This is a genomic window from Salipiger aestuarii, from assembly GCF_003259905.1.
Taxonomy (GTDB): Bacteria; Pseudomonadota; Alphaproteobacteria; order Rhodobacterales; family Rhodobacteraceae; genus Salipiger; species Salipiger aestuarii.
Genome location: NZ_QLMG01000020.1, coordinates 1 through 56573, shown reverse-complemented (window position 1 = coordinate 56573; position 56573 = coordinate 1). Strand labels below are relative to the sequence as shown.

The window sequence follows — 56573 nt, the reverse complement described above, 5'->3', positions numbered from 1 at the left end:
TCCTGTTCCCATTTCGGATCGTTGTCGCCCAGGGCGACCAGCGCCGCCGTGCCGATACTGACCGCATCCGCCCCCAGTGCCAGCGCCTTGGCCACATCGGCGCCGGTGCGGATGCCGCCCGACACCACGAGTTGCACCTTGCGGTGCATCCCCAGATCCTGAAGCGCCCTGACCGCCGGGCGGATGCAGGCCAGCGTCGGAGTGCCGACATTTTCGATGAACACGTCCTGCGTGGCCGCCGTGCCGCCCTGCATGCCGTCAAGCACGATCACGTCCGCCCCCGCCTTGACACTGAGCGCAACGTCGTAATAGGGGCGCGCGCCGCCGATCTTGATGTAGATCGGCTTTTCCCAGCTGGTGATCTCGCGCAGTTCCAGGATCTTGATCTCCAGATCGTCCGGGCCTGTCCAGTCGGGGTGACGGCAGGCCGAACGTTGGTCGATGCCGATCGGCAAATCGCGCATTCCCGCGACGCGTTCGGTGATCTTTTGCCCCAGCAGCATGCCGCCGCCGCCGGGCTTGGCGCCCTGCCCCACGACCACCTCGATGGCGTCGGCGCGGCGCAGATCGTCGGGATTCATGCCGTAGCGGCTTGGCAGGTACTGGTAGACCAGCTTTTCGCTATGGCCGCGTTCCTCTTCGGTCATGCCGCCGTCGCCCGTGGTGGTCGAGGTGCCCGCAAGGGAAGCGCCGCGCCCCAGCGCCTCTTTCGCGGGGCCGGAAAGCGAGCCGAACGACATGCCCGCGATGGTGATCGGAATCTTCAGCTCGATCGGTTTGCTGGCAAAACGGGTGCCGAGGGTCACTCCGGTTTCGCATTTCTCGCGGTAGCCTTCGAGCGGGTAGCGCGACATCGACGCGCCCAGAAACAGCAGGTCGTCGAAATGCGGCACGCGGCGTTTGGCCCCCCCGCCGCGAATGTCGTAGATGCCGGTATGGGCGGCGCGGCGGATCTCGGCGTTCACCTCGTTGGAGAACGTCCAGGACTGGCGCGGCATTGTCTGCGGAGTGTCGTTCATGCCCGTGTCCTTCAGTATGCGTCGGCGTGGTCGACGTTGAAATGATACAGCTTGCGGGCCGAGCCGTAGCGTTTGAAATCCTGCGGTTTTGCGTCCGCCCCCGCGCGGGCCAGCAGATCGGCGAGGATGTCGAGATGTTCGGCGCGCATTTCCTTTTCGATGCAATCCGCGCCCAGCGATTTGACCGAACCGCGCACGAACAGCCGCGCCTCGTACAGGCTGTCGCCCAGCGCATCGCCCGCATCGCCAAGCACCACAAGGTTGCCCTTTTGCGCCATGAAGGCGGACATGTGGCCGATGTTGCCATGCACCACGATGTCGATGCCCTTCATCGAAATGCCGCAGCGCGAACTGGCGTTGCCCTTGATGACAAGCAGCCCGCCGTGCGCGGTGGCCCCGGCGTATTGCGATGCGTCGCCATCGACGATGACCGTGCCGCTCATCATGTTTTCGGCCACGCCCGGTCCGACCGAGCCGGTCACATGCACCGTGGCGCGCTGGTTCATGCCCGCGCAGTAATAGCCGGTGGACCCCTTCACGATGACCTCGATTTCGGCATCGAGCCCCACGGCGATGGCGTGGCTGCCGCGGGTGTTGAGGATTTCGAACTGCGTGTAATTGGTCGACGGCGCCCGTTGCAGCGTCGCGTTGACCTCTCGCAGTTCGATCTGCTCCATGTCGAGGATCTGCACGTCAGAGACGGCCTGTACGGTCGCGATCATGGCTCAGCGCTCCCAGAAATAGACGGTGGCGGGTTCGGGTTCCCACACGCGGGCGGAATCGATCCCCGGAAGACCGGCGAAGGCGCGGTATTCGCTGCCAAAGGCGACGTAATCGTCGGTTTCGGCCATCACCGCGGGCTTGCAGGCGATGGGGTCGCGCACCACGCCAAAACCGGTCTTGGTGCCCATGACAAAGGTGAAGAACCCGTCAAGATCCTCCAGCGTTCCGCTCAGCGCCTCGCCCAGATTGGCGCCCTCGGCGATGCGGGACGAGATGTAGCACGCGGCGACCTCGGTGTCGTTTTCGGTTTTCGGGGCAAAGCCCTTTTGCGCCAGAACACGGCGCATGGTGTTGTGGTTCGACAGCGACCCATTGTGCACGAGGCACTGGTCGGCATCGGTGCTGAAGGGATGCGCGCCCAGCGTGGTGACCGCGCTTTCGGTCGCCATCCGGGTGTGGCCGATGCCGTGGCTGCCCCCCATGGCGCGCAGGCCAAAGCGGGTGGCGACATCGCGCGGCAGGCCGGTTTCCTTATAGATCTCCATCGCCTCGCCGACGCCCATGATGCGCAGCCCGCGCGCTTCCAGGAACGCGCCGGTCGCCTCCAGCGCCTCCGCCGGGACGGTCAGCACCGCGTGGGTGTCGTTGGTTTTCATCGTCACCGGGGCGCCAAGTCTATCGCCCAGCGCGGTGTCCAGGCCGTCAAACGCCGTGTCCGGCGTATCGGACTGCACGGTGATCTTGTGCCCGTCGCCCTGATCGCCATAGATCGCGATGCCCGCGCTGTCCGGGCCGCGATCGGACATGGTGATCAGCATATCCGCAAGCATGTCGCCCAGCCTGGGGCGCAGATCTTCCTTCTTGAGGAAGAGTCCGACAATGCCACACATTGGTTTTCTCTCCGTTGCAACCGGTCCGAGCCATGTACGCCCGCCATCGCAAACCGGAGTGCCATGCGGTGATATTTACTGCAAGGAAAATAATTTCACTTAGGGAAAACATCTCGCAAAGCTTGCCGTAAGCCTAAAATTGTAGCACCCTCGCCGGACTGCCGGATCAGTCTTTGGCTTCGCTGTCCGCTAGCCCCATTGCCAACACGGTAAAAGGTTGCGTCAAACAGCAGCTTCCCACAGTCTACGTCTGATAAAAGCAATCCCGGAGCGCGTATCGTGGAAAGCGGTTTCAAGCGGACCACATGGGTTGAAACCTTGGACAGGCTTCTGGGACTGGTCCAGAAACTCGCAGTCATTTGCGGCGTCGGTGTTGGTGCCGCCTTCTTTTTCATGCGATTGGAACATACGCCTGGCGTTGACACAGACCTGAGGTTCGTGGCCGTCACCGATTGTGTCGCAAAAGGCGAACTGACCCTGACCAATATCGGAACATGGCCCTTTGAAGTAACCGACGCCTATGTTTCGGCGCGCCCCGATCCGGCGGATTCGACCAGGCTTGCAGGCGCGCTTGGACAAACCCTCGCAGCTGGGGAAAAGGTCAGCATCTTGTTCGAACTGCCCTTAGAGCCGCCCATGTTGACCGGCTGGGTTGCCGTCAAACTTACGCTCACCACAAATCGCGACAAGGAAAACGAATGGCGTCTTGCAAATCAATGGGTCAACTTCGAAAGTCTCGGCGGCGCGTGCTGATTGGCTTTGCGACGCTCGCCATACTTGGCGGCTGCGGACAGGGGACCAGTCGGGTCGATGGCAATGATCCCGCAAACTGCGACCTGCTAAGCCAGCGTTTGCCTGCACATGCGTTGCCGCAGGTCTGTCTTGCGCAACGGGCGCCGTCCGGTGATGCGCAAAAACGCCCCGTCTGACCGTTGCTTGCGCTATCTCCGCTAGCGCATCTGCGGGTAGGTGATGATCGACAGGTAGCGCGCCGGAATGTCCACCAGCACTTCGGGCCCGTGCGGCGCATCGGAATCAAACAGCAGCGAATCCCCCGGTTCCAGCAGGTAAAGCCGGTCGCCGTGGCGATAGTCGATCACCCCGTCGAGCATGTAGATCAGTTCGATCCCCTCATGCTGGAACGCCGGAAACCGGTCCGACGCGCTGTCGAGCGTGATGAGGTAGGGTTCGACCACAACCCCCGAATTGTTCGACCCGATATGGCCCAGCAGGTTGTACTGATGCCCGGCGCGGGTGCCGGCGCGTTCGATCTCGGCGCCCTGCCCGGCCTTGACATGCATCGCACCGCGCGGTTCCTCGAACCCCGAAAACAGCTGCACCAGCGGCACCCTCAGGGCGTTGGCCAGTGCCTGCAACGTGTTGAGCGAAGGCGAGATCACCCCGTTTTCGATCTTGGACAGCATCCCCACCGACAGCCCGGTCTGCTGCGCCAGTTCCGAGCCGGTCATGCGCTGGCGCTTGCGCAGATCGCGCACCTGGCGCCCGATTGCCACCTCAAGGTTCTTTTCGCGCAGGTCGCGCACCGCGTGCGGGTTCTGGGTGAGCTTGCTTTCAGGTGCGCTTTTCATGTTGTGTCCGTCCTTGGGGGACTCCCCTCGTGCGGGTGCGGGGCGGGTCGTGTCAAGCCATTGCCGGGCGCCCGCCCCCCCTCTGCCCATCAGGATTTTACCCGCAAACCGGCGGGATCGTAAGGCGGCGACAGGGTGACGTCGCAAGGCACACGGGTGCCCGCGACCTCCAGTTCGTAGCGGCCGGACAGGATCCAGTCCTTCGACACGCCTTCGCGGCGGCGCACATAGCCCAGCCCGACTGATCTGTTCAGCGTATGGCCAAAGCCCCCCGAACCAAGATAGCCGACACGCGCGCCATCGCGAAACACCGTCTCGCGCCCCCACAGGATCACATCCCGCGCGGCGGTCACGATGACCAGGCGCTTGCCAAGGCCCGCCGCACGCTGCGCCAGCAACGCGTCCCTGCCGCGAAACGCGGTGCCGAACGCCACGGCAAAGCCAAGGCCCGCCTCAAGCGGGGTGGTGTCGGGACCGATGTCGGCGCCCCAGGCGCGATAGCCCTTTTCCAGCCGCAGGGTTTCGATGGCGCGATAGCCCGCGTCGATCAGGCCATGCCCGGCCCCTGCCGAATGCAGGGCTTCGTATACGGTTTGGGCGTATTCTGTCGGCAGGTGCAGCTCCCATCCCAGCTCGCCCACATAGGACACCCGCAGGGCGCGCACCGGGGCGCCCGCGATGGCAAGGGTCTGCGCCGTGCCAAACGGAAATGCGGCGTTGGACAGGTCCGCCCACGTCACTGCAGACAGGATGTCGCGCGCCCGCGGCCCCATCAGCGACAGAACCGCGTACCCAGAAGTCACGTCGATCAGCTGCGCGTTCGCGTCCAAAAGCCCGCGCCGGATCCAGTCGAAGTCGCGCGTGGCAAAGCCGGTGCCGGTGACGATGTAGAACGCGTCAGGCCCGGTGCGCACCACGGTCAGATCGGCCTCGATCCCGCCGCGGTCGTTCAGCATTTGCGTGTAGGTCAGCGTGCCCACCGGCCCGCTGACATCGCCCGCGCAGACCCATTGCAGCGCGGTTTGCGCATCCGGCCCCTGCAGCATGAACTTGGCGAACGAGGTCTGGTCGATCAGCGCCGCCGCCGTGCGCGCGGCGCGGTGTTCGCGGCCCACCGCATCGTGCCAGTTGGGGCGCTGATAGCTGTAGATGTCCTGCGCCACCTCGCCGGGGGCGGCGAACCAGTTCGGCCGTTCCCACCCCAGCTTTTCGCCAAACACCGCGCCGCGCGCTTTCAGTCTGTCATACAGCGGCGAGCGGCGGCCGGGGCGGGCGCTGTCGTGTTCCTCGGACGGCCAGGCCATGGTGTAATGCTTGCCATAGGCCTCGATGGTGCGGCTGCGCACCCAGTCGGCATCGAAATGCGACCGGCCAAAGCGGCGTATATCCACGGGCCACAGGTCCATCGGCGGCTCGCCCCTGGCGACCCATTCCGCCAGCGCCATGCCCGCCCCGCCGCCCGACGCGATGCCGAAGGCGTTGAACCCCGCGCCCACAAAGAACCCCGGCTGTTCCGGTGCCTCGCCCAGAATGAAATTGCCATCCGGGGTAAAGCTTTCGGGGCCGTTGGTCAGCGTCTTGATCCCGGCGGTCTGCAAGGCGGGCACCCGGCCCAGCGCCAGTTCCATGATCTGTTCGAAATGGCCGTAATCGCTGTCAAGCAGCGTGTAGTGAAACCCTTCGGGAATGCCCGAAATGGCCCAGGGCTTGGGGTTCGGCTCGTACCCGCCCATGACCAGGCCGCCGACTTCTTCCTTCCAGTAGGTCAGGCGGTCGGGGTCGCGCAGGGTGGGCAGATCGCGGGTCACGCCCGCTATGGGTTCGGTCACCATGTACTGATGTTCCATCGACATCAGCGGCACGGCAACCCCCAGAGGCGCGGCGAAATCGCGGGTCCATTGTCCGCAGCAGGCGATGACGATACCGGCCCTGATAAAGCCGTTCGACGTGTGAACCCCGGTGATGACGCCCTTTTCGCGGGCGACGGACAGCACCGCGCAATCCTCGACGATGCGCGCCCCCGCCATGCGCGCGCCCCTGGCCAGCGACAGGGTGATGTCGGACGGGTTGGCCTGCCCGTCGGTGGGCAGATAGGCGGCGCCGATCACGTCCGACACATCCATCAGGGGCCACAGATCCTGCGCCTCGGACGGGGTCAGCAGTTGCATGTCCAGACCAAAGCTGCGCGCGGTGGTGGCCTGACGTTTGACCTCGGTCCAGCGTTCGGCGTTGCAGGCAAGGCGCAGACCGCCGTTGCGCTTCCATCCGGTCGCCTGCCCGGTCTCTGCCTCAAGCGTCTCGTACAGCCTGACCGAATAGCCCAGAAGCTCGGTGATGTTGGCCGAGCCGCGCAGCTGCCCCACCAGCCCGGCCGCGTGAAAGGTGGTCCCCGAGGTCAGCTTGTGGCGTTCCAGCAAGACCACGTCCCAGCCCAGTCTGGCCAGGTGATAGGCGGTGGAACAGCCGATAATGCCGCCCCCGACGATAACGGCGCGGGCGTGGGTCGGGAACGTCATCGGGCGTTCCAGTCTGCAAGGGCGGCGGCGTAGCGCGCGAGGTTTTCGCCGGTGTATCCCGCGTAATCGAAGTCGATGTCCGAGGTGATCTCGGACACCATGGACCACATCACCTCGCGCAAGAGCGAGGCGCATTTCATCGCGCCATAGCGGCGCAGGTAATCGGTGTCCGGCGCGCGCCCCAGATAAAGGCTCAGCATCTCGTGTTCCGCCCCTTCGGAAAGCCCCGAGTTGCCGGCCAGCCCGCCCAGATCGAACAGCGGCGTGTTGAACCCGCCATATTCCCAATCGACCAGCCACAGCCGGTCCCGTCCGCGCAGGATGTTTTGCGGCAGCAGGTCGTTGTGCCCCAGAACCAGGTCGATCTGACCGACCGCCTGCTCCAGCTCCGCCGCCCCGTCCATCAGCGACGGCACGCGGGCGGCGTGAACAGACCCGGCGTTCCCGAGAAACCGCGCGTAACTGCGCAGCACATGAAACACCCAGAACGTCAGTACAGGCCCGCAGATACGGCGCGTCATGTCGCGGTGGACACGGCCCACCAGCGCGACCACGTCGCGCAGGGTCTGGGGGTCGTGCAGATCGTCCGCACCCAGCGCGGTCGAGGCGACGAAATCGGTGACCATCACCCCCGGTTCGGCATGGCGCAGGGCGGGAGACAGGCCCGCCTCCGCCGCCACGCGGCTCAGCGCGCGTTCGTTCCAGCGCATCACCATATGTTCGGGAATGTCCTGCCCCAGCCGCACAACGTAGCGCGCGCCGGCATCCGTCACCACGAAGTTGCGGTTGGTGATCCCCCCCGTCAGCGGTGCGATGTCGACGGGACCGGACCACAGGTCAAGCGCGCGCACGCGATCCTCGGGGGTCATGCGCCGTAGTCGCCTTTGGCGCGGGATTTCGCGGGATCGAAATGCGGAAAGGGCACCACGCGCGCGGTCAGCCGTTTCTGGTGCCCGTCCAGCTGGCCGATCTCCAGTTCGGTACCCGGCCTTGCGTGGATGGCTTCGACGCGGGCCAGCGCGATGGTCTTGCCAAGGATCGGCGCGCGGGTCGCGCTGGTCACCACCCCCACCCGCACCCGCCCCAGACGCACGCAATCGCCATGCGCCGGTACGGTCGAGGCGTCGATGTCCAGGCCCACCAGCTTGCGCTGCGGATGCGCCTTGCGATCCAGCAGCGCGGCCTTGCCCGAAAAATCCGCCTCCTTGCTTTTCAGCGGCACGGTAAAGCCGATGCCCGCCTCGAACGGATCGGTGGCATCGTCGAATTCATGGCCCGCAAAGGCCAGCCCGGATTCGATGCGCAGCATGTCCAGCGCGGCAAGCCCCAGCGGTTGCAGCCCGTATGGCCTGCCCGCCGCCCAGAGTGCGTCGAACACCTCGGGGGCGTCCTTGGGGTGACAGAAGACCTCATAGCCCAGCTCGCCGGTATAGCCGGTGCGCGAGATCATCACGGGGGTGCCCTGGAAACCGCCCAGCCGCGCGATGGTGAACCGGAACCAGCCCAGATCGGCCAGTGCGGTCTTGTCGGGCGCGGTCCAGAACAGTTCGGTCAGGATGGCGCGGGAATGGCGCCCTTGCAGGGCGACGTTGTGCAGCTGGTCGGTCGAGCTGCGCACATGCGCATTGAGGTCCAGCCGCCGCGCCTGTTCGCGCAGGAACAGCCCCGACCCGTCGCTGCCCCCGATCCAGCGAAAGTTGTGATCGCCAAGGCGAAACACCGTGCCGTCGTCGATCATGCCGCCATGTTCGGCACACACAGCGGTATAGACCACCTGCCCCGTGCTGAGTTTTTCGATGTTGCGGGTGACGCAGGCGTTCATCAGCGCCCCGGCATCGGGGCCGGTGATCTCGAATTTGCGCAGCGGCGACAGATCCATGATCGCCACCTTTTCCCGGCAGGCCCAGTATTCGCCCAAGGTGCCGACCCCCGGAAAGCTGTTGGCCAGCCAATACCCGTTATAGTCCACGAAATCCTGCGTGTGGGCGGCAAAGCGGGCATGAAAGCCCGTCTCCTTGGTGTGCTCCACGTCGTCCTCCGGTCGTTTGCGCCAGCCGATGGAACGGCGGAAATCCTGCCCCGCGCCATATGTGCGCAGCTGGATGTCGGTGGGGGTCCAGCCATTGGCCGGGCCGATGTCATCGGGGCACGCGGTCGACACGCAGACCAGATCGCTCAGCGCGCGCAGCAGAACGTAATCGCCGGGGCGGCTCCATGGCTCGTCGGTGACGATGCCATGGTCGGCGTCCAGCAGCGTGTTGAAGAAAAAGTTGATCGCGGGCCAGCCGGCGCGGGGCCGAACGCCGTAGGGGCCAAGCGAGGCATTGATGTTGTCGGTGCAGTTCACATGCCCGAAATACCCCATGTCTTCGTAGGACCGTGCGGTACAGGCCAGCCCAAAGGTATCGTGCCGCCCGCAACTGTCCTGTACGATCTCGATCAGCGGTTCGAAATCGACGGTCCAGTATTTCGCGGCGAGGCCGGGCTTGGGGTAGACGCGCCCCGTCATGGAACGGGTGGCGGTCGGGTCGATTTCGCGCGGGATGCCCCTGTCGAGGCTGCGCGCGCTGAACGCCTGGAAATCCGAACACTCGCGGCCCTGTACGTCGAGCACCTGAATGAAGGCGCCCTTGGGCACCTCGTAGATCAACGCCTCGCCGGGGGCGATGTTGCGGTCGATCAGCGGATCGGCCAGCGGATCGGGGGCAATGTGCGCACCCCTGGACATGGCTGGATCGGCGCGCTTGATCCACAGCAAAAGGTCGGTCACCGTGTCCTGCGCATCGGGGGTCATCGGCCCGCCGGGCGCGCCGATGACAAGCAGCCCGTCGCCATGGGCGGTGAACCGTGCGCTGTCGCCCGCGCGCGCACCGTCGGCAAACACCCGCACCGCCCGCGCGCGCCCCAGATCGAAGCCCGCCGCGCCCAGCGCCCGCGCCACGCCGCGCCCCGAGACCGATGTCATCAGCGTCGCCTTCAGCCCGTCGGGGCCGGTATTGCCGGATGCCCCGATCAGCCCCGGATCGCCCGCGCCGGCGGGGGTAAAGGCGACCAGTTCGGCCACCTGCCCGCCCTCGCGGTTTTCCACGGTGATGATATCGCCCGCATGGATTTCAACCGCGCGCGACCCGCCGCCGGGCACCGGATAGCGTTCGATGCCCGGCGGCAGCGACAGGCCGGGGGTCCGCACACCCCGCTCTGGCGCGGCAACTTCCATCACTCCGCGGCCTCGGACCCGGTCTGCAGATAGGCATCCAGGCTGTCATCCAGCGCATGGCGCCACGGCGTGTGGTGCGGCGGGGCCATGGTGCCGGTCATCGGCGAGACATAGCCATTGTCGCGGAACGCCATGATCGCCTTTTTCTTGTGCTTCTTCCATTCAAAGAACGCCTCGGTCGCGCCGTCCACGTTGAAACTGGGGTAATCGGTCTCGGCGATCAGTTCCTTGACGTAATCGCCCTGGTAGACGATCGCGTCGTGGTCGTCGGCCACCGCGTCCTCGTCGGTTTGCCGCTGTGTCCAGTCGTCCGCCATGTCCGCCGCATCCGGCAGGGAGATCCTGCCAAGGATGCAATCCCGCACCCACCACGCCTGGGCGTCGAACATGTTGAAGGTGAACCACTGGTCCTGCATGCCAAGGTAGAACAGCCGGGGATTGCCGGTATAGACCACGCCCTTGTAAAGATCGCTCGCAGCTAGCCGGTTGGCGGTTTTCAGCCGCAGATCGTCGCCCAGAAACGGGAAATGGTGCTTGTAGCCGGTGCACAGGATGATCGCGTCGACCTTTTTCGTCGTGCCGTCCCTGAAGGTGGCGGTCTTGCCGTCGACCTTTTCCAACGCCGGCACTTCGGCCCAGTTTTGCGGCCAGTCATAGCCCATGGGCGCGGTGCGATGCGCCACGGTGATCGACTTTGCGCCGTATTTCCAGCATTGCGAGCCGACGTCCTCGGCCGAATAGGAGGTGCCGAGGATCAGCAGGTCGCGGCCTTCGAATTCGCGCGCATCGCGGAAGTCATGGGCGTGCAGGATGCGCCCGTTGAAGCCTTCGAAGCCGGGATAGTACGGCACATTGGGGAATGAGAAATGCCCCGAGGCGACGATGACGTGATCGAAGTCTTCGGCGCTTTCGGTGTCGGTTTCACCGTTGCGCGCGATGACGGTGAACAACCCCGACGCGCCGTCGAAGCTGACATCGCGCACCACGGTGGAAAACCGGATCCAGTCGCGCACCCCGGCCTTTTTGATCCGCCCCTCGATATAGTCGAACAGCACGGCGCGGGGCGGGTAGCTGGCGATGGCCTTTCCGAAATGCTCGTCAAAGGTGTAATCGGCGAATTCCAGCCCCTCTTTGGGGCCGTTCGTCCACAGGTAGCGATACATCGACCCGTGCACCGGGTTGGCGTATTCATCCACGCCCGTGCGCCAGTCATAGCGCCACAGCCCGCCCCAGTCGGGCTGTTTTTCGTAGCAGACGATCTCGGGGATCTCGTCACCCTTTTCGCGCGCGGCCTGAAAGGCCCGCAGCTGCGCAAGGCCCGAAGGCCCCGCGCCGATCACGCAAATCCGCATTTCCCGATACTCCGTTATCTGCAATCGCTCTGGGCAAGTTTTCCTGATGGTCACAAATATTTCCCCCTGCGCAACCATTCTTCTTGTTCATTCCGGCCCCGGGTGGGAATCTGTGATCGGTGGACGGGCGCGCTGCACACGGATGAGGCAGTGCCGATTGCAGGGGTTGTCGAAATGCGTTTTCTGGTTCTTCAGCACGAGCCGCTGGAACATCCCGCCGCGTTCCGGCCCCTGATCGAAGCTGCGGGCCACACACGGTTTGCCGTCCACCTCAACGAGGGCGACACACTGCCCCAGCTGGACGGCTACGATGCGCTTGGGGTGATGGGCCGGCCGATGGACGTCTGGCAGGAAGAGGCGTTTTCCTGGCCGCCCCCGAAAAGGCATACATCCGCCAAGCGGTGGTGGCGCGCAACATGCCATTTTTGGCGTTTGCCTTGGCCATCAGCTGGGGCGCGCGCGCGTTTTCTGTGCAGGTCCACATCGAGATCGAACAGCGCACCCTGCGCGGCTGGGCGGCGATCCCGGAACACGACATTGCCGTCGCCGCGTCCATCGGCCCCGCCGCCGTGCAGCGGCTGCAATCGCAGGTGGTCGAAGGCCTGCCCTGCCTCAACACTGCCGCCCGGCAGATCTTTGACAACTGGGGCCGGCAACGCCGCATCCCAAATGCCCTGCAAGGAAATGACTGAATGAGCGCGGATCTGACCCCTTTCGAGGTTTTCGAGGCAGGCGATGTCGCCCTGCAATGCGGCATCACGCTCCGGGGGGCGCGGCTGGCCTATGCCACCTACGGCACGCTGAACGCCGCAAAGGACAATGTGATCGTCTACCCCACCCGCTATGGCGGATCCCATGCGGACAATGAATTCCTGATCGGCGACGGCCTGGCGCTGGACCCCGAGAAATACTTCATCGTGGTGCCCAACATGCTGGGCAACGGGGTGTCGTCGTCGCCGTCCAACACCGCGATCCCGCTGGCGGGCCCGGATTTCCCGACCGTCACCCAGTACGACAACGTCGTGCTTCAGGACAGGCTGCTGCGCGAGGTGTTCGGCATCGACCGGGTCCGTCTTGTCTGCGGCTGGTCGATGGGAGGCCAGCAGGCCTACACCTGGGCGGCGCTGTTCCCGGACCGCGTCGCCGCCATGGCCTGTTTCTGCGGTCAGGCCATCACCGCCGGGCACACCTACGTCTTTCTCGAAGGGGTAAAGCACGCGCTGATCACCGATCCGGCCTGGAAACAGGGGCGTTACACCGAACAGCCCTGGCGCGGTCTGACCGCCAAGGGCCGTGTCTGGGCCGGGTGGGTGCTGTCTCAGGACTGGTTTCGCGCGGAACTGTGGCGCGACATGGGATTTGTCTCGGTCGAGGACTACCTGAAGAACACCTGGGATTCGATGTATTACGGGCTGGATGCCAATGACATGCTGTCGATGATCCGCACCTGGCAGATGTGCGACATCTCGGCCAACCCGATCTACAACGGCGATCGCAGGGCGGCGCTGGCGGCGATCACCGCACGGTCGATCGTTCTGCCTTGCCGCACCGACCTGTATTTCCCCCCCGCGGATAATGCCGCCGAGGTGGCACAGATGCCCGACGCCGAATTGCGGGTGATCGATTCGGTCTGGGGCCATTACGCGGGCGGCGGGCGCAACGCCCCCGATACCGCCGTCATCGACACCGCCCTGCGCGATCTGCTGGCATGACCTGGGACATCATCATCGTCGGCGCGGGCAGCGCGGGCTGCGCCGCCGCCGAACGGCTTAGCCGCGATCCCGCCTGCAAGGTGCTGCTGGTCGAGGCCGGCCCCACGGGGCGCCACCCCTTCGTGCAAATGCCCGCCGGCGTCGCCAAGGCCATCGCCCACCCCCGGTTCAACTGGCATTACGACACGGTGCCGCAACGCCATATGGACGGGCGCAGCCTGTATGTGCCACGCGGCAAGGTGCTGGGCGGATCGTCCGGCATCAACGCGATGGTCTGGGTCACCGGACACCCCGCCGATTACGACTGGTGGGCGGCGAACGGCGCGCCTGGCTGGAGCTGGAGCGATATCGAACCCACACTTGACGAGGTCACCCGCGTGATGGCCCCCGCCCTGCCCCCGGGCGGCCCCGCCTATGACGGTTTCATCGACGCCGGCGCCCAGGCCGGGTTTCCCGTACACGCCGCCGTCGATGGCCGGACCGAGGGCTTTGGCCGGTTCCGTGTCAACGTCCGGCAGGGCAAACGCCGCAGCGCCGCCGCCTATCTTGCGCTGGCAGGGGATCGCCCCAACCTTGCCCTGCGCACCGGCGCGCAGATCGTCGGGCTGGCCATGCAGGGCAACCGCGCCACCGGTATCCGCCTTGCGGACAAGGTGCTGCACGCGGGTCATGTGGTGCTGTGTACCGGAGCCATCGGCACCCCCCAATGGCTGATGCTTTCGGGCATCGGCCCGGCCGACCACCTGCGCGCCCACGGTATCCGGGTGGCATCCGACCTGCCCGGCGTGGGCGAAAACCTGCACGACCACCTTGAAGTCAAGGTCAAGCACCGCATGACCCAGCCGCTGTCGCTGTGGGATCATGCGAAATTCCCCAACAACCTGGCGGTGGGCGCGCAATGGCTGCTGACCCGACGTGGCGTCGGCACGCGGCAGGGCCTTGAAGCGGGCGCTTTCCTGCGTCTTTCCGACACCCAGGGCCCACCGGACACGCAGCTTCACTTCATCAACGCGCTCGCGTTTGACGGCGCCACCGCGGACGATCGCGGCCACGGCTTCGCCATCGACGTGACACAACTGCAACCCCAAAGCCGCGGCACCCTGCGCCTTGGCTCTGCCGACCCGTTCGCCAAGCCGTTGATCGACCCGAACTATCTGGCCGAGCAAACCGACCGCACCCTGTTGCGCGACGGGCTGAAACTGCTGCGGGAGCTGTGTCGGCAACCCGCCCTCGCCGCCTTTTCAGGCACGGAACTGCGCCCCGGAGCCCAGGTGCAGACCGACGCGGAGCTCGACGCCGTCGTACGCGCCACCGCCGACAGCATCTACCACCCCGTTGGCACTGCAAAGATGGGCACCGATCCGATGTCGGTCACCGATCCGGCCACCATGGCCGTGCACGGAACGCTTGACCTTTCGATCGCCGATGCCAGCGTCATGCCCCGGATCGTTTCGGGCAATACCAACGCCGCCGCCATCCTGATCGGCGCGCTGGGGGCCGACAAGATCGCCACCGCCTTGTAGCGCGCCGCCACCGGCAGCGCACGCAACAGGGGCGCGCCCGGATAGGCCCGCCCCTGTTCAAGCCGGTAAAACCGCCTCAGCGCGCCGAAAACGTGATCGGCAGCGCGATCGGCCCGGTGTTGCCGCTGTCCGCCAGCCACGTCGCCCGCGCGTCCACCACCGGCGCGGACATGCGCGCCGACAACACCCGGTAGGCCACCGCCATGTCGTTGCGCGCCACCAGGTTGCCAAGGCAATGATGCACCCCGCCGCCGAACCCGAAATTGCGCGCCCGCCTGGCAGTGATGTCGAACGGCGCGTCCGCCATGACCTCGGGGTCGGTGCCAGCGCTTTCGGAATAAAGATGCAGCACGGTGCCCTTCGGGATGGTGATACCGCCGTATTCGAAATCCTCGATGGCCTCGCGCGACACCCAGGTGATCGTCGGGCGCATCCGCATCACCTCGGTCGCCGCCGCCATGTCCAGCGACGGGTCGGCGGCCAGCGCCTCCCATTGATCGGGATGGGCGGCGAACATCGACATTCCAAGCCCCAGCTGGTTGCGCGTCGTATCCACCCCGGCAAAGGCCAGCATCAGGGCGACGTTCCACAGTTCTTCTTGCGAGAGGCGGTCGCCGTCTTCGCGCGCCTGAACCAGCACCGACAGGATGTCATCGCCTGGCGCGGTTTCGCGCGCTTTCAGAACGTCCGAGATATAATCGCCAAGCTCGACCGTCGCCGCCTCGATCGTGTCGACCAGATCGGGAAAGTTCACCCCCAGCGCCAGCCCCATGGTGGCCGAGGTGCGCAGGATGAACGGTGCCTCTTTCTCTGGCAGGCCCAGCAGCAGGCACAGCACCCGCGCGGCGTAGGGGTCGGCGAATTCGGCCATGAAATCACAGCACCCCCGGTCGATGAACCCATCCGCCAGATCGTTGGCGATGCGTTCGAAATGCGGCATCAGCGCTTTGACGGTCCCGGGCGAGAATGCCGGGTTCACCAGCTTGCGCAACCGCCAGTGATCATCGCCTTCGGTGACGAGGATCGACTTGTTCCACCAATCGGCGAACACCCCCGTGGTGACCCCGTTCAGCGCCGGCCACGCATGGCTGCCCTGGATCAGCGACTTGTGCGTCAGCAGTTGCCCCATTTCCTTGTGGCGCAGCACCGCAAGCCCATAGGGCGTGCGGGCGTACCAGCTTTTGCCGCGCGCTGCGCGCACCGGCTCCGAGCGCAGGGAAAAGGCCGGATTCGCCACATCCAGAAACGGCGCATCCGGGAATTGCGTTTCAAGGCTCATGGCAGGCATTCCATGTATGTGTCCTTGTCCCAATCGGTCACGGTCGACATGAACCGCGCCCATTCATCCGACTTGTATTCATGGTACAGGCGGAACATCTCGCCCGGAAGACCGCGCTGCACCACCTCGTCGTTTTCAAGGTGGATCAGCGCCTCGCCCAGAGACATTGGCAGTTTCTTGACCTTTTTGCCCTGCGCGATGGCATCATAGATGTTGCGCTCCTCGGGCGCGCCGGGGTCCAGCGCGTTGTCCAGCCCGTCATCCATCGCCGCCAGCAGGGTGGACCCCATCAGATACGGGTTCACCATCGAATCGACCGAGCGGTATTCGAACCGCCCCGGCGCCGACACGCGCAAACCGGTGGTGCGGTTCTGGAACCCCCAGTCGCTGAACACAGGCGCCCAGAACCCGGTGTCCCACAGGCGTCGATAGCTGTTCACCGTCGATGCCCCGATGGCGGTCAGCGCCTGAAGATGCTGCACCACGCCGCCGATGGCCTTGAGGCCGGTCTGGCCCGGCATCTGCGGGTCGTCCGTGTCGGGCATGAACGTGTTTTCGCCACCCGAGACGTACATGTAATTGTCCTTCATCCCCGGCAGGGTGTCGGGATCGTTGCCGGTGCGGCGGAATTTGTCCTGCCCTTCGGTCCAGAGCGACATGTTGTGATGGCACCCCGAGGCGCTGACGCCCATGAACGGCTTGGTCATGAAGCAGGCGAATATACCGTTTTCCCGCGCCACCTGCGCGCAAAGCTGGCGGTAGGTGGTCAGGCGGTCGGCGTTGCGCAGCACGTCGTCGAAGGCCCAGTTGAGTTCCAGCTGGCCGGGCGCGTCTTCGTGATCGCCCTGGATCATGTCCAGGCCCATCTTGCGCGAGTAGCGGATGACCTGCATCGACACCGGGCGCAGCGCCTCGAACTGGTGGATGTGGTAGCAATAGGGCTTGGACATCCCCTCGGACGGCTTGCCGTTCTCGTCGTATTTCAGCCACATCATTTCGGGCTCGGTGCCCATGCGCAGTTGCAGCCCGTGCTTCTTTTTGAACGCCTCGTGCATGCGGCGCAGGTTGCCACGACTGTCGGCGGTCAGATACGCACCGGGGTCGACCTTTTCCTCGCGGTTGCGGAACAGCGTGCAGAACATCCGGCCGATTTCCGGCGCCCAGGGCAGCTGCATGAATGTTTCGGGTTCGGGGATGCCGACCAGTTCGGCCGCTTCCGGGCCGTAGCCCAGATAATTGCCGCCCCGGTCGGTGAACAGGTTCACGGTCGAGCCATAGACCAGCTGAAAGCCCTTTTGCGCGACGCTTTCCCAGTGATCGGACGGAATGCCCTTGCCCATGATCTTGCCGGTGACCGACACGAACTGAAGGTAAAGGTATTCGATGCCCAGAGCGTCGATTTTCGCGCGCACTTGGCGGACCAGATCGGCGCGGCCCTGTTGTTCGACGAAGCTTTCGATATCCATGATGACCGTCCCTGCTGTCCTTGGCTGGGTCAAATCAGCCTCGTCGGCCCGCCGTCTGTCCAGCGAAATATATTACTGAGGGGAAATTTTTATTCTCTTGGATAGAGCCGCCTGCAAGGCAGGCAGTCGCCGTTTCCAGAGCGCCCAGAAAAACCGCAAACGGGCGCGGTTTCTGCCTTTGTGCGAACAAACCCGACAATTGACCCCGCCGCACTTGCGCCGGGATTTGCTCAGAGGAAACTTTCTTCACTCTGGGGTTCAGGGGGCGTCAAAAGCCCTGCCGATACCTTTTGACCCAGAAAACCAACAATGGGGAACGACGGACAATGGAACAGGAACTCGCCGCCCTGACAGAACGGCTGGCTGCGCTGGAAAGCAGCACCGCGATGTCGGATACGATCAATTCGGAAATATTCTACTGGTGGTGTACGGCGCTGATGATCGCCATCCACGCAGGCTTTCTGGCCTATGAAATGGGCGCAAGCCGGGTCAAGAACGTGCTGGCCTCGGGGATCAAGAACATCCTTGCCTTCGCCTTCATGGTGCCGACCTTCTATTTCTTCGGCTGGTATATCTACCTGTCGTTCTACAATGGTCTGCTGCCCGCCGAGGACGCTTCGGGCTTGCCGTGGGAAATGTCGATGGGGCCGAACCTGACCGACAACGGTACCGGCATCTTCTGGGCGGCCTTCACGCTGTTCGCCGCCACCACGGCGTCGATTTTCTCGGGCGCGGTGATCGAGCGCATCCAGACCGCCGGTTTCCTGATCCTTGCCATCTTGCTGGGATCGGTCGTCTGGATCATGGGCGGCGCCTGGGGCTGGCATCCGCAAGGCTGGCTGACGGTCAAGTTCGGCTATCATGACGTGGGCGCCGCCGGCGTCGTGCACATGGTCGCGGGTTTCTTTGCGCTTGGTGTGCTGCTCAACCTTGGTCCGCGCGTCGGAAAGTTCAACGCCGACGGCAGTGCCAACGCCATCTTTGCGCATAATGTGCCGTTCACCATCACCGGCCTGATGCTGATTATCGTCGGCTTCTTCGGCTTTCTTGGCGGGTGCATCATCTACATGCCCGGCGAGCAGTGGACCAACATCTATGGTCAGCCCACCACGCTGTCGGCATTTGCGTTCAACACGCTGATGGGCATGGCAGGCGGCATCATCGGCGCCTGGGTGAAAACCCGCGATCCGTTCTGGATGATGTCCGGCGCGCTGATCGGCATCTTTGCCGCCGCTTCGGGGCTCGATGTCTACTACCCGCCCGTTGCCTTCGTGCTCGGCGCCTTTGCGGGTTTCATCATTCCGATGGTCGCGGTCTGGCTGGAAAAGATGGGCATCGACGATGCGGTCGGCGCGTTCCCGGTGCACGGCGTCGGTGGCCTGATCGGTGTGGTGGCCTGCGGCATCTTTGCAAGCGGCTATCCCAATGTCGACGGCATGCCGCCGGTGTCGCTCTGGGGGCAGATCGTCGGTGCGGCGACCATGGCTGTGCTGGGCTTTGTGCCCGGCTATGTGGTGTCGTTCATCCTCAAGGTGTTCGGCCTGCTGCGCGTGCCCGACCACATACAGGAAATGGGTCTGGACATCGTCAAGGTGCCCGTGTCGGCCTATCCCGAAAGCTACATCCCCGGTCCGGTCAGCGTGGCCACGCCGGGCGGCGTTGCCGCATCCCCGGCCGAATAAGAAAGGACACCTGTTATGAACACTTCTCCGATCGACAGCTGGGACGGGGCCGAGGCGGTCTTTACCTTTGCCGACAAGCCCGCGGTCATGATGCTGTTCCTGTTGCTGGCGCTTGCGATCACCTTCGGGACGATCGTCATCGCAGCGATGCACGAAAAGCACGCGTATAATTCGCACTGACCGTTCCCGACGGGACGACGCCAACCGGGGGCGCGCCGCAGGGTGCGCCCCTTTTCATACACCAGCGCCGCGAACCGCTTTGCCCCGCGCGCCGTGATCCGCCGCACTCGCGCGCACGAACCGGCTGAAAGGCGGGGCACGCATCGCCGATATGGCCGGGAATCCACGGCACCATGCGGTCGTGACCCCGCCCCTGCGGCATCGTGGCGACACCGCAGGGGCGATCACGGCGGCAAAACCCACCTTGTTGATATGCCGCAATGCAGAATCGCGACGTGGCGGCTTTACCCCCATGTGGAGCCCCCCAAAACGCCCCGACACAGGCACAGGCACAGGCACAGGCACAGGCACAGGCACAGGCACAGGCACAGGCACAGGAGACGCACCATGTTCCACCCCGCCGGGCAAACGGGCCCTGATCGTCCGCATCGCCAGCAAACAGTCCATCGCCTGTGCCTGCGCGCGGCCGCCACCGCGCGGCCTGAACGGCGCCATGGCCAGGATCGGCGCGACATGGGGCAAGCTGGGCGCGCTGTTGCATTCCATCGCCTTCGCCGCCATGCACCTGCGGGACGGCATCGGCGGCTCGGGGGCGATGGCCGCCCGTGTCGCCCGGCCCGAGGCACGCCACCTGACGGGCGGTATCCACGAGATCGACGGCGGCTCTTCCATCACCGTCCGAACGGAGCATCGACATGACCAACACCCCCGTGGCGCTGACCCTGAACGCCGGGTCCTCATCGCTGAAATTCGGCCTGTTCTCGATCGGGGCCACGCCGGTCGCGATGGCTGTCGGGCTGGTGGATTCCATCGGCAGGACTCCGACGCTGAAGGCCAGCTTCGGCGCCGGAATGCCGCCCCTTGGCCGCGACCTGACACCCGCCGAAGCCAGCGACCATAAATCGGCGCTCGCCACCGCGCTGGCCCTGCTGCGCCAGCATTTCCCCGAGGCCCAGGTCGCCGTCGTGGGCCACCGCGTCGTGCATGGCGGGCCAAGCTATGACGGGCCGATGCGGCTGACACCGCAGGTGATGGCGGAACTGCGCCGCCTGTCACCCTTTGCGCCGATCCACCAGCCCCACAATCTGGCGGGCATCGACGCCGCCGTCGCGGCCTTTCCCGATGCTGTTCAGGTCGCGTGCTTCGACACCGCCTTTCACCGGTCGCATCCCTGGGTGAACGACACCTTTGCCCTGCCCCGCGACTATTACGACAAGGGCGTGCGGCGCTATGGCTTTCACGGGTTGTCCTATGACTACATCAGCGGTGAACTGAACCGCACTGCCCCGCTGATCCACGCGGGGCGCGTGATCGTCGCCCATCTGGGCAACGGCGCGTCGATGTGCGCCATGCTCGGCGGAAGGTCGGTGGCGTCGACCATGGGGTTCACCGCGCTGGACGGGCTGCCGATGGGCACTCGGACCGGGCAGATCGACCCCGGTGTGATCTTTTACCTCGTGCAGCAGGAGGGCATGACCATCGACGAGGTGCGCGACCTGTTCTACACCCGGTCCGGCCTGCTGGGTCTGTCGGGACTGTCCAACGACATGCGCGCGCTTGAAGCTGCCGGAAGCACGCAGGCGAACGAGGCCATCGACTATTTCGTCTTTCGCATCCGGCGCGAACTCGGCGGGCTGGCGGCGGCGCTGGGAGGCCTGGACGCGCTGGTGTTCTGCGGCGGCATCGGGGAAAATTCGCGCCTGATCCGCGAACGGGTCTGCGAGGGCATGGGCTGGATCGGGCTGGACCTTGACCGTGCGCGCAACGCGGCAGGCGATACGGTGATCTCGACCGACATGAGCCGGGCGCGCGTGATGGTCATTCCCACCAACGAAGAGCTGGTGATCGCCCGCGCCGCCAAGAAGGTCGTGGACGCCGACAGCGCGTGCGCGGCAGGCCGACCCAACGTAAGGAATACCTGACTGCGCGCGGGATGCCGAAGATGTTAAAATATCGTTACCGGGTTCGTAAGACGCTCGGCGCTGCGGCCAGGATAGATCGGCCGCGGTCCAAAAATCTTGTTTGTTACGATAGTTCAGTGTTTCGGCGGGGAGTGGACCAGGTTCCGGTCCCCGTCTTTTCCCGCGTTGGGGCGCCGCTGGTGGCCGTTCGCCGGGTGACGCCCGTTTCGCGGGCTGTTAGGATGGGCCGAAGCAACAAGAGCGGTCCAGCATGACGAGCTATGAATACAAGGTGGTGCCGGCCCCGCAAAAGGGCGAGAAGGCGCGCGGGATCAAGACCGCAGAAGGGCGTTTTGCCTGCGCGATCGAGCGGGCGATGAACGACATGGCCGCCGACGGCTGGGAATATCTGCGCTCGGAAACCCTGCCCAGCGAGGAACGCAGCGGCCTGACGTCCAGCACCAGTGTCTGGCGCAACCTTCTGGTGTTCCGCCGCGCCCGAATGGAAGGCACAGAGGCCGAAAGCGCCGTGGCCGAAGGCACGGCCGCGCTTGAAGGCCGCAGGCTGGCGTCCGCTGCGGATCTGGCGCGCAGCTCTCAGATGGCCCCGCCCGTCCCAGGCCCGCTGCGACCGGACCCAGCGCCGCGCCGGGATGCGGGCTCGGACCCACACACCGCCGGCGAAGGCGCCGCTGACACCGAGGCGCCGGCGACCGACGACAAGCACCCCGCCGGCGGCTGAGCGCCCGTCGCCCTGCGCTGCTGTCAAGCCGCCGGGTCAGGCCCAGTCTCAGGCCCAGTCTCAGGCCCAGTCGCAGGCCCCAACTCAGGCCCCAACTCAGGCCGCGCTGTCAGGCCCCAAGGTCAAGCGACAGCGCGTGGATCGCGCCGGTCAGCTCTTGCCCCAGCGCCTTGTGAACCGCGCGGTGCCGCGCCACGCGGGTCAGGTCAGCCATGGCGGGCGCGCGCATGTGAACGTGAAAATGGCTTTCACCGCTGCCATCGTCGCCCCCATGCCCCGCATGGCGCGCGCTGTCGTTGCGCACATCCAGCTGCGTCGGTGCAAATGCCTCGCGCAGCCGTGTCTCGATTTCCGCCAGTCTGGTCATTTTTCGACTCCTTGCCTCTTCTATCTGTTCCCCGATTGTCTAAACTCCCACGTCCGAGTCGAAAAGGTGAGACCATGAGCAGAAGCGACCCCTTCGGTTTCGATATGTCGGTGAAGACTTCGAAGAAGAAGAACCCGCGCGGCCGGCGGGGAATGACCGGCGAACAGGAAACCTCGACCCGCCTGTGCGACCATGAAGGGTGCAGCGAGCCGGGCAAGTTTCGCGCGCCCAAGGCCCCCGATGTGCTGGATGACTGGTACTGGTTCTGCAAGGACCATGTGCGCGAATACAATGCGCGGTGGAGCTTCTTTGACGGCAAGACCGAGGCCGAGATGAACGCCCAGCAAAGTTCCGACAAGGTGTGGGAGCGCAAGACCAAGGATTACCGCGACCCCGAGGCCCGCGCCTGGGCCCGTCTGGGGATCGAGGACCCGCATCAGGTGCTGGGCGACAATGCCACGCGCAATCCGGGGCGCAACGCGCCCACCGGGGGCGGGCGACGCCTGCCGCCGACCGAAAAGAAGGCGCTGGAGATCCTGGATGTCGAAAAGGCCCAGACCAAGTCGGATGTGCGCAAGGCCTACAAGGCGCTTATCAAGGTGCTGCATCCCGACATGAACGGCGGCGACCGCAGCCAGGAAGAGCAGCTGCAAGAGGTTGTCTGGGCCTGGGACCAGATCAAGGACAGCCGCAACTTCAAATAGGGCGGCAGCGGGGCACCACATCCGAAGTCTTTGGCTCCGCAGGAATTTTCGGTCAACGATGACGAAACGGCGATGGACGGGTCTTGGATTGCCCGCTGCAAGTCGCTGGTCCGGCATGCGGCAATGCGCAGCCGTGTCATCGTGGTGGTGATGGCGGCAAATCGGGTCGCGGGCGTGGGTGGCGGGGTGGCGGGGCGTCGACATATGCGGGAATAATAAGTTGACTTTACCCCGCAGGGTTGTGTTAACCTGAGCTACGGCGGGCTTGTGATGCTGCGACCTACCCGTCCCTCGCGCATTCCGGCACTCACGAACCGACCAGACCTGTGCGTCTTTCCCCTGGGCGCACAGGTCACCCCATCCCCTCCGCAAGCGCCCTTGCGGCGCGGGCCATCACCACCGCGCTCGGCTTGGCCGAAAGCCAGCGAAGCGATGCTTTTTGCCGGTTGGCTGCTGGCCGCCGTCAAAGACGTGCCCAAGCGGCGGCCAAAACAACGGTTGGCCTGTGCCGCTGTCGCACCCGGGGACCGGTGCATAGACCGCCAAGCCATAGCCCCCGCTCAGAAAATCTCTGCCGCGTTTTCGTCGTTGAGCGCCGGGGCAGAGGCCCGCTCGGTGCCTTGTTCCCGCATCACCCGGTATTCCGGACCGCTGAGCATCGCGCACCACTCGACCGCCGAGCGGATGACCTCACGGGTTTACGCCTGCGCGTCCGGTGCGCCGGGCGCGCTCGGGGTCGGATCTCTGGGTCTAGTCCCGCGCGCCTCTTGCGGTCGTGCGAACGAATATACCCCCGGCGGACGATCTGTCCACCGGGGGCGACGGCTCCGGCGCAAGGCATACGGGGGGGCAAAGCCGTGCCCGGTCCGGGCCGTATGTTTGCCCTTACATGGCGGGCAGCAGCACCCGGTCGATGACGTGGATCACGCCGTTCGACTGCATGACGTCCGCGATGGTGACATGGGCCGTGCGCCCCTGCTCGTCGGTCAGCGCGATGCGGTCGCCGTCCATCCGGGCCTGAAGCGTGCATCCGCCCACGGTCGGCACCGGGTGGACGCCGCCGTCATCGGCGATCATGCCCGCGATGGCGCTTGACATGGCCGAGGTCGCGACGACGTGGCAGGTCAGGATCCTGGCAAGCTGCGCCTTGTTCTCGTCCATCATCAACTGGCCAAGGCTGTCGTCCGAGATCATGTCGAAGGCATCGTCGGTCGGCGCGAAGACGGTGAACGGGCCTTCGCCGCTCAGGGTTTCGACAAGGCCGGCCTGCTTGACCGCTGCCACCAGCGTTTCGTGATCGGCCGAGTTGACGGCATTTTCGACGATGGTCTTGTCCGCATACATCGCGGCTCCGCCAACCATCGGGTTCTCCGTGGTCTGCGCGAAGGCGGGTGCGGCAAGGCCGATCAGCGCGGCGGCGGCAAGGGCGTTGGTCCTGATGGTCATGTTCGAAATCCTCCTCGGAACGGTCCGGGCGTTGATCGCCCGGATCTGCCATGAGTCACGAAGGCGAGGGGCGCGCGGTTTCAATTTCGCGCATCACGAGAGCGTGAAGCACATGCGGGGCGTCGCAGCCTTTCTGGCCAGCACCACGCCCCGTCGGCGGCGCGCGCCTGTTCACCCTCGCCTTTACCGGCGCGGCGGCGACCCACGCCGGCGCAACCGGGCGACCCCACCGCGGGATGGGAACCAAATCCCCCAACGCGCGCTGTTCTGTCATCAGAGGAGAGGATTTCATGCCCGCAAAAAAAGCACCCGCCTGGGTCGTTCCCGTCATGCGCGCCGGCTACGCCGCGCGCGGCGCCGTCTACGTCATCGTGGGCGGCCTTGCCCTGTCAGCAGCCGTCTACGGCGGCCAGGCGCGGGGCACGACCGGTGCGCTTGTCACCCTGCGCGGCCAGCCCTGGGGGGCCGCGCTGTTGTGGGTGATCGCGATCGGTCTGATCGCGTATATGGTCTGGCGTCTGATCGACGCCGCCATGGATCTGGAATGCAAGGGCTCCGACGCCAAGGGCCTTGCCGCGCGCGCCGGGCAGGCCGTCACCGGGGTGATCCACGGTGCCATCGGCGTGTCGGTCGCCGCAAGCGCCATGGGCGGCGGCGGTGGGGGCGACGGTACCCAGACCGCCACGCAAAAGCTGATGGCGGTGCCCTGGGGGCCGTATTTCGTCATGGCGGCGGGCCTCGTCACCATCGGCGCCGGGATCTATTACGCGCACAAGGGCATCGCCGAAAAGTACAAGGCCGACATCCGTGTCACGCCCCTTGCCCGCAAGCTTGACCCGGCGATGAAAGCGGGCCTTCTGGCCGAGGGCATCGTGATCGGCATCATCGGCGCGCTGATCTTTTACGCGGGCCTGACCCATGATTCGGGACAGGCGGGCGGCGTTGGGGCAGCCCTGGGCGAGATCCGGTCCGCCCCCTACGGCGGTATCCTGATGGGGGTCATCGCCGCCGGACTGGTCGGCTTTGGTGTCGAGAATTTCGTCGAGGCCGCCTATCGCATCATCCCCCGCCGGTCCGGACCGGATGTCATGACCCTGGCACGCCGCGCCAAGCTGGAGGCCGAGGGCAAGCTGCGCGAGGCCGCCGCGTGACGGATGCGGGCGGGGTAAGGCTTTACCCTGCCCCCTCATCCGGCTATCCACCAGGGCAAATCCTTGCCCGCAGATCCCGTGTCTGGGGCAGAACACCCTGGTGAAACAATGCCCGACCTTCTGATCGAACTCTTTTCCGAAGAAATCCCCGCGCGCATGCAGACCCGTGCCGCCGAGGACCTGAAGAAACTGGTGACGGACGGACTGGTCGAAAGCGGTCTGACCTACGCCGGGGCGGCCGCGTTTTCGACGCCCCGGCGCCTGACGCTGACCCTGTCGGGGGTGCTGGCCGCCTCGCCCGCCACCCGCGAGGAACGGCGCGGCCCCAGGGTCGACGCGCCGCAAAAGGCGATCGACGGGTTTCTGCGCGGCGCCGGTGTGGCGCGCGCGCAATGCGAGGAACGCGCTGACAAAAAGGGCACCGTGCTGTTCGCGATCCTCGAAAAGCCGGGCCGCCCCGCCGCCGAGATCGTGGCCGAGGTGCTGGAACGGACCATCCGCAACTTTCCCTGGCCCAAATCCATGCGCTGGGGCGCGGGCAGCCTGCGCTGGGTGCGCCCGCTGCACTCCATCCTGTGCCTGCTGAGTGATGAACAGGGCTCCGAAGTTGTGCCGCTGACCGTTGATGGCATCACCGCCGGGCGCAGCACGCAGGGCCACCGTTTCATGGGCAGCGGTGCGTTTGACGTGACCGGCTTTGACGATTACGAGGCCAAGCTGAAACGCGCCCGCGTCATCCTGTCCGCGACCGAACGCGCCGACACCATCTGGCACGACGCCACCAACCGCGCCTTTGCTCTAGGGCTTGAGGTCGTGCAAGACGCCGGCCTGCTGGCCGAGGTCGCGGGGTTGGTGGAATGGCCCGTGGTGCTGATGGGCAGGATTGGCGAAGATTTCCTTGGCCTGCCCCCCGAGGTGCTGCAGACCTCGATGAAAGAGCACCAGAAATTCTTTTCCGTACGCAACCCGGCGACGAGCCGTATCGAAGGTTTCGTGACCGTTGCAAATATCGAGACCGCCGATGATGGCGCCACCATCCTTGCGGGCAACAACAAGGTACTGTCGGCGCGCCTTTCAGACGCCAAGTTTTTCTGGGAAAACGATCTGCGCGTTGCCAAAAACGACGGGCTGGAGGCGTGGACCGAGCGGCTGGCCAACGTGACCTTCCACAACAAGCTTGGCAGCCAAAAGGACCGCATCGACCGCATCGCCGCGCTTGCGCGTGAGATCGCGCCGATGGTCGGGGCCGATGCGGACCTTGCCGAACAGGCCGCACGCGTCGCCAAGGCCGATCTGTCATCGGAAATGGTGTTTGAATTCCCCGAGCTTCAGGGCCTGATGGGGCGCTACTATGCTTCGGCGGCGAACCTGCCCACCGAAGTCGCTGCAGCGGCGCAAGACCACTACTCCCCCCTTGGCCCGTCCGACGACGTGCCCACCGCGCCGGTGTCGGTCGCCGTGGCGCTGGCCGACAAGCTGGACACGCTGACCGGATTCTGGGCGATTGACGAAAAACCCACCGGGTCTAAAGACCCCTTCGCCCTGCGCCGCGCGGCTTTGGGGGTGATTAGGCTGGTGTTGGTGAACGGCATTCGAACAAATCTAAGACCGCAAACTGAAACGGCTCTGAAGAAGAACATTCTTGCTAGGGACTGGATCAACGCTTGCTCAGGCTCAAATGCGCTTTTGAAGATGTCTGGCTTTGAGCTTTTCGAGGATTCTCTGAAGGATCGGGATTTCTCCGACGAGATTGGACCTTTTTCCGATGACCTTCTCTCTTTCTTGCACGACCGCCTCAAGGTCCATCTGCGCGACGAAGGCATCCGCCACGACGTGATCGACGCGGTGCTCGCCATGCCCGGCAGTGACGACCTGTCGCTGGTGGTCGCCCGTGCCCGCGCGCTGAGCGAGACGCTGAACACCGAAGACGGCGCCAACCTCGTTCAGGGGTTCAGGCGGGCGAACAACATCCTGACCCAGGCCGAGGAAAACGACGGCGTCGAATACAGCTTTGGTGCGGATGCAAAATTCGCCGAGACGCCCGAGGAAACGGCGCTTTTCGCGGCGCTCGACGCCGCTGATGCTGTGATCAAGCCTGCGATGCAGAAGGAGGCGTTCGGCAAGGCGATGTCCGCCATGGCCGGTCTGCGCGGCCCGATTGATGCGTTTTTCGAGGCGGTTCAGGTCAATTCCGACAACGCCGTGGTAAGGCGCAACCGGCTCAACCTTCTGTCGCGCATCCGCACCACCTGCCTGCAAGTGGCTGATCTGACGCGCCTTGACGGCTGAGCCGGCCCGATTTCCGGTGTCCTGACCGGGCGTTGCCACAGCGTGACAACGCATCACCTGCTTGTCCCGCGGCGGTATACCAAACTTGCCGCGGGCCCGAACGCACGCTAACCATATATTCGCAATCAAAGGTGATAGTATCATGACCCTTTTCCGGGTTATGCTGCAGTGCGGAAACTCCGGATGGACGCCCACGTGCCCGATACGCTTCGACAGGAAGAACAAGACCCCAACGTGACGCTGGTCACGGCGACGGCTCCGATTTCGGTGCCGACCCATGGGGGGCGGGCCAAATGTCTGCAACGGCTTGTCCGGCTGGGTCTGCCCGTGCCGCGCACTGTGGCGCTTGGTTTTGGCACGGTGCACCGCATCGCCCAGGGCGATCTGCCCGACATTCACGCGATTCTGTCGCGCTTTCCCGACAGCGCCCTGCTGTGCGTGCGCCATTCGTCCGAGGATATGGATTGGGGCGGTCCGGGGTCAGTGCTGAACATCGGTATGAACGACGCGACCTATGCCCGACTGCGCGACAAGATCGGCAAGGATGCGGCAAGCGCGCTGTATCAGCGGTTCGTCATGTCCTTTGCTATTCACGTCGCGCGGCTTGACCCGGACGCGTTCGAGGAAATCGAATCGGTCGGCCAGGAAGGTCTGGCCCAGGCGCTGAAAGCCTATGAAGAACAGGCCGAAGAACCGTTTCCCCAATGCGCCGAACGCCAGCTGGCCGAGGTGCTGCGCTCGATGGCGCGCGCTTGGGAAGGCACCACCGCCCGGCTGCTGCGCCAGGCCAAGGGCGCGCCGGTGGATGCCGGTCTGGGCCTGATCGTTCAGGAAATGGCGCTGGGGCTGGGCATCGGCGAATGCGGTTCGGGCGTGTTGCAACTGGTCGATTCGGACACAGGCCTGCCCCAGGTGACCGGGCGTTACCTGTCGCAAAGCCAGGGCCGCGAGGCGCTGCAGGGCGGACAGGCGGCGCTGTATCTGGCGCGCGACCCGCGTGGCCCGTCGCTGGAGGATCTGGAACCTGCGGCGTTCGAAGAGCTCAAGCAATACGCCGCCTACATGCGCAACAAGCTGCGCGCCGAAATGCAGATCGAATTCACCATCGAAAACGGGCAGGTGCATGTTCTTGACGGCGTCCGGGTCAAGCGCAGTTCGCGCGCGGCACTGCGCATCGCCGTGCGTCTGGCCGAAGACGAAATCATCACCCGCCAAGAGGCGGTGATGCGGGTCGAGCCGCACAGCCTGACCGAATTGCTGCACCGCCAGGTCGATCCCGACGCACAGCGCGACGCCATCGGGCGCGGCGTCGCGGCATCGCCCGGCGCGGCGACGGGCCGAATCGTGTTCAGCTCGAACGAGGCGCAGGCATCGGCGGCGCGGGGTGAACCCTGCGTTCTGGTGCGACGCGAAACCTCGCCCGAGGACGTGCGTGGCATGCACGCGGCCGTCGCGGTGCTGACCGAACGCGGCGGCATGACCAGCCACGCGGCGGTGATCGGGCGCGGCATCGGCCTGCCGTGCGTGGTGGGCGCGGTGCGCATGGGCTTTCGCCATGACGACAAGCTGTTGCTGGCCGAAGACGGCCGGCGCTTTCACGAAGGCGACATCATCACCGTCGATGGCAGCGCGGGTCAGGTGCTGGCTGGCGCGCCGAAGATGATCGAGGCGGCGCTGGACGACGTGTTCCATGTGTTCATGTCCTGGGCGGATGCCGAACGCGACATCGGCGTGCGCGCCAATGCCGACACGCCCCAGGATGCCGCCACCGCGCGCAACTTCATGGCGCAGGGCATCGGGCTGTGCCGGACCGAACACATGTTCTTTGAAGACGACCGCATCACACCCATGCGCGAGATGATCTTTGCCGACAGTCCCAAGGATCGCGAGGCCGCGCTGGCGCGACTTTTGCCCATGCAACGCAAGGATTTCACAGAACTTTTCCGCATCATGGAAGGCATGCCCGTCTGCATTCGCCTGTTCGATCCGCCGTTGCACGAATTTCTGCCCAATGATCGTGCCGGGCTGCGCGCGCTGGCCGAGGCGGTGGATCGTCCGATTTCCGAGGTGACGCGCCGGGTGGCCAGCATGGGCGAGTACAACCCGATGCTGGGAATGCGTGGCGTGCGGCTGGGCATCACCGTGCCCGAAATCTACGACATGCAGGCGCGCGCCATTTTCGAGGCGACGCTGGATGCCAGCCGCATCGGCGCGGCTGTGGTTCCCGAAATCATGCTGCCGCTGGTCTCGGCCTGCCGCGAAGTCGAAATCGTGCGCACCCGGATCGATGCGGTCGCCGCTGCGGTGCGCAACGAGCGCGGGCGCGACTTTGACTACTCGCTGGGGGTGATGGTGGAAACACCCCGCGCCTGCCTGCGCGCGGATGAAATCGCGCAACACGCGCATTTCCTGTCCTTCGGCACCAACGATCTGACGCAGATGACCTACGGGCTGTCACGCGACGACGCGGGGCGGTTCATGTCGCATTACGTTCAGCAGGGCGTGTTCCCCGAGGATCCATTCCACCGCCTTGACGCCGAGGGCGTGGGCGAGCTGATCCGCATCGGGGTCGAACGCGGGCGCCGGGCCAATGGCGGTGTCATGCTGTCGGTCTGCGGTGAACACGGCGGGAATCCCGAATCGATTGCCTTCTGCCGCAGCGCGGGAATCGATTACGTCAGCTGTTCGCCCTTTCGGGTCCCGGTCGCCCGGCTGGCGGCGGCGCAGTTGGCGATCAGGGACAAGATCGCATAGCTGCACGATTTTTCACCGCAAAATCTATCGTATTTACAAGACTGTTGGGCCGAAATCCGCCGACTTCCTGCCCTGTGGGTGGACGGTCGGGAACAATTTTAATAGCCAGCCCTCCGGACGACAGACGGCTTTGGGGAGCCGCGTTCGAGATGTAAAGAGGGACAGATGATCAAAGCAATGACGTTCGCGCTGGCGGCACTTGCCGTGGGCCAGCCTGCTGCTGCCGAATTAGAGAAAGACAGTTTTCGCCAACTGGTCAAGCTGGAACAGCAGGGACTTCGCTCCGCAACGCCGTCGCGGCTGAATGCGCTGATCGCACCGGATGCGACCGGGGCGGTCGTCCCCTTTTCCTATAACCGCAGCTGGCTGGCCCGACAGCCGCGCGCAGACGGCAGCACCCAGTGGGAATGTCTGGCCGAGGCGCTGTATTTCGAAGCGCGCGGCGAAACGGTCAAGGGGCAGTTCGCCGTGGCCGAGGTCATCATGAACCGGGTCGATTCCCCGCGCTTTCCCAATTCCGTCTGCGGCGTGGTGAACCAGGGCACCGGGCGCAAGCATGCCTGCCAGTTCACCTACACCTGCGACGGCCTGCCCGAGACCATCGCCGAGCCGGCCGCCTGGGACACCGCCGGCAAGATCGCCCGTGAAATGATCGACGGCGCGCCCCGCGCCCTGACCGAAGGCGCCACTTTCTATCACACCCATGCGGTCAAACCCTACTGGGCCAAGAGCTTTACCAAGACCGCCGCGATTGGCGACCATCAGTTCTATCGCGCCGGCTATCGGGTCAGCAGCAACTGACGCAAGCGGCTGTCAAAGCGCCGCGTCCGGGTCTCGCGCCCCGGCGCGCATTGCGGTAAACAGACGCCGGCAGCGCCGCTTACAGGCGCCCACAGACCGCCGCCAGACCGGAGCCCCCCATGCCCGACGAGATCCGCCTTGCCTTTGCACACCCGTCCGAACGGGCGATCTCGACCGAAGGCAGCGCCCCGCGCGATCGCATTTCGCTGCGCGACCATGTGCGCGAGGTCGAGATCGGCGCCTTTCAGGCCGAACGCGGCCACACCCAGCGTATCCGGTTCGACGTGGTGGTCGAGGTCGCGCCAGCGGGCGGCGCGCTGGACGACGACGTCGACCGCATCCTCAGCTATGACCGGGTGACCGAGGCGATCACCACCGAGCTTGCCGCCGAGCGGCTCAACCTTCTGGAAACGCTGGCGGAACGCATCGCCGAACGCATCCTGCTCGAACCCCAGGCGATGCGCGTCTTCCTGCGCATCGAAAAACTGGATCGTGGCCCCGGCGCGCTGGGAGTCGAGATCGTGCGCACGCGCGGCGATTACGGCGGCCACCTGCAAGAGGTCGCGCGCCCCCGCCCACACCCGCGCGTTGTCTTTCTGTCGAATGCGGCCATCGCGTCGGACGCACTGAGCAGCTGGATCGACGGGCTGCTGGCCGACACCGCGCCGCTGATCCTGTGCATCGGCCTGCCCGACACCCCCCGCCCCGTCGCCGCGCACCCGTTGGCGCAGCGGCGCATCGACCTGCTCGCCATAGAACAGAACGGCTGGGTGCTGGCCGCGCGCAATCCGCGCTGCAAGGTGGTTTCCACCCGCACGGAACTGGACTGGGCCATGCGCAACGGCCAGATCTGCATCTGGGCACCGTCGAAAATCGTGCTCGACGCCACCGACGGCCCGGTCGGACAGCCGCGCGACGCGGTCGCCCTTGCCGCCTGGTTCGCGGCGACGATCGAGGCCTGCGAACTGGTCGCCATCGGCGCCCCCTTGCCGGACGCGATCACGCTGCCCGCGCGGGCTGTCACGCTCTGAAACACGTCGCGTGCGCCCCGCTTGCCAATTCCCGCGCCGGGGGGCACAACGCGCGCCATGCAGGACTATTTCCGCCCCCTCGTCCGCTCGGACCGCCCGCGCCCTGATAACGCCTTGCCGCTGGCCGGAAGCCCGCGCTGGTTCACCCATGTCGCGCGCCATCGCCGCGACGGCAGCGTCACCCGGCTGCCCGCGTCGGATCTGCCCGACGATGTCGCGACACGGCTCAGCGCGCCGCGCGGCACGCTGATGGGCCTGCCGATGGACCGTCCGCAAATCATGGGCATCCTCAACGTCACCCCCGACAGCTTTTCCGACGGCGGGCGCGACCGCACTGCCCCCGAGGCGGCGCGGCGTGGACGCACGCTTGTGACCGAGGGCGCCGACCTGCTGGACATCGGCGGCGAAAGCACCCGCCCCGGCGCGTCCACGGTGCCGGTGGGCGAAGAAATCGGCCGAACCGAGCCGGTGATCCGCGCGCTGGCCGGGCTGCCGATCTCGATCGACACCCGCAAGCTGGCGGTGGCGCGGGCCGCGATGCGCGCGGGCGCCTCGATGGTCAACGACGTGTCGGGGCTGACCTTCGATCCGGCGCTGGCCGACTACTGCGTCGACAACGCGCTTCCGGTTTGCATCATGCACGCTCAGGGCGACCCGCAAACCATGCAGGACGCGCCGCATTACGATGACGTACTGCTGGATGTGTATGATTTCCTGGCGGGCCAGGCAGACCGGCTTGTCGCGGCGGGCCTGGCGCGCGACAAGATCGTCATCGACCCCGGCATCGGCTTCGGCAAGACCACGCAGCATAACCTTGCGCTTTTGCGGGGGCTGTCGCTGCTGCATGGCATCGGCTGCCCGATCCTGCTGGGCGTGTCGCGCAAAGGGTTCATCGGGCGCATCGGCAAAGCGCCCGACCCCGCCGCACGCGCCCCCGGCTCGATCGCGGCAGCGCTGACGGGGGTGACGCAGGGCGTTCAGATCCTGCGCGTGCATGATGTTGCCCAGACCCGCCAGGCGCTTGCGCTGTGGCAGGCTGTGGAAAACGGAGACTCCCATGACTCGTGACTTGTTCGGCACCGATGGGGTGCGCGGAACCGCCAATATCCACCCGATGACCGCCGAGACGGCGCTGCGCATCGGCGCCGCCGCCGGGCGCTATTTCCGTCGCGAGGCGGGCGGCGTCCACCGCGTCGTGATCGGCAAGGACACCCGGTTGTCGGGCTACATGTTCGAAAACGCGCTGACTGCCGGGCTGACCTCGACGGGCATGAATGTTCTGCTGCTTGGCCCCGTACCGACGCCGGCGGTGGGCCTGCTGACACCGTCGATGCGCGCCGATCTCGGCATCATGATTTCGGCCAGTCACAACCCGGCGGCAGACAATGGCATCAAGTTCTTTGGTCCTGACGGATTCAAACTGTCCGACGAGGCCGAATCCGAGATCGAAGCGATGGTCACGGACGGCGTGGCGCCCGCGCAGGCAGACAACATCGGTCGCGCCCGGCGCATCGACGATGGGCGCTTTCGCTATCAGGAGCGGGTGAAATCCTCGCTGCCCCACGGGCTGAGCCTTGAGGGCATGAAGGTGGTCATCGACTGCGCCAACGGTGCCGCCTACAAGGCCGCCCCCGAAGTCCTGTGGGAACTGGGCGCCGAGGTGATTTCCGTAGGAACTTCTCCGAACGGGCTGAACATCAACGACAATTGCGGATCGACCAAGCCACAGGTCGCGGCCGAGGCCGTCGTGGCGCATGGTGCGGATATCGGGATCTGCCTTGATGGCGACGCGGACCGGATCATCCTGATCGACGAAACCGGGACGGTCGCGGACGGCGATCAGCTGATGGCGCTGCTGGCGGGCCGCTGGGCGGACGAAGGCCGTCTGAAGGGCGGCGTACTGGTATCGACGGTCATGTCGAACCTCGGGCTGGAACGGTTCATGACCGCGCGCGGCCTGCGACTGGAACGCAGCAAGGTCGGCGACCGATATGTGGTCGAAGCGATGCGCGCCAATGGCTGGAACCTGGGAGGCGAACAGTCGGGGCATATCGTCATGACCGATTATGCCACCACCGGCGACGGGCTGATGGCCGGACTGCAGTTTCTGGCCGAAATGGTACGCACCGGCCAGCCCGCCTCGGCCCTGGCCCGCCGCTTTGAACCGGTGCCGCAGCTGTTGAAGAACGTCCGGTATGCCGCCGGGCAGACCCCGCTGGAAACCGCGTCGGTTCAGGGCGCAATTGCCGAAGCCGAGGCCCGGCTCGATGGCAAGGGCCGCCTGCTGATCCGCAAATCCGGCACCGAGCCGCTGATCCGCGTCATGGTCGAATGTGAGGATGACGGCCTTCTGAGGCAACTTGTCGATGGCATCGTGGCCGAAGTCGAAGCCGCCGTCTGACAAGGGCGCTGCGCCCCGCGCTTCATCTTGCCGGTTAAACTCCGGGGGGCCCGAAGGGCGGGGGCAGCGCCCCTCCGACAGCGGGCGCCCCTGGCAGCGGTCGGGATCGCCTCCGGCGGGAGTTTATTCAGCATGATGAAGGGGCGGGTCGCGCCTTGCGACGGAGGATGCGCCGCCCGACACCAGCAAGCAGAGCGATGCCTAGCCAGCCCAGCCCGAACCCGACACCCGCGTAACTGAGCCCCTCGAACGTGGCGGGCACCGCGGGGCGATAGGCGGCCCAGGCGCGCGCGGCGATTTCGCGGTCGCCCATGTGGGCGGCCAGTCGCGCCCGCATGAACGGGCCGGCCCCGTCCAGCGCGGCAAGATCGCTGGCCAGGCGGGTTTCGCGCATGATCGTTTCGCGCATCGACCGGGCGCGCGCCGCGCCGAAATCGCCCGCCGTGGACAGCTGGCGCAGCGCCTCTCCCCGGCTCAACCCCAGCGCCGCGGCGTCGCTGTCAAACCGCGCCACCACGCGTGACAGCTCATCCACCGCGCCTCCGAGGCGCTGGGTATATTGCTGCGAAAATTCGGGAAATTGCGACAGTCCGACTGCGCCGGTCAGTCCGGCAGCGAGGGCAATGGCCTGGGTGATGGCTCGGGTGATCATCTCTGCCTCCTTTTGCCCTCTGGCGGGGCGTATGAGGCAGAGTATAGCGCAAAAGGGTCCGCCGTGTCAGCGGACCCCGCCGAATCAGGCCGCGATAGCCCCGTAGAGGGCGGCGATTTTCGCCACGGCGGCCTCGGGCGGCAGTTCTTCGGATTCGCCGGTGCGGCGCGAAGTCAATTCCACCACGCCGTTTTTCAGCCCGCGCGGCCCCACGGTGATGCGCCACGGCAGGCCGATCAGATCCATCGTGGCGAATTTCGCGCCCGCGCGTTCCTTGCGGTCATCGTAGAGCGGGTCCAGCCCCAGCGCGACGAGCGCCGCGTGCAGGCTGTCGCAGGCGGCATCCGCCTCGGCGTCGCCCTGCTTGAGGTTGACGATGCCGCAATGAAACGGCGTAACCCCTTCGGGCCAGATGATGCCCTTGTCGTCATGGCTTGCCTCGATGATCGCGCCAAGCAGGCGCGACACGCCAATGCCGTGCGACCCCATATGCACGGCGACATCCTTGCCCTGGCCATCGTTGACGGTGGCGTTCAGCGCGTCGGAATATTTCGTGCCGAAGTAAAAGATCTGCCCGACCTCGATGCCGCGCGCGGTGCGGCGGCGGTCCTGCGGCACCTGGGTTTCGAATTCGGCCTGCACATGGGTTTCATCGGTGCGGGCGTAGCGCGAGGTGAATTCCTCCATCACCGCCTGGCACTGTTCGACGCTGTCGAAGTCGATCGCGCGGTCGCCGAATTTCAGGTCGGTGATCTGGGAATCGTAGAACACCTCGGATTCGCCGGTGTCGGCGAGCACAAGGAATTCATGCGTGTCCTCGCCGCCGATCGGGCCACTGTCAGCCCGCATCGGAATCGCCTGCAGGCCCATGCGTTCATAGCTGCGCAGGTAGCTGACAAGATGGCGGTTGTAGGCGTGCAGCGCGTCCTCTCTGGTCAGGTCGAAATTGTAGCCGTCCTTCATCAGGAACTCGCGGCCGCGCATCACGCCGAAGCGGGGACGGATCTCGTCGCGGAATTTCCACTGGATCTGATACAGCGTCAGCGGCAGGTCCTTATAGGACGACACGTTGGAGCGGAAAATGTCGGTGATCAGTTCTTCGGCGGTGGGCGTGTACAGCATGTCGCGGCCGTGACGGTCGGTGATGCGCAGCATTTCCTCGCCATAGGCGTCATAGCGCCCGGATTCGCGCCACAGGTCGGCCGATTGCAGCGTCGGCATCAGCAGCGGGATATGACCCGCGCGGGCCTGTTCCTGATGGATGATATCTTCGATCTTGCGCAGCACCTTGAAGCCAAGCGGCAGCCAGGAATAAATCCCCGCCTGGGCCTGTTTGATCATGCCGGCGCGCAGCATGTAGCGGTGGCTGACGATCTGCGCCTCGGACGGCGTTTCCTTCAGCACGGGCAGGAAATAGCGGGACAGGCGCATGATTCGGGCCTCGTGTAAACTGGGGGTTTGCGGTGGGGTAAGCGAAAGGCGGCGGTCAGGCAAGGGGCCGCGCAGCGGCCTTGCAACCGCGCGCCCAAATCGCGATGAAGGGGCAGGTCTACCCAGAAAGGCACGACATGGCATTGCCGGTGCGGATGCAACTGAAATACTGGGGCATCGCGGCGGCGGTGCTTGCGGTCATGCTGTGGTTTCTCGGCGATGTGCTGCTGCCCTTTGTGCTGGGCAGTGCGATTGCCTATTTTCTGGATCCGGTGGCGGACCGTCTGGAACGGGCGGGCCTGAGCCGCGCGGGCGCCACCGCCGCGATCACCGTGGCCGCGATCCTGATCTTTGTCATCCTTGCGCTGGCGGTCGTGCCCGCGCTGGTCGAGCAGACGACGCAGCTGGTGGATACCGCGCCGCAGCTTTTCCGCAAGCTTCAGACCTTTCTGACGTCGCATTTCCCCGAGGTCATGAACGAAGGCAACCCGGTGCGCGAAACCCTTGTGTCGCTGGGCGATACCGTCAAGCAGCGCGGCGGAGAGCTGATGAACACGGTGCTGACATCGGCCGCATCGGTGATCAACATCCTGATGCTGTTCGTCATCGTGCCGGTTGTGGCGGTCTACATGCTGCTGGACTGGGACAACATGGTGGCGCGGGTCGACGACCTGCTGCCGCGCGACCATGCGCCGGTGATCCGCGAGCTTGCGCGCGGCATCGACGACACGCTGGCCGGGTTCATCCGGGGGATGGGGTCGGTCTGCCTTATCCTCGGGGTCTATTACGCGGTTGCGCTGTGGCTGGTGGGGCTGAATTTCGGCCTTGTGGTGGGCGTGGTCGCGGGGATGCTGACGTTCATCCCCTATGTGGGCGCCATCGTGGGCGGTGCGTTGGCCATCGGGCTGGCCCTGTTCCAGTTCTGGGGCGAATGGGTGTGGATCGCCGCCGTGGCGGGGATCTTTTTCTTCGGTCAGTTCCTTGAGGGCAATTTCCTGACCCCCAAGCTGGTGGGGGATTCGGTCGGGCTGCACCCGGTCTGGCTGATCCTGGCGTTGTCGGTGTTCGGGTCGATCTTTGGTTTCATCGGGATGCTGGTCGCGGTGCCGGTCGCCGCCGCCATCGGGGTCGTCATCCGGTTCGTGGTGGACCAGTACAAGGAAAGCCGTCTGTACACCGGCCTTTCCCGCGATACCGACAGGTGAGCCCCGCCATGCGACGCCCGCGACAGCTTGTCCTGCCCCTGCCCGTGCGTGAGGCGCTCCGGCGCGAGGATTATTATGTCTCGCGCTCCAACGGCCTTGCGGTGGCGTTGCTGGACGACTGGGCGGGCTGGCCCAACGGCAAGATGATCCTTGTGGGGCCGCGCGGCGCGGGCAAGACCCACCTTGCGCATGTCTGGGCCAAGGAAACCGGCGCCGTCATCGTGCCGGCCCGCGACCTGCCGGGCGCCGACATCCCCACGCTGGCCCGCGCGCCGGTCTGTGTCGAGGATGCCGACCGCATCGCCACCGACCGTCTGGCCGAAGAGGCGCTGTTTCATCTGCACAACCTTGCCCTGGCCGAACGGCGCGCCCTGCTGCTGACCGCATCCAGCCCGCCACGACAGTGGGGGCTGGCCCTGCCCGACCTGCGCAGCCGGATGGAGGCGACCCAGACCGCCACCCTGCCCGACCCTGATGACGATCTGCTGGGCGCGGTCATCGCAAAAACCCTGAACGATCGCGGCTGTCTGCCCGCCCCCGAGGTCATTCTCTATCTGGTGCGTCACATGCCACGCCGTTTTGCCGCCGCGCTGGCGTTGGTCGATGCGCTGGATGCCCAGGCCATGGGCCGCCCCAAGGGGATCACCCGCGCACTGGCCCGCGATGTGCTGACCCGCATGACCCCGGCGCTGGACGCACCGCGCACGCCCCGGTCGCCGGACGAAACGCGCAATTGACCCCGGCCTGCGATGATCGCATGATCCGTCATGATCCTGTTGCAATTTCCAACGCATAAGCCGCCCATGAGCATCGCAGATTTCCTGACCGCCCCCATTCCCGCCGCGACCGAGATGCCCGACATGGACATCGAGGGTCCCGCACGTTTTTACAACCGAGAGCTTAGCTGGCTCGGGTTCAACTGGCGTGTGCTGGAAGAGGCCGAAAACCCGCGCGTTCCCTTGCTGGAACGCCTGCGTTTCCTGTCGATTTCGGCCACCAATCTGGACGAATTCTACACCGTGCGCGTTGCGGGCCTGCGCGAACTGGCCCATGCGGGCAACACCAACCCCGCCGCCGACGGGCTGACCCCCGCCCAGCAGCTTGAACAGATCAACGAAGTCGCGCGCGGGCTGATGCACCACCAGCAAAAGGTGCTGTACCAGCTGGAATCCGAAATGGCGGCGCAAGGCATCGACATCGTGCCGCTGGACGAACTGACCGAGGCCGACCGTGTTCATCTGGAAGACCAGTTCCTGACGCAGGTGTTTCCGGTGCTGTCTCCGCTGGCCATCGACCCGGCGCATCCGTTCCCGTTCATCGCCAACATGGGCTACTGCCTTGCGATCCAGCTGGAACGCAAGAAAGACCGCCGGGTGCGGTCCGCCCTGCTGCCCATTCCGCATCAGATCGACCGCTTCATCCGGCTGCCCTCGGATTCCGGGCAGTTCCGGTTCATCTATCTGGAAGACGTGCTGCTGCTGCATATCGAAAGCCTGTTTCCCGGCTACCGGGTCAAGGAACATTTCGGCTTTCGCGTGCTGCGCGACAGCGACCTGGAAGTCGAGGAAGAGGCCGAGGACCTCGTGCGCGAGTTCGAGGTCGCGCTCAAGCGGCGGCGGCGTGGCGAGGTGGTGCGCCTGACCATCAGCGCCGGGGCGCCGGATGCGCTGCGCCGCGCGGTTCAGGATGAACTGCATGTGCGCGACGACGAGGTGATCGAACTGAACGGCATGATCGGCATTGCCGACCTCAAGGAACTGGTGCTCGACGAGCGCCCCGACCTGCTGTGGCCGACATTCACCCCCCGCGTACCCGAACGGGTGCAGGACCACGAGGGCAACATGTTCGCCGCCATCGCGCAAAAGGACATGCTGCTGCACCACCCCTATGAAACCTTCGACATGGTGGTGCGCTTCCTGCATCAGGCGGCGCTGGACCCCGATGTCGTTGCGATCAAGCAGACGCTCTATCGCACCTCGCGCAATTCCCCCATCGTCGAGGCGCTGTGCGAAGCCGCCGAAGAGGGCAAATCCGTCACCGCCCTGGTCGAGCTGAAAGCCCGCTTTGACGAGGCCGCCAACATCCGCCAGTCGCGCCGTCTGGAACGATCGGGCGCGCATGTGGTCTATGGCTTTCTTGACTGGAAAACCCACGCCAAGATTTCCCAGGTGGTGCGCCGCGAAGGCGACCGGCTGGTGACCTATACCCATTGGGGCACGGGCAATTATCACCCCATCACCGCCAAGATCTACACCGACCTGTCGTTCTTTACCTGCGACGCGGCACTGGGGCGCGATGCGGCCAAGATCTTCAACTACCTCAGCGGTTATGCCCGTCCCGAGGGGATGGAGAACGTGGTGATCTCGCCCAGCACGCTCAAGCCCACCATGATCGCCCTGATCAACGCCGAGGCCGAACACGCCCGCGCCGGGCGCCCCGCGCAGATCTGGATCAAGATGAATTCGCTCATCGAGCCCGACATGATCGACGCGCTTTATGCCGCCAGTCAGGCCGGGGTGCGGATTGATTGCGTCATCCGGGGGATTTGCGGGCTGAAACCGGGGATCAAGGGGCTGTCGGACAACATCCGGGTCAAGTCGATCATCGGACGTTTCCTGGAACATTCGCGCATCGCCTGTTTCGGCAACGGTCACGGGCTGCCCCATGCGGAGTCGCGGGTGTTCATCTCATCCGCCGACTGGATGGGCCGCAACCTGAACCGCCGGGTCGAAACCGGGGTCGAGATCAAGAACCCGACGGTCAAGGCGCAGATCGTCAGCCAGGTCATGGCCGCGAACCTGGCAGACACGGCGCAGAGCTGGGTGATGGAACCCTCGGGTGCCTTCACCCGCCACCCCGTGCCCGAGGGCGAACCGTTGTTCAACTGTCATCGGTTCTTCATGGAAAACCCGTCGCTGTCGGGGCGCGGATCGGCGGGCGCGGGCGATGTGCCCTCGTTGACCCACGACGATTAGGGCGCGACGCGTTCGGGCGGCGGCATCCGCCCCGCGCCCGTGTCCCACCACGGCCAGGGCCCCCTTATGCGGGGCCTTTTTCGGTCTTGCGCCATGGTGACGCGGCGGACACCCGTGCGCGCCGCCCCGAATTCGCCACAAAATGACCGCCCCCGCGCCACGAAACATTAAGTTCCGGTAAAGACCGGCCTGCGATCTTGACGGTGCACTTGGGGGCAAGTGGCACGGGCGAACGAGATGTTCTGAGATTCACCCGTTTCCGGCCGAATGGTCGGGCAAGACGCCTCGGAAAAATGGGGCACCTCCCTCGCGTGAATATGCGATCCCCCATATAGGCACCCACCAGATGTCCAGCATCCTTACCAATGACGGCGCGTCCATCGCGCTGCAAACGCTCAAGCATATCAATTCCGGGATGGCCACGGTCCAGTCCGAAATCTCGACCGGCCGCAAGGTCTCGGGATCACAGGACAATGCCGCCGTCTGGGCGATCGCCAAGACGATGGAGGCCGATGTCGTCGGCTATAAACAGGTCTCGGCCAGCCTAGCGCTTGGGTCGTCAACCGTGGCCGTGGCGCGCTCGGCCGCCGAAACGGTCACCGACCTGCTGACCGAAATCAAGGGCGGGGTCGTCTCCGCACAGGAAGAAAACGTCGACCGAGTCAAGATTCAGGCCAACATCTCGGCGTTGCGCGACCAGATCGGCGCCGTTGTCCGGACGGCGCAGTTCAACGGGCTGAACCTGCTGGGCAATACCGACACGACCGCCGGATCGGGCAGCGAGGCGGTGCTGGGCTTTCTGCAACGCGATTCCGCAGGGGTGCGCGGCGTCGACATCGCGGTGTCCCGGCAGGATCTGGGAACCGGCGCGCATGCCATTGCGGCCACGGGCGGCACCTATACGTCGGGCGTCGACAGCGCCACGCTGAACGCCACCCGGACCGGCACCATCGACGCCAGCGGCGTCACGGTGGCGGCGGGCATGGCGTTCACGCTGAACGTCTTTGGCACGGACGCGGACGATTCGACCTTTACCCAGGCCGACCTGCGCACCACGACCGCCGCTGCCGAAACCCGTGCCGAGATGGCCGCGCAGCCGGTGTCCTATGTGGCGCGCGACGGCGACACCGCCACCGATGTGTTGCGGGAACTGTCCAACCGCTGGAGCAGCTACGCCGTCAAGAGCGGCTTCGACGAAGGGCTTCTGAGCATGTCGGTTTCGGGCACGGACCTGACCGTCAGTTCCACGTTGACCGATGGCTCCGATACGCTTGCGGTCTCGCTGAACGCGCTCGGGGCCGATGCCGGCAACACCATCGGCGGCGGGCTGGAAACGCTGGCCAGTCTGGACGTGTCGACCCGGGAGGGCGCCGAAGAGGCGTTGCTGAACATCGAGAACCTGCTGCAAACCTCGATCTCGGCCGCCTCGGATTTCGGCACCGAACAGAACCGGCTGGCGACGCAAAGCAACTTCAACGACACGCTGGTGGATGCGATGACCTCGGGGATCGGCACGTTGGTCGATGCCAATCTCGAAGAAAGCTCGGCGCGGCTTCAGGCGCTTCAGGTGCAACAGCAGCTTGCCATTCAGGCGCTGTCCATCGCCAACAGCGCCCCCTCTGCCCTGCTGGGTCTGTTCCGCTGATCGGTCCGCGCTGACAGGGTGAACCCGCCGGGGTTCCGGGGCCCCGCCCCCCTTCTGACGGTCATTTCCCCCCAAGCGCCCCTTTCGCGCGCCGCGCAATGCGTGCTAGGGAAAAACGTCAGTGAAAGCCGGAGAAGCACATGGACGGACACCCTGATTCCGGCCAGAGCGATACGACGATCGAATGGGGCCCGTTTGGCCGCCCGATTTTCGACGACCCTCAGGCGCGGCGACTGGCGCGCGTCGGTGTCGTGGACATCGGATCCAATTCGGTCCGTCTGGTTGTGTTTGACGGTGCCGCGCGCAGTCCGGCCTATTTCTACAATGAAAAGGTGATGTGCGGCCTGGGCGCCGGCATGGCAGAGACGGGCACGCTGAACGCTGCCGGCAAGGATCGTGCCCTGTCGGCCCTGCGCCGGTTTCAGGCGCTGGCGGCGGGCATGAACCTGCCGCCCCTGACAGCCGTAGCCACCGCCGCCATGCGCGAGGCCAGCGACGGCTCGGCCTTTCGCGCGAAAATCGAACAGGAAACCGGGCTGAAGATCTGGGTGATCGACGGCGAGGAAGAGGCGCGGCTGTCGGCGCAGGGCGTGCTGCTGGGCTGGCCCGGCGCCACTGGGGTCGTGTGCGACATTGGTGGATCGTCGATGGAACTGGCGGAACTGTCGGGCGGTCAGGTCGGGCGCCGCCACACCTCTCCGCTTGGGCCGCTGCGGTTCAAGGACATCGACGGCGGGCGCAAGGCCCGCGAAAAGCACATCCAGAAACACGTCGCCGCCCTGGCCGAAAAGATGCAGTGGACCGGCGGGCGGATCTTTCTGGTGGGCGGGTCGTGGCGCGCCATTGCCCGGCTGGACATGGAACGGCGCGACTATCCGTTGCATGTGCTGCACGAATACCGGATGAATAGCGACGCGGTGCTCGAGACGCTGAAATTCATCGAGAAATCCGACCTTGAGGCGCTGCGCGGCGCCTGCTCGATTTCATCCGCCCGGATGAGCCTTGTGCCTTACGCCGCCGAGGTTCTGGCCGAGCTTATCACCGCCTTCAAGCCGTCCGAGATCGCGATTTCGTCCTATGGTATCCGCGAGGGGCTGCTGTACGAACAGATGCCGCAAAAGCTGCGCGACCGCGACCCGCTGATCGAGGCGTGCCGCTTTTCCGAAGCCAAGGACGCCCGCCGTCCCGGCTTTGGCAAGACGCTTTACAACTTCGTGCTGCCGCTGTTTCAGGACGCGGACATCGCGACGCTGCGGTTGATCAAGGCGGCCTGCCTGCTGCACGATGTCAGCTGGCGCGCCCACCCCGATTATCGCGCACAGACCTGTTTCCACAACGTCACGCAGGCCGACCTTAGCGGTCTGGACCACCCCGAACGGGTGTTCCTGGGTCTGTCCCTGCTGCATCGCTACAAGAACAAGCGCGACGGCATGCCGTTCGAGGATCTGTTCTCGCTGATCGGCAAGAGCAGCCAGCGCGAGGCCGAGACGCTTGGCAAGGCGATGCGCTTTGGCGCGATGCTGTGGATGCCCGACGACAGCAAGGGCGAGGCGGCGTCGCTGGCCTGGGACAACGGCGTGCTGACGCTGCGCCTGACGCCGCAGAGCGAACCGCTTTTCGGCGAGGTGGCCGAGGCGCGGTTCAACGCGCTGGCGCGTATGCTTGATGCCGACGACGTTCAGATCACCTCTTCCGAGGCGGACTGACGACGCCCGCGCAGCGCAATTTCTACAGGTCGATCTTGTTGCCATCCAGCGGCGGCAAACCCTTGCGTTCGCGCGGTTCCAGCGGGGCCTCGTCAGGTTCCGCGTCGGGCGCTGTATCGAACGGTGGGTCCCCCGCGTTGCGGGGCTCCTTGCGGCGCAGGATGATGTCGCCATTGTCCAGCATTTCCGGGGCCTCGTAAACGGACCAGTCCTTGACCTCGTCCATCAGCTCCGCAAGCGCGGGCCCCATTTCCTGGGCAAAGCTGCGCAGCGCCGGTTCGGCGTCGCGTGCCATTCCTTCCAGTCCGCGCAACGCCGGGCCAAGTTCGTCCATGAACCCGTCCAGAAACATCTGCACGCCGCGCTTCATCTGCGCTCCGCCCCCGCCGTCGTCGTCCTGCGCAAGGGCGGGCGGGGCCAGCAGGCAGGCGGTCAGGGAAAGGGCGATCAGGCGGGTCATGCGCATAATATAGGGCAGATGCGCACCGGTATAAAGCCCGTCCGCGTCACAGCGGCCCTGTCTGGTACAGCCGCACCCGCAACGAACCATGCGCCACAGGTCGCCCCGCCGGCAGGAACGGCAGCCCCGTGGCCCGCGCCAGCCCCGCCTCGGTGGTGATGACACCCACCCGCCAACCGCGAAACCGCTCCATCAGCGCCGCGCCGACATCGCGGTGCAGCCCGTACAGCGGGCCGGGCTTGCCGATGCGCTCTCCATAGGGCGGGTTGATCATCACCAGCCCCGCCGGCCCGTCGGGCCGCTCGATCGCAGTGGCAGACCGGCACTCGAAGCGGGCAAGATGATCCACCCCCGCGCGCTCGGCATTGGCGGTGGCCATGCGCACCGCGCCCGCGTCGCGGTCCGATCCGTAAAAGCGCAGATCGCAGGGGTGCGGCGCGGCGTCGGCCTTCATCTGCGCCCAGGCTTGGGGATCGAATCCCGAGAGCCGTTCGAAATCGAATTTGCGCGCCCGGCCGGGGGCCAGCCCGCAGGCGATCTCGGCCGCCTCGATCACAAAGGTGCCCGACCCGCACATCGGGTCCAGCACCGGCTCGGTGCCGCGATAGCCGCATTCGCGCAGGAACAACGCCGCCAGCGTCTCACGCATCGGCGCCTTGCCGACCGCCTGTTTGAATCCGCGCCGGTGCAGCGGCCCCCCAGAGGTGTCGATGGAAAAGCTCACGAGATTTTCTTCGATACGCACCAGCAGGCGAACGCCATCGTCGGCAACCGGCGAACCCAGTTCTTCGGTGATCGCGCGTTCGATCCGGCCCCTGATCGCCCCTTCGTGGTAGATCCTGGACCGCAGACTGGTCGCCTCGACCCTTACTGGCTGATCGGCGCGCAGGACGTCGCCCCAGGCGAACCGCCGGGCACGCTTGTCCAGCTGCGCCAGATGCACCGCCGGGAATCCCCCGATGCGCGCCAGCACCCGCGCCGGCCCGCGCAGCACCAGGTTGGCGCGCCAGACATCACGCCAGGTGCCGTCAAAGGCAATGCCGCCCGCCATGGGGCGCAAGGGGCCAAACCCCATCCCCTTGGCCTCGCTCGCAAGCGCCGCCTCCAGCCCGGGCGCACAGGCCAGGAAAATCTCGAATCTATGGTCCATCCGGTGCAGATAGCGCCTTGACGCGGGTTTGCACAGACGCGGTGGGGTGCGCGCGCCCCGTCCCGATGTCAAATGCAGCACGAACGGGGACGCGGATCATGAAACGCATCGGCGCCCTGTCCTTTGGGCGCTGGCTGCCCGGCCACGGTTCGGCGATCAGAACCGCCACCGACGTGCTGACACACAGCATCGATCTGGCCGTCGCCGCCGAAGTGCCCGGGCCTCGATGCGCAGATCGCCCGAACAGCTGATCGCCGACTGGCAACAGTTCGGCCATCGGCCCGGACCTCGTGACACCGCCGCCACAGGAAATCCTTTCTCGACCCGCCGAGAAGCGACGGCCTGGCCGGGCCAAGCCGCGACCGTTGTTTTCCAACCGGCCGGGCTTGCTGGGGCTGGAACCGGCGTCCGAAGGGCTGCGGCGCCGCATCCGATGGGGTGCCAGATCCAACGCCACTGTCCGCCGGGCAGCACGGATGGGGACGCACCTGCAAAGCGCGGCGCTGACGCGCGGCGAAGGTCACATGACGAAACCGGAGCGCCGTTCCATGTCCAGCAGCCCGAACAGATCCGCGCCGGTCCACGGCCGCAGCCCGCAGGGGCCGGTCAGCCGGTCGATATTTGCCATGACCATGGACATGGATCGCCGCGACTTCGGGCGCGGCAAGGAAACCGCCCAGGCAGGGGCATCGAAGATCAACGCGCGATCTTCGCGGCGCGGCGATGCGGACGAACCGGACCGCCCCATCGACCAGACCAGCTGAAAATCGACAAAGCCACCCCCGAGCCGAATACCCTGCTGCCGGCCATGCCGCGATGCCCGGGGTGGATTGCAACGTGCATGCGCTCAAAGCGCTTCTGCGCGACATCGCCCCCGCCGTCGGCTGGTGCCAATCCGGTCGCTCACCGGCGAAGTCCCCTGGCGGGCACCCCATGATGCCGAACCGACCGACGCCCCTGCTTCATCTTGCCGGATAAACTCCGGGGGGAGCCGAAGGCGGGGGGCAGCGCCCCCCTCCGATGCCTGGCCCAATGCGCGCAGCTCTCCGCCCCGGCCCGTCGCCCCCGTTCATCGCCCGCGGCCTTCGACCTGCCCAACGGGCGGAGGGTGGGCGCAAAGGCAGCCCCGACAGGTGTGGCCGCGATCCGACACCCGAGCCCGGCAGAGGCCCCGGGGGCGGCATTGCCCCCTTCCCCCGGCGCGCCTTCCGCGCCATAAGGCGACCATGCTCAAGACCCGCATCATTCCCTGTCTCGACGTCGCAGATGGCCGCGTGGTCAAGGGCGTCAACTTTGTCGACCTACGCGATGCGGGCGATCCCGTCGACGCCGCCCGTGCCTATGACGCGGCTGGCGCGGACGAGATCACCTTCCTGGACATTCACGCCACGCATGAAAACCGCGGCACCATGTTCGATGTGGTCACCCGCACCGCCGAGCAGTGCTTTATCCCGCTGACGGTGGGCGGCGGTGTGCGTACGGTGGCCGATGTCCGCGCCCTCCTGCTCGCGGGCGCGGACAAGGTCAGCTTCAACTCCGCCGCCGTGGCCAACCCCGATGTGGTGGCCGAGGCGGCGGATCATTTCGGATCGCAATGCATCGTGGTGGCGATTGATGCCAAGACGGTCGCGCCGGGCAAGTGGGAAATCTTTACCCACGGCGGGCGGCGGCCCACCGGCATCGACGCGCTGGACTTTGCGCGCACGGTCGCGGCCAAGGGCGCCGGCGAAATCCTGCTGACCTCGATGGATCGCGACGGCACCAAGGCGGGGTTCAACCTGCCGCTGACCCGCGCGGTGGCGGATACCGTCACCATCCCCGTCATCGCATCGGGCGGCGTGGGCACGCTGGATCATCTGGTCGAAGGCGTTGCCCAAGGCCATGCCTCTGCGGTGCTGGCCGCGTCGATCTTTCACTTTGGCACCTTCACCATCGGCGAGGCCAAATCCCACATGGCCGCCGCCGGCATCCCCGTGAGGCTGTGATGACGCTGCAAGAGCTTGAAACCATCGTCGCCGCCCGCAGCGCCGCGTCTCCCGATGAAAGCTGGACCGCCAAGCTGCTGGCCAAAGGCCCCGAAAAATGCGCCGAAAAGTTCGGCGAAGAAGCGATCGAGGCCATCATCGAGGCCGTCAGGGGCGATCGGGCCAAGCTGGCGTCCGAAACCGCCGACGTGCTGTTTCATCTGCTGGTTATGCTGAAATCGCGCGACGTGGCGGTCAGCGACGTGATGGCCATTCTCGCCGACCGTCAGGGTCAGTCCGGGCTTCAGGAAAAGGCCGCGCGGGGCAGCTGACCCTGCTCCCCCTTGGCAGCCAGCGCCATATCGCGATATAGACGCCCGACCGTGCAAAGGAATTTCGTCATGGCCGACGCCGACCACCCCCAGCTTTACCTCATCACACCGCCCGAATTCGACCTGTCGGAGTTTCCCGCAGGGCTGCACAAGGTGCTGGACGCAGTCGATATCGCCTGCATCCGGCTGTCGCTGGCCACCCGCGACGAAGACCGCATCCTGCGGGCCGCCGACGCGGTGCGCGAGGTCGCCCATGCGCGCGACATCGCGCTGGTCATCGACACCCATATCGTGCTGGCCCAGCGGCTGGGGCTGGACGGCGTGCACCTCACGGACGGGTCGCGCAACGTGCGCGCCGCGCGCAAGGAACTGGGGCCCGATGCCATTGTCGGCGCGTCCTGCGGCGGGTCGCGCCACGACGGCATGAGCGCGGGTGAGGCGGGTGCCGATTACGTCAGCTTCGGCCCCATTGCGGGCGAGACGCTTGGCGATGGCACCCTTGCCGAATTTGACCTTTTCGAATGGTGGTCGCAGGTGATCGAGGTGCCCGTGGTGGCCGAAGGCGGACTGACCCCGGACCTGATCGCCCGGTTCGCGCCGGTCACCGATTTTTTCGGCATCGGCGAAGAAATCTGGTCCACGGACGATCCCGCCGCCGCCCTTGCCCGGCTTGCGGCCGCCATGGGCTAGGCGAGTACGGGCCAGATGGGACTGGGCCGGGCAGCCGCGCCGGTCAGTTGTGCCGGTCAGTTGTGCCGGTCGCCGTGAGGATGCGCGCTGCGCACCTGGCCTTCCAGGTGGCTTGCCAGCGATTTCCGGTTGGGAAAATCATCCGCCCGCACGGGCGGGTGATAGACCAGTCGCGCAGCGCCCTGACGCCGGGCGGCCAACATCCGCAGCAAGTGCGGCGCAAAGCCCATATCCCCCCACCAGCCGTAAAACCGCGGATCCGCGCCCCTGGGGGCGGTGTAGATCACCGTCACCGCCTGGACCTGAAATTCGTGCCGCAGCGCCCCGCTGTAGAAGGCCGCGAACAGCGTCGACTTGAACGGCAATACGCGCTGCCCGTCGGTCGAGGTCCCCTCTGGAAAGAACAGCAGCCGGTCACGGTGGGCCAGCCGCGTTTCGAACAGCGCGCGTTGTTCGAGCGCGGCGCGCGGATCGCGCGCGATGAACACCGCGCCCGCCAGCCGGGCAATCCGACCGATGACGGGCCAGTCCGCGACCTCGGCCTTTGACACAAAACACACGTTGCGCCGGGCGTTCAGCACGAAAATATCCAGCCAGGACGTATGGTTGGCCACATAGGCCCCGGCCCCGGCCATGCGCGTGCCGCGCACATCAAGCGACAGCCCCAGGATCATCAGCGCCCCCCGGCAGACCGCTTGCGTCAGATAGGGCGACACCGGGCGGCGCTGGCCAAAGACTGCAACTTCGACCAGCCGCACCGGCAGTTTCACCCCGATCCCGACCAGCAGCAACAGCGCCAGCGCCGCGCCGCGCAACACCGCCAGCACCCCGCCAAGCGGGCCGGGCGGTGCGGGCGCAGGGGGCGGCGCATCGCCGTTCCAGGTCGATCCGCTCACGCGCCGCCCCGCGTATACAGCCCCGCGGCCTTTGCGTTCAGCCGTTGTGTGTCCATCACAAGACACACGTCGGTGGTGTTGAAGGCGCGGTCGACAAAGGCGCCCTCGCCCACCACACCGCCCAGCCGCAGGTAGCCCTTGATCAGCGCGGGCACCTCGCGCATGGCGCGGCGGCGGTCGATGCGCTCCTCGGGCACCAGATCCATGCTTTGAAAAACCCGCGCCCGCACGCGCAGGTCATCAGGCGCAAGATGGCGGTGATGCAACAGCGACAGCGGTTCGGCAAGGCGCGCCACATCGGTTCCGTGAAAGGACGCGGTGCCGAAAAGCACCTCGATCCGGTGCTCGGCCACATAGGCGGCCAGCGCCTGCCACAGGTGCATGATCGCCGTACCGCCCCGATAATCCGGGTGCAGGCAGGACCGGCCCAATTCCAGCAGCCGCCGCCCCGAGGCGCGCAACGGTTCCAGATCGTATTCGTCTTCGGAATAGAACTGCCCCGCAGCCTGCGCCTGATCGCCGCGCAACAGCCGGTACACACCGACAACATCGCCGCCCCGGCTCTGGTCCCGCAGGATGAGATGGTCGAAATACGGGTCGAACCTGTCGCATTCCAGCCGCGCATCGTGATCGACCAACGCGCCCGAGCCACCCAGTTCTTTGACGAACACGTCGTAGCGCAAACGCTGGGCCGCGCGGATATCGCTGTCGCCCCTGGCCAGCCGCACCGTAAATTCCGTCTCGTCCAGCGCCATACAGCCGTCGCCCCCTTGCGCGGTGTCCGGGATCACGCCCCCCGTCCCCATCCCACGCGTGTTTAAAGCCAGTGGCGTCCAAGGAAAACCGGTTTCGCGCGCCGCCCCGTCAAAGCCGGCATTAACCATTCGTAAACCGGTACAAGTTTAGTTTAATCTTCGAATACCGGCAGAAGGGTGACCCAGCGACCGTCGATCACGACCTTTCCCTGTTCACGGAAGTTGACCGTGACCCGCCCGCCGATGTTGGATTGCACCTGACCGGTGCCCCACTCGGGCCGGTCGGGATGCATGACAAGCATACCGGGTTCCAGTATCGCGTTCAGGTCGTTCATCTTTTCGCCTTCTCTCAAGGAGTCTGTCATGGTTGATGATAGCGCGAGACTGGCCACCCTGGTAGGGTCGCGCCTGTGCCACGATCTCGTAAGCCCGGTAGGGGCAATTTCGAACGGCCTGGAATTGATCGCGCTGTCCGGTTCCCCCGGCCCCGAGGAAATGGACCTGATCGCCGAAAGCTGCGCCTCGGCGCGCGCGCGCATCAACTTCTTTCGCGTCGCCTTTGGCCTGGCCTCGCCCGAACATATGGTCGGGCACAACGAAGCCGCGAAGCTGATGGCGGACTACTGCCTTGGGGGCCGGCTGACCATGGACTGGCAGCCCGACCTCGGCGTGGCGCGCAAGGATGTGCAACTGGCCTATCTTGCCGCGATGTGCTGCGAAACGGCGCTGCCGCTGGGCGGGCGTGTGCAGATCCTCGAATCCGACGGGGTCTGGCGAATCACCGGCACGGGGCCGCGCGTGACGGTCGATCCGGATCTGTGGGGGCCGCTGAACCGGCTCCAGGCGGATGACGACATCGCCCCCAACCGGGTCCAGTTCGCCTGCCTCGCGCTGCTGGTGGCGTCCGCGGGGCGCACGCTCGCGGTTCACAGCGGTGACGCCGCGGTGTCGATCGAGATCCGATAAAAGCGGGCCGCCGGATGCTGCTCCGGCGGCCCCTGCCCGGCGCCCCTGCCCCGTGCGTATCAGCCCCGCGTCGCGCCGTCCGAGCGCACAAGGTACTTGAAAGACGTCAGCTGCTCGGCCCCGACCGGGCCCCGCGCGTGCAACTTTCCGGTGGCGATGCCAATCTCGGCGCCCATGCCGAATTCGCCCCCATCGGCGAATTGCGTCGACGAATTCACCATGACGATGGCGCTGTCCACGCGGGCGGTAAACCGGTCGATAACGGCCTCGTCCTCGGCCAGAATGCAATCGGTGTGGCTGGAGCCATAGCGCCGGATATGGGCGATGGCATCATCCGCGTCCTCGACCACCTTCGCCGCGAGGATGCTGTCGAGGTATTCGCAGCCCCAATCCGCCTCGGTCGCCGCAACAGTGCCCGGAATGGCCTGCAAGGTCTCGTCGGCGCGCACCTCGACACCGGCGTCGATCAGCGCCCGCACAACGCCCTGCCCGATGGTGTCCAGCGCATCGCGATGGATCAGCAGGCATTCGGCGGCGCCGCAAATGCCGGTGCGCCGGGTCTTGGCATTCATCACGACCGACAGCGCCTTGACCGGATCGGCGGAGGCATCGACGTAGATGTGCACGATGCCCTCGAGATGAGCAAAAACCGGCACCCGCGCCTCGCGCTGGACAAGGCTCACAAGGCCCTTGCCGCCGCGCGGCACGATCACATCGACATCGTCGGTCATCTGCAGCAACTCGGTCACGGCGGCGCGGTCACGGGTCGGCACAAGCTGGATGGCATCCTCGGGCAGACCGGCGGCGCGCAGTCCCTCGACCAGGCAATCGTGGATCGCACGCGAGGAATGAAAGCTTTCGGAGCCACCGCGCAGGATCACGGCATTGCCCGCCTTCAGGCACAGCGCGCCCGCATCGGCGGTCACGTTGGGGCGCGATTCGTAAATCACGCCGACGACACCAAGCGGTGTGCGCACACGCTTGATGTGCAGGCCATTCGGGCGATCCCATTCGGCGACCACCTCGCCCACCGGATCTGCCTGGGCGGCAATGGCGCGCAGGCTGTCCTCGATCGACGCGATGCGCGCCTCGGACAGGGTCAGCCGGTCCATCATGGCGTCAGACAGCCCCTTGTCGCGCCCAAACGCCAGATCCCGAGCATTGGCCTCGAGAATCTCGGCGCGATGCGCGCGCACGGCATCTGCGGCCGCCTCCAGCGCCTGCGTCTTGCGATCTGGCGGAGTGAAGGCGAGCTCGGCTGCGGCCGCTTTCGCACGTCGGCCGATTTCGGTCATGACGGCCGGGATGTCGGTCATGTCTTTCATCGCGTTTCACCCTTTGGGATCGGTTTCAGTGGGCCTTCCTATACCGCCTCGCGGCGCACGGCACTAGCGAAAGATGGGCGCGGCGCGCGTCATCATCTTGCCAGGCAAACTCCCGCCGGAGGCCGGCCGATCCTCGCGACCGGGCGCGGCGCGGGGGCTTACAACGCCATATCGTCCCGGTGAATCAGCACGGCCCGCCCCGAATAGCCAAGCGCCTCTTCGGTTTCCCACGAATGCAGGCCGGTGATACGCCGGGTTTCGTCGCCGGTATACCGGCTCAGGCCCTGCCCCAGCGTTATGCCGCGCGCGTCGCGGATCGCGACCGGATCGCCCCGCCCGAACGCACCCTCGGCATGCGTGACGCCGACGGGCAGCAGCGAGCGTCCCTCGCCCAGAGCCTTGGCCGCGCCGCCATCCACCGTCACCGCGCCGCAGGGTTTCATCGCCGCGATCCAGCGTTTGCGCGCCGCATGCGGGTCGAGGCGCGAGGTGAACCATGTCGCGTTGGCGCCCGCTTCTAGCGCGGCCAGCGGATGCAGCCCCGACCCTTCGGTGATCGCCATGGCGCAACCCGCCGCCGTGGCGGTCCTGGCGGCGAGCAGCTTGGTCTTCATGCCGCCCTTGGACAGGCCCGAGCCCGCGTCCCCGGCCATCGCCTCGATCTCGGGGGTGATCTCGTCGATCACGTCGTAGCGACGGGCGGCGGGGTCCTGCGCCGGGTTGGCGGTGTAGAACCCGTCGACATCCGACAGCAGGACAAGCTGGTCCGCCCCCACCGTCACCGCGACCTGCGCCGCAAGGCGGTCGTTGTCGCCATAGCGGATTTCATCCGTCGCGACAGTGTCGTTCTCGTTGACGATGGGCACCACGCCGAATCCCAGCAGCGTTTCCATGGTGGCCCGCTGGTTCAGATAGCGGCGGCGGTCGGCGCTGTCTTCAAGCGTGACCAGCACCTGCCCTGTCACCACGCCGTGCGGCGCGAGCGCATCTTCCCATTCGCGCGCAAGGCGGATCTGCCCGACAGACGCCGCCGCCTGGCTTTGTTCCAGCGGCAGCGCGGTGCGCGGCAGCCCAAGGATACCCCGCCCCAGCGCGATGGACCCGGACGACACAAGGATCACATCGGTGCCGCGCGCCCGGATGGCTGCGATGTCCTGGGCGATGGATCGCATCCACGCGCCGCGAAACGCGCCGGTTTCCTTGTCCACCAGCAATGCAGAGCCGATCTTGACAACCAGCCGCTGCGCCGCGCTCAGGGACGCCATGCGTCGTCAACCTCGGGCGTGGCAGGCGCGCGGGCGGCGTCCACATAGGGGCGCAGCGCGCGCAGCACATCGACGGTGCCTTCCTTGCTTGCGCCAGACATCAGCATGACCTTTTCGCCGGAATGCGCCTCAAGTTCGTCCTTGAGAAATGCGCGTTCCTCGGCATCCATCGTGTCGATCTTGTTCAGCACGACGATGCGTGGCTTGTCCGCAAGGCCAGCGCCGTATTCCTCGATCTCCGTCAGAATGGTGTCGTAATCCTCCAGCAGCGTACCCGAGCTGCCATCGACCAGATGCAGCAGCACGGCGCAGCGTTCCACATGGCCCAGGAACAGATCGCCGAGGCCCCGGCCCTCGTGCGCGCCTTCGATCAGGCCGGGGATGTCGGCCACGACGAATTCGCGGTTGTCCACGCCCACGACCCCCAGATTGGGGTAGAGCGTGGTGAACGGGTAATCGGCGATCTTGGGGCGCGCGTTCGACGTGGACGCGAGAAAAGTCGATTTGCCCGCATTCGGCAGCCCCAGCAGACCCACATCGGCAATCAGCTTGAGCCGAAGCCAGATCGTGCGTTCCACCCCCGGCTGGCCCGGATTGGCGCGGCGCGGCGCCTGATTGGTGGCGGTCTTGAAATGCAGGTTGCCCCAGCCGCCGTTGCCGCCCCGCGCCAGCAGCAGACGTTCGCCCAGCGTGTCCAGATCGGCGATGACCGTTTCCTGATCCTCGTCCAGAATCTCGGTCCCGACGGGCACGCGCAGCACGATGTCGTCGCCATCGCGGCCGGTCATCTGACGCCCCGCGCCCGCGCGACCGTTTTCGGCAAAGAAATGCTGCTGATATCGAAAGTCGATCAGCGTGTTCAGCCCGTCCACGGTTTCCACCCAGACATCCCCGCCGCCGCCGCCATCGCCGCCGTTGGGCCCACCGTATTCGATGAATTTCTCGCGGCGGAACGCGACGCAGCCGTTCCCCCCGCTACCGGAGCGGATATAGACTTTGCAAAGGTCGAGGAACTTCATGAGGCCGGTCCTGGGAAACTGCGTGCCCTGCGGGCGATGCGGTGGCATTTAACGAGTGTCGCGCGCGAGCTCAAGCAACGACGCGGTCTGATCGGGGCGTGGCGTGGCAAAAGCCGACGCAAGCGACGACCCCGCGGGTAATTCCGGAAAGACAAGGCGGGCGACGGTCCTTCATCCTTCCCCAGATACTCACGGCAGGGACTGCAAAGTCCATACCGGAATATCATGGGAAAGTGGCGCGGTTGACGGGGCTCGAACCCGCGACCCCCGGCGTGACAGGCCGGTACTCTAACCAACTGAGCTACAACCGCGCATATACGCAGGAAAACCAGATCGGGGCAGTGTGGCGCGGTTGACGGGGCTCGAACCCGCGACCCCCGGCGTGACAGGCCGGTACTCTAACCAACTGAGCTACAACCGCTCACTGCCGCCGAGGGCTGGCCCCCGAACGTGGAGGCCCTTCTAGGCGGCACTCCGGATGCCGTCAAGCGGTTTCGGCACGGCCTGTGACGCATTTTTCCCCGCCCGGCGCGACTGGGGGCCGGGCGGCCGACAGGGGGTGGGAAAACGCCCGCTGAACCTGCGTTCCCGGCGGTTGCCACGGCCTGCTGTCAAGGTCGGCGGCAGCCGCGCCGGCCCCCGTGTCAGCCACGTCCGGAAATCGGGCGGTCCGGCCTGCGCGCCGAAGCGTCCCCGCCCTTTTCAAACGCGGTGCCGAGCCGTTCCAGTTCCGCCGCCAGAAGAATCAGCTGCGTGACCCGTGCCGTTTCTGCGGTTCTGAAGATTTCATAGCCTGCCTGCTCGACCAGCGCGGCGGCTGCTCGCAACAGGCGCGGCGCGGCACCGTGGCCAGTCAACATACCCGCCTGCGCCACCAGTGATTCAAGGACGTCTCTTTGCTGGGCCGACACCATCAACCCCTTACACCAACACACCCGTCACCCACCGAAAACAGCGCATTGCCGCGTCGTCCGGTGCAAACCCCACCCGTGCCCTGCCACATCGGCGGGTCCGGCGAAGCAGTCCTCAGATCTATCATGACCTAGCTGTTTAGTCCCAGCGTGTGATGGTCTACTTATCTGTGACCATGGGAAGGACGCACCATGGGACAAATTCTTCACGGCAGCGCCACGCACTGTTACCCGGCAGGCGATTTGCAAGGCAAATCTGCCGAGAGGGCACGCACGCGATCCGAGCAGCGATACAGCGATCCATTGGCTGGCAGTCGTTTGCGCAGCACAACGATGAGAAGCGCAAGCTTCGAACGCGGCGCTGAGCCGGGAGTTGGGCATCAACGTCAAGACCGTCGCCAAGTGGCGCAAGCGTCAGACGGTTGAGGACGTGCGGATGGGTCCGAAGGAAGCGCATTCGACAGTTCTCAGCGTCGAGGAGGACGCCGTGA

50 protein-coding genes, 2 tRNA genes and 1 pseudogene (1 of these 53 running past the window's edge) are annotated in these 56573 nt (G+C 65.8%); 28 read left to right on the top strand and 25 right to left on the bottom strand.

Going from position 1 to position 56573, the window contains the following annotated elements; genetic code table 11:
* The 3 genes in view from ATI53_RS11985 to ATI53_RS11975 are tightly spaced (at most 11 nt apart) and all read right to left on the bottom strand, a layout consistent with a single transcriptional unit that may run on beyond the window.
* Positions 1 to 1019 carry the 5' portion of an FMN-binding glutamate synthase family protein gene (locus ATI53_RS11985; RefSeq protein WP_111550485.1) on the bottom strand. The gene continues 307 nt to the left of window position 1, outside the view, so 1019 of the gene's 1326 nt are visible here — the first part of the coding sequence; the start codon lies at positions 1017 to 1019; its stop codon lies beyond the left edge, outside the window.
* A gap of 11 nt (positions 1020 to 1030) precedes the next feature.
* The gene (locus tag ATI53_RS11980) at positions 1031 to 1741 is read right to left on the bottom strand and encodes a GltB/FmdC/FwdC-like GXGXG domain-containing protein (protein WP_375342737.1); all 711 of its coding nucleotides are present in this window, start codon (positions 1739 to 1741) and stop codon (positions 1031 to 1033) included.
* A 3-nt stretch (positions 1742 to 1744) separates the two neighbouring features.
* On the bottom strand, positions 1745 to 2632 hold the full coding sequence (locus tag ATI53_RS11975; RefSeq protein WP_111550484.1) for a class II glutamine amidotransferase: 888 nt from the start codon (positions 2630 to 2632) through the stop codon (positions 1745 to 1747).
* Positions 2633 to 2911: 279 nt separating this feature from the next.
* Here ATI53_RS11975 and ATI53_RS11970 point away from each other — a divergent pair, with 279 nt between their 5' ends.
* Positions 2912 to 3385, top strand: a complete 474-nt coding sequence (locus ATI53_RS11970) for a hypothetical protein (protein WP_009503500.1) — start codon at positions 2912 to 2914, stop codon at positions 3383 to 3385.
* A gap of 197 nt (positions 3386 to 3582) precedes the next feature.
* Here the strand turns inward: ATI53_RS11970 and ATI53_RS11965 are convergent, their stop codons facing one another.
* The 5 genes from ATI53_RS11965 to ATI53_RS11945 all read right to left on the bottom strand — a co-directional run bounded on the left by ATI53_RS11965 (position 3583) and on the right by ATI53_RS11945 (position 11306).
* Positions 3583 to 4221, bottom strand: coding sequence for a helix-turn-helix domain-containing protein (locus ATI53_RS11965; protein WP_009503499.1), 639 nt, complete (start codon positions 4219 to 4221; stop codon positions 3583 to 3585).
* Positions 4222 to 4310: 89 nt separating this feature from the next.
* Positions 4311 to 6737, bottom strand: coding sequence for a GcvT family protein (locus tag ATI53_RS11960; RefSeq protein WP_111550483.1), 2427 nt, complete (start codon positions 6735 to 6737; stop codon positions 4311 to 4313).
* Entirely contained in the window at positions 6734 to 7606 is an 873-nt protein-coding gene (locus tag ATI53_RS11955; RefSeq protein ID WP_009503497.1) for a choline/ethanolamine kinase family protein, read from the bottom strand. The genes ATI53_RS11960 and ATI53_RS11955 overlap by 4 nt, the downstream gene beginning before the upstream one ends.
* Entirely contained in the window at positions 7603 to 9954 is a 2352-nt protein-coding gene (locus ATI53_RS11950) for a trimethylamine N-oxide demethylase (RefSeq protein WP_111550482.1), read from the bottom strand. The genes ATI53_RS11955 and ATI53_RS11950 overlap by 4 nt, the downstream gene beginning before the upstream one ends.
* Entirely contained in the window at positions 9954 to 11306 is a 1353-nt protein-coding gene (locus ATI53_RS11945) for a trimethylamine monooxygenase (protein WP_111550481.1), read from the bottom strand. The genes ATI53_RS11950 and ATI53_RS11945 overlap by 1 nt, the downstream gene beginning before the upstream one ends.
* Positions 11307 to 11722: 416 nt before the next feature.
* Here ATI53_RS11945 and ATI53_RS11940 point away from each other — a divergent pair, with 416 nt between their 5' ends.
* Genes ATI53_RS11940 through ATI53_RS11930 form a run of 3 tightly spaced genes read left to right on the top strand, consistent with a single transcriptional unit; the run spans position 11723 to position 14541 of the window.
* Positions 11723 to 11998: a hypothetical protein gene (locus ATI53_RS11940; RefSeq protein ID WP_146609915.1), complete on the top strand. Its 276-nt coding sequence runs from the start codon at positions 11723 to 11725 to the stop codon at positions 11996 to 11998.
* Positions 11999 to 13018, top strand: coding sequence for an alpha/beta fold hydrolase (locus ATI53_RS11935; protein ID WP_190323928.1), 1020 nt, complete (start codon positions 11999 to 12001; stop codon positions 13016 to 13018). It abuts the gene before it with no gap.
* On the top strand, positions 13015 to 14541 hold the full coding sequence (locus ATI53_RS11930) for a GMC family oxidoreductase (protein WP_111550479.1): 1527 nt from the start codon (positions 13015 to 13017) through the stop codon (positions 14539 to 14541). The genes ATI53_RS11935 and ATI53_RS11930 overlap by 4 nt, the downstream gene beginning before the upstream one ends.
* A 76-nt stretch (positions 14542 to 14617) precedes the next feature.
* On the opposite strand, the gene ATI53_RS11925 is transcribed toward ATI53_RS11930, so the two are convergent.
* Together ATI53_RS11925 and ATI53_RS11920 are read right to left on the bottom strand one after the other, a co-directional pair.
* On the bottom strand, positions 14618 to 15820 hold the full coding sequence (locus ATI53_RS11925) for a cytochrome P450 (protein ID WP_111550478.1): 1203 nt from the start codon (positions 15818 to 15820) through the stop codon (positions 14618 to 14620).
* Positions 15817 to 17286 (bottom strand): glutamine synthetase family protein, encoded by a 1470-nt coding sequence (locus tag ATI53_RS11920; protein ID WP_009503490.1) that lies wholly within the window; start codon positions 17284 to 17286, stop codon positions 15817 to 15819. Before ATI53_RS11920 ends, ATI53_RS11925 begins: the two co-directional genes overlap by 4 nt.
* Before the next feature lie 326 nt (positions 17287 to 17612).
* Here ATI53_RS11920 and ATI53_RS11915 point away from each other — a divergent pair, with 326 nt between their 5' ends.
* The 4 genes from ATI53_RS11915 to ATI53_RS11900 all read left to right on the top strand — a co-directional run bounded on the left by ATI53_RS11915 (position 17613) and on the right by ATI53_RS11900 (position 21791).
* The gene (locus tag ATI53_RS11915) at positions 17613 to 18968 is read left to right on the top strand and encodes an ammonium transporter (RefSeq protein ID WP_009503489.1); all 1356 of its coding nucleotides are present in this window, start codon (positions 17613 to 17615) and stop codon (positions 18966 to 18968) included.
* Between the two features lie 15 nt (positions 18969 to 18983).
* Complete coding sequence (locus ATI53_RS23270; protein ID WP_009503488.1) at positions 18984 to 19148, top strand: hypothetical protein; 165 nt, start codon at positions 18984 to 18986, stop codon at positions 19146 to 19148.
* 695 nt (positions 19149 to 19843) lie between these two features.
* A complete protein-coding gene (locus tag ATI53_RS11905; protein WP_111550477.1) occupies positions 19844 to 21070 on the top strand; it encodes an acetate/propionate family kinase in 1227 nt (408 codons plus the stop codon).
* A 250-nt stretch (positions 21071 to 21320) separates the two neighbouring features.
* Positions 21321 to 21791 (top strand): DUF4177 domain-containing protein, encoded by a 471-nt coding sequence (locus ATI53_RS11900; RefSeq protein WP_111550476.1) that lies wholly within the window; start codon positions 21321 to 21323, stop codon positions 21789 to 21791.
* 109 nt (positions 21792 to 21900) lie between these two features.
* Here the strand turns inward: ATI53_RS11900 and ATI53_RS11895 are convergent, their stop codons facing one another.
* Positions 21901 to 22158, bottom strand: a complete 258-nt coding sequence (locus ATI53_RS11895) for a BolA family protein (protein WP_009503485.1) — start codon at positions 22156 to 22158, stop codon at positions 21901 to 21903.
* Positions 22159 to 22232: 74 nt separating this feature from the next.
* Between ATI53_RS11895 and ATI53_RS11890 the strand changes: the two genes are divergently transcribed.
* Positions 22233 to 22862 (top strand): DnaJ domain-containing protein, encoded by a 630-nt coding sequence (locus tag ATI53_RS11890; protein ID WP_009503484.1) that lies wholly within the window; start codon positions 22233 to 22235, stop codon positions 22860 to 22862.
* A gap of 885 nt (positions 22863 to 23747) precedes the next feature.
* On the opposite strand, the gene ATI53_RS11880 is transcribed toward ATI53_RS11890, so the two are convergent.
* Positions 23748 to 24308: a fasciclin domain-containing protein gene (locus ATI53_RS11880; RefSeq protein WP_009503482.1), complete on the bottom strand. Its 561-nt coding sequence runs from the start codon at positions 24306 to 24308 to the stop codon at positions 23748 to 23750.
* Positions 24309 to 24598: 290 nt separating this feature from the next.
* On the opposite strand from ATI53_RS11880, the gene ATI53_RS11875 reads away from it, so the two are divergent.
* From ATI53_RS11875 to glmM, 7 genes are all read left to right on the top strand, one after another.
* Entirely contained in the window at positions 24599 to 25459 is an 861-nt protein-coding gene (locus ATI53_RS11875; protein WP_111550474.1) for a DUF1206 domain-containing protein, read from the top strand.
* Positions 25460 to 25567: 108 nt separating this feature from the next.
* Complete coding sequence (gene glyS / locus ATI53_RS11870; protein ID WP_009503480.1) at positions 25568 to 27748, top strand: glycine--tRNA ligase subunit beta; 2181 nt, start codon at positions 25568 to 25570, stop codon at positions 27746 to 27748.
* Between the two features lie 183 nt (positions 27749 to 27931).
* Positions 27932 to 30502 (top strand): putative PEP-binding protein, encoded by a 2571-nt coding sequence (locus tag ATI53_RS11865; RefSeq protein WP_009503479.1) that lies wholly within the window; start codon positions 27932 to 27934, stop codon positions 30500 to 30502.
* Between the two features lie 165 nt (positions 30503 to 30667).
* Positions 30668 to 31303, top strand: coding sequence for a cell wall hydrolase (locus ATI53_RS11860; protein ID WP_034451861.1), 636 nt, complete (start codon positions 30668 to 30670; stop codon positions 31301 to 31303).
* Positions 31304 to 31422: 119 nt separating this feature from the next.
* Positions 31423 to 32334 carry a dihydroneopterin aldolase gene (locus tag ATI53_RS11855; protein ID WP_111550473.1) on the top strand — a complete coding sequence of 304 codons (912 nt, stop codon included), beginning with the start codon at positions 31423 to 31425 and terminating at the stop codon, positions 32332 to 32334.
* Between the two features lie 57 nt (positions 32335 to 32391).
* Complete coding sequence (gene folP / locus ATI53_RS11850; protein WP_009503476.1) at positions 32392 to 33402, top strand: dihydropteroate synthase; 1011 nt, start codon at positions 32392 to 32394, stop codon at positions 33400 to 33402.
* Entirely contained in the window at positions 33392 to 34735 is a 1344-nt protein-coding gene (glmM, locus tag ATI53_RS11845) for a phosphoglucosamine mutase (protein WP_009503475.1), read from the top strand. Before folP ends, glmM begins: the two co-directional genes overlap by 11 nt.
* Positions 34736 to 34862: 127 nt before the next feature.
* On the opposite strand, the gene ATI53_RS11840 is transcribed toward glmM, so the two are convergent.
* Together ATI53_RS11840 and proS are read right to left on the bottom strand one after the other, a co-directional pair.
* Positions 34863 to 35387 carry a DUF2937 family protein gene (locus tag ATI53_RS11840; RefSeq protein WP_009503474.1) on the bottom strand — a complete coding sequence of 175 codons (525 nt, stop codon included), beginning with the start codon at positions 35385 to 35387 and terminating at the stop codon, positions 34863 to 34865.
* A gap of 84 nt (positions 35388 to 35471) precedes the next feature.
* A complete protein-coding gene (gene proS, locus ATI53_RS11835) occupies positions 35472 to 36818 on the bottom strand; it encodes a proline--tRNA ligase (RefSeq protein ID WP_009503473.1) in 1347 nt (448 codons plus the stop codon).
* Positions 36819 to 36955: 137 nt separating this feature from the next.
* Between proS and ATI53_RS11830 the strand changes: the two genes are divergently transcribed.
* The 5 genes from ATI53_RS11830 (at position 36956) to ATI53_RS11810 (ending at position 44349) form a co-directional block, all read left to right on the top strand.
* Entirely contained in the window at positions 36956 to 38023 is a 1068-nt protein-coding gene (locus tag ATI53_RS11830; RefSeq protein WP_009503472.1) for an AI-2E family transporter, read from the top strand.
* An 8-nt stretch (positions 38024 to 38031) separates the two neighbouring features.
* Positions 38032 to 38760 carry a P-loop NTPase family protein gene (locus ATI53_RS11825; protein ID WP_111550472.1) on the top strand — a complete coding sequence of 243 codons (729 nt, stop codon included), beginning with the start codon at positions 38032 to 38034 and terminating at the stop codon, positions 38758 to 38760.
* Between the two features lie 66 nt (positions 38761 to 38826).
* Positions 38827 to 40998, top strand: a complete 2172-nt coding sequence (locus ATI53_RS11820; RefSeq protein WP_009503470.1) for an RNA degradosome polyphosphate kinase — start codon at positions 38827 to 38829, stop codon at positions 40996 to 40998.
* Between the two features lie 346 nt (positions 40999 to 41344).
* Positions 41345 to 42643 (top strand): flagellin N-terminal helical domain-containing protein, encoded by a 1299-nt coding sequence (locus tag ATI53_RS11815; protein WP_111550471.1) that lies wholly within the window; start codon positions 41345 to 41347, stop codon positions 42641 to 42643.
* A gap of 140 nt (positions 42644 to 42783) precedes the next feature.
* Positions 42784 to 44349: a Ppx/GppA family phosphatase gene (locus tag ATI53_RS11810; RefSeq protein WP_111550470.1), complete on the top strand. Its 1566-nt coding sequence runs from the start codon at positions 42784 to 42786 to the stop codon at positions 44347 to 44349.
* A 22-nt stretch (positions 44350 to 44371) separates the two neighbouring features.
* On the opposite strand, the gene ATI53_RS11805 is transcribed toward ATI53_RS11810, so the two are convergent.
* Positions 44372 to 44809 carry a hypothetical protein gene (locus tag ATI53_RS11805; RefSeq protein WP_034451875.1) on the bottom strand — a complete coding sequence of 146 codons (438 nt, stop codon included), beginning with the start codon at positions 44807 to 44809 and terminating at the stop codon, positions 44372 to 44374.
* Positions 44810 to 44855: 46 nt separating this feature from the next.
* Positions 44856 to 45959, bottom strand: coding sequence for a THUMP domain-containing class I SAM-dependent RNA methyltransferase (locus ATI53_RS11800; RefSeq protein WP_111550469.1), 1104 nt, complete (start codon positions 45957 to 45959; stop codon positions 44856 to 44858).
* A gap of 98 nt (positions 45960 to 46057) precedes the next feature.
* Here ATI53_RS11800 and ATI53_RS22970 point away from each other — a divergent pair, with 98 nt between their 5' ends.
* The 5 genes from ATI53_RS22970 to ATI53_RS11780 all read left to right on the top strand — a co-directional run bounded on the left by ATI53_RS22970 (position 46058) and on the right by ATI53_RS11780 (position 48945).
* Positions 46058 to 46210, top strand: coding sequence for a hypothetical protein (locus ATI53_RS22970; protein WP_009503465.1), 153 nt, complete (start codon positions 46058 to 46060; stop codon positions 46208 to 46210).
* A gap of 387 nt (positions 46211 to 46597) precedes the next feature.
* Positions 46598 to 46723: a hypothetical protein gene (locus ATI53_RS24205; protein WP_263398774.1), complete on the top strand. Its 126-nt coding sequence runs from the start codon at positions 46598 to 46600 to the stop codon at positions 46721 to 46723.
* A 462-nt stretch (positions 46724 to 47185) separates the two neighbouring features.
* On the top strand, positions 47186 to 47944 hold the full coding sequence (gene hisF, locus ATI53_RS11790; RefSeq protein ID WP_009503462.1) for an imidazole glycerol phosphate synthase subunit HisF: 759 nt from the start codon (positions 47186 to 47188) through the stop codon (positions 47942 to 47944).
* Positions 47944 to 48255 (top strand): phosphoribosyl-ATP diphosphatase, encoded by a 312-nt coding sequence (locus ATI53_RS11785; RefSeq protein ID WP_009503461.1) that lies wholly within the window; start codon positions 47944 to 47946, stop codon positions 48253 to 48255. The genes hisF and ATI53_RS11785 overlap by 1 nt, the downstream gene beginning before the upstream one ends.
* 69 nt (positions 48256 to 48324) lie before the next feature.
* Entirely contained in the window at positions 48325 to 48945 is a 621-nt protein-coding gene (locus ATI53_RS11780) for a thiamine phosphate synthase (protein WP_009503460.1), read from the top strand.
* 56 nt (positions 48946 to 49001) lie between these two features.
* Here ATI53_RS11780 and olsA read toward each other — a convergent pair whose 3' ends face one another.
* From olsA to ATI53_RS11765, 3 genes are all read right to left on the bottom strand, one after another.
* A complete protein-coding gene (olsA, locus tag ATI53_RS11775) occupies positions 49002 to 49841 on the bottom strand; it encodes a lyso-ornithine lipid O-acyltransferase (RefSeq protein WP_009503459.1) in 840 nt (279 codons plus the stop codon).
* A complete protein-coding gene (olsB, locus tag ATI53_RS11770) occupies positions 49838 to 50596 on the bottom strand; it encodes an L-ornithine N(alpha)-acyltransferase (protein WP_034451872.1) in 759 nt (252 codons plus the stop codon). Before olsB ends, olsA begins: the two co-directional genes overlap by 4 nt.
* 152 nt (positions 50597 to 50748) lie before the next feature.
* Positions 50749 to 50931 carry a DUF3553 domain-containing protein gene (locus ATI53_RS11765; protein WP_009503457.1) on the bottom strand — a complete coding sequence of 61 codons (183 nt, stop codon included), beginning with the start codon at positions 50929 to 50931 and terminating at the stop codon, positions 50749 to 50751.
* 28 nt (positions 50932 to 50959) lie between these two features.
* On the opposite strand from ATI53_RS11765, the gene ATI53_RS11760 reads away from it, so the two are divergent.
* Positions 50960 to 51562 (top strand): histidine phosphotransferase family protein, encoded by a 603-nt coding sequence (locus ATI53_RS11760; RefSeq protein WP_034451858.1) that lies wholly within the window; start codon positions 50960 to 50962, stop codon positions 51560 to 51562.
* Positions 51563 to 51621: 59 nt separating this feature from the next.
* Here the strand turns inward: ATI53_RS11760 and ATI53_RS11755 are convergent, their stop codons facing one another.
* The 6 genes from ATI53_RS11755 to ATI53_RS11730 form a co-directional block, all read right to left on the bottom strand.
* Entirely contained in the window at positions 51622 to 52887 is a 1266-nt protein-coding gene (locus ATI53_RS11755) for a glutamate-5-semialdehyde dehydrogenase (protein WP_111550468.1), read from the bottom strand.
* Between the two features lie 158 nt (positions 52888 to 53045).
* On the bottom strand, positions 53046 to 54152 hold the full coding sequence (gene proB, locus ATI53_RS11750; protein ID WP_009503454.1) for a glutamate 5-kinase: 1107 nt from the start codon (positions 54150 to 54152) through the stop codon (positions 53046 to 53048).
* A complete protein-coding gene (gene obgE / locus ATI53_RS11745; protein ID WP_009503453.1) occupies positions 54140 to 55171 on the bottom strand; it encodes a GTPase ObgE in 1032 nt (343 codons plus the stop codon). The genes proB and obgE overlap by 13 nt, the downstream gene beginning before the upstream one ends.
* Before the next feature lie 234 nt (positions 55172 to 55405).
* Positions 55406 to 55482 (bottom strand) — tRNA-Asp (locus ATI53_RS11740).
* 33 nt (positions 55483 to 55515) lie between these two features.
* Positions 55516 to 55592: transfer RNA gene (locus tag ATI53_RS11735), tRNA-Asp, on the bottom strand.
* A 223-nt stretch (positions 55593 to 55815) separates the two neighbouring features.
* Positions 55816 to 56085 (bottom strand): DNA primase, encoded by a 270-nt coding sequence (locus tag ATI53_RS11730; RefSeq protein ID WP_111550467.1) that lies wholly within the window; start codon positions 56083 to 56085, stop codon positions 55816 to 55818.
* A gap of 287 nt (positions 56086 to 56372) precedes the next feature.
* On the opposite strand from ATI53_RS11730, the pseudogene ATI53_RS23905 reads away from it, so the two are divergent.
* Positions 56373 to 56573, top strand: a pseudogene (locus ATI53_RS23905) (hypothetical protein); the annotation flags it as partial.

Coding starts and splice junctions, on each gene's coding strand:
- ATI53_RS11980 (WP_375342737.1), bottom strand. CDS start 1,741: ATGATCGCGACCGTACAGGCCGTCTCTGACGTGCAGATCCTCGACATG.
- ATI53_RS11975 (WP_111550484.1), bottom strand. CDS start 2,632: ATGTGTGGCATTGTCGGACTCTTCCTCAAGAAGGAAGATCTGCGCCCC.
- ATI53_RS11965 (WP_009503499.1), bottom strand. CDS start 4,221: ATGAAAAGCGCACCTGAAAGCAAGCTCACCCAGAACCCGCACGCGGTG.
- ATI53_RS11960 (WP_111550483.1), bottom strand. CDS start 6,737: ATGACGTTCCCGACCCACGCCCGCGCCGTTATCGTCGGGGGCGGCATT.
- ATI53_RS11955 (WP_009503497.1), bottom strand. CDS start 7,606: ATGACCCCCGAGGATCGCGTGCGCGCGCTTGACCTGTGGTCCGGTCCC.
- ATI53_RS11950 (WP_111550482.1), bottom strand. CDS start 9,954: ATGGAAGTTGCCGCGCCAGAGCGGGGTGTGCGGACCCCCGGCCTGTCG.
- ATI53_RS11945 (WP_111550481.1), bottom strand. CDS start 11,306: ATGCGGATTTGCGTGATCGGCGCGGGGCCTTCGGGCCTTGCGCAGCTG.
- ATI53_RS11940 (WP_146609915.1), top strand. CDS start 11,723: ATGCCATTTTTGGCGTTTGCCTTGGCCATCAGCTGGGGCGCGCGCGCG.
- ATI53_RS11935 (WP_190323928.1), top strand. CDS start 11,999: ATGAGCGCGGATCTGACCCCTTTCGAGGTTTTCGAGGCAGGCGATGTC.
- ATI53_RS11930 (WP_111550479.1), top strand. CDS start 13,015: ATGACCTGGGACATCATCATCGTCGGCGCGGGCAGCGCGGGCTGCGCC.
- ATI53_RS11925 (WP_111550478.1), bottom strand. CDS start 15,820: ATGAGCCTTGAAACGCAATTCCCGGATGCGCCGTTTCTGGATGTGGCG.
- ATI53_RS11920 (WP_009503490.1), bottom strand. CDS start 17,286: ATGGATATCGAAAGCTTCGTCGAACAACAGGGCCGCGCCGATCTGGTC.
- ATI53_RS11915 (WP_009503489.1), top strand. CDS start 17,613: ATGGAACAGGAACTCGCCGCCCTGACAGAACGGCTGGCTGCGCTGGAA.
- ATI53_RS23270 (WP_009503488.1), top strand. CDS start 18,984: ATGAACACTTCTCCGATCGACAGCTGGGACGGGGCCGAGGCGGTCTTT.
- ATI53_RS11905 (WP_111550477.1), top strand. CDS start 19,844: ATGACCAACACCCCCGTGGCGCTGACCCTGAACGCCGGGTCCTCATCG.
- ATI53_RS11900 (WP_111550476.1), top strand. CDS start 21,321: ATGACGAGCTATGAATACAAGGTGGTGCCGGCCCCGCAAAAGGGCGAG.
- ATI53_RS11895 (WP_009503485.1), bottom strand. CDS start 22,158: ATGACCAGACTGGCGGAAATCGAGACACGGCTGCGCGAGGCATTTGCA.
- ATI53_RS11890 (WP_009503484.1), top strand. CDS start 22,233: ATGAGCAGAAGCGACCCCTTCGGTTTCGATATGTCGGTGAAGACTTCG.
- ATI53_RS11880 (WP_009503482.1), bottom strand. CDS start 24,308: ATGACCATCAGGACCAACGCCCTTGCCGCCGCCGCGCTGATCGGCCTT.
- ATI53_RS11875 (WP_111550474.1), top strand. CDS start 24,599: ATGCCCGCAAAAAAAGCACCCGCCTGGGTCGTTCCCGTCATGCGCGCC.
- glyS (WP_009503480.1), top strand. CDS start 25,568: ATGCCCGACCTTCTGATCGAACTCTTTTCCGAAGAAATCCCCGCGCGC.
- ATI53_RS11865 (WP_009503479.1), top strand. CDS start 27,932: ATGGACGCCCACGTGCCCGATACGCTTCGACAGGAAGAACAAGACCCC.
- ATI53_RS11860 (WP_034451861.1), top strand. CDS start 30,668: ATGATCAAAGCAATGACGTTCGCGCTGGCGGCACTTGCCGTGGGCCAG.
- ATI53_RS11855 (WP_111550473.1), top strand. CDS start 31,423: ATGCCCGACGAGATCCGCCTTGCCTTTGCACACCCGTCCGAACGGGCG.
- folP (WP_009503476.1), top strand. CDS start 32,392: ATGCAGGACTATTTCCGCCCCCTCGTCCGCTCGGACCGCCCGCGCCCT.
- glmM (WP_009503475.1), top strand. CDS start 33,392: ATGACTCGTGACTTGTTCGGCACCGATGGGGTGCGCGGAACCGCCAAT.
- ATI53_RS11840 (WP_009503474.1), bottom strand. CDS start 35,387: ATGATCACCCGAGCCATCACCCAGGCCATTGCCCTCGCTGCCGGACTG.
- proS (WP_009503473.1), bottom strand. CDS start 36,818: ATGCGCCTGTCCCGCTATTTCCTGCCCGTGCTGAAGGAAACGCCGTCC.
- ATI53_RS11830 (WP_009503472.1), top strand. CDS start 36,956: ATGGCATTGCCGGTGCGGATGCAACTGAAATACTGGGGCATCGCGGCG.
- ATI53_RS11825 (WP_111550472.1), top strand. CDS start 38,032: ATGCGACGCCCGCGACAGCTTGTCCTGCCCCTGCCCGTGCGTGAGGCG.
- ATI53_RS11820 (WP_009503470.1), top strand. CDS start 38,827: ATGAGCATCGCAGATTTCCTGACCGCCCCCATTCCCGCCGCGACCGAG.
- ATI53_RS11815 (WP_111550471.1), top strand. CDS start 41,345: ATGTCCAGCATCCTTACCAATGACGGCGCGTCCATCGCGCTGCAAACG.
- ATI53_RS11810 (WP_111550470.1), top strand. CDS start 42,784: ATGGACGGACACCCTGATTCCGGCCAGAGCGATACGACGATCGAATGG.
- ATI53_RS11805 (WP_034451875.1), bottom strand. CDS start 44,809: ATGACCCGCCTGATCGCCCTTTCCCTGACCGCCTGCCTGCTGGCCCCG.
- ATI53_RS11800 (WP_111550469.1), bottom strand. CDS start 45,959: ATGGACCATAGATTCGAGATTTTCCTGGCCTGTGCGCCCGGGCTGGAG.
- ATI53_RS22970 (WP_009503465.1), top strand. CDS start 46,058: ATGAAACGCATCGGCGCCCTGTCCTTTGGGCGCTGGCTGCCCGGCCAC.
- ATI53_RS24205 (WP_263398774.1), top strand. CDS start 46,598: ATGGATCGCCGCGACTTCGGGCGCGGCAAGGAAACCGCCCAGGCAGGG.
- hisF (WP_009503462.1), top strand. CDS start 47,186: ATGCTCAAGACCCGCATCATTCCCTGTCTCGACGTCGCAGATGGCCGC.
- ATI53_RS11785 (WP_009503461.1), top strand. CDS start 47,944: ATGACGCTGCAAGAGCTTGAAACCATCGTCGCCGCCCGCAGCGCCGCG.
- ATI53_RS11780 (WP_009503460.1), top strand. CDS start 48,325: ATGGCCGACGCCGACCACCCCCAGCTTTACCTCATCACACCGCCCGAA.
- olsB (WP_034451872.1), bottom strand. CDS start 50,596: ATGGCGCTGGACGAGACGGAATTTACGGTGCGGCTGGCCAGGGGCGAC.
- ATI53_RS11765 (WP_009503457.1), bottom strand. CDS start 50,931: ATGAACGACCTGAACGCGATACTGGAACCCGGTATGCTTGTCATGCAT.
- ATI53_RS11760 (WP_034451858.1), top strand. CDS start 50,960: ATGGTTGATGATAGCGCGAGACTGGCCACCCTGGTAGGGTCGCGCCTG.
- ATI53_RS11755 (WP_111550468.1), bottom strand. CDS start 52,887: ATGAAAGACATGACCGACATCCCGGCCGTCATGACCGAAATCGGCCGA.
- proB (WP_009503454.1), bottom strand. CDS start 54,152: ATGGCGTCCCTGAGCGCGGCGCAGCGGCTGGTTGTCAAGATCGGCTCT.
- obgE (WP_009503453.1), bottom strand. CDS start 55,171: ATGAAGTTCCTCGACCTTTGCAAAGTCTATATCCGCTCCGGTAGCGGG.
- ATI53_RS11730 (WP_111550467.1), bottom strand. CDS start 56,085: ATGGTGTCGGCCCAGCAAAGAGACGTCCTTGAATCACTGGTGGCGCAG.